Below are 46,150 nucleotides of genomic sequence, written 5' to 3'. Positions count from 1 at the left end.
GATAAGTTTGTGCAAAATTCGATATTTGCTCATTTATAGCTTTTTGGTCTTTTTATCATAATTAATTCCAACCAGTAGAATATCTCCAATATACGGTTCCAATGATGCAATGTACTTTTTCTCTTTGATCTGATCCGTCTCCACCCACAGATGGGCTATGAGCTCCTCAGCAAATGGGATTCCACAAGACCATACGCCGAGGCGGCGCTCTACCACCATCTCTGGTACGACGAAAAAGGCGGCTATCCGCGCGAGTATACCCATAAAGGCAACGACAACGCCATTCTCTACCAGATCCTCACCTGCGCCGATTGTCTCGGTGCGGCAACCGATTCCGTCGGGCGGCTGATCACCGTGGAACGCGAACAGTTATACCGCGAAGTCTTCGGTAAAAACGTGGAGCTGGTTCTATAACTTTGGTTTCTGTTTATGGCGTTAATTCGTATATCCGTATATTGTAGTTCTTTTCAAGCTTCTGTCCGTCTCGCGTGGACACATTGTAGAATGCACAAATTTCATTCAGCCCACATGTTCATTTCGTTAATTTATTAATGAACGTATTTTTTCAGCTTTATGTTTTATGTTAATTTGTGTTCCTTTATCGTTCATCGTTTTGTGAACATCAAGTTGACATCATTAAAAGAAAATAGTTTACATTTTGGGAAAAATATACTAAAATAACAGAAACGGTCAAATCTCCGCCGAAAAAAAACGGCGGAGATTTTTCTGGAAAGAAGGGCGAAAAACGTGTTTGAAAGACGATCGAAAAATTTCGAAGAAAATGCGTAGAAAATCCGCCCGAAAAGGTGAAAAACCAAGCATAAATCACAGGGAGGAACTCATACTATGAAAGAAATCATCCAGGGCTTCTACCAGAAGAAACATTTCTGGACCCGCCTGATTCTGGTCATCGCTGCCGTCATCCTGATGGGCTTTGCGCTCTCATGGCTGCTTCTCGTCGATCTCGGCACCGATCCGTGTACCTTGTTAAACCAGACCATCTCCACCCGCCTCGGCATCAGCATCGGAAACTGGCAGGCGCTCTTCAATACCGTCCTGCTCATCTTCGTTATCATTTTCGGCGGCAGAAACTTAGGCTTCGGAACCTTCGCAAACATGTTTCTCGTGGGATATTCCATCGACTTTTTCTCCTGGATCTGGGCGAAAGTCCTTCCGGCAGACCTCTTCACCTCGATGGGTGTGCGAATCGCCGTGCTGATCCCGGCGCTGATCCTGTTTATCCTTGCCGCATCCTTCTATATGGATGTTGATATGGGAACTGCACCATACGACGCAGTATCCTTCATTATCTCCACCCACCTGCCGAACGTTTCGTTCCGTGTGATCCGCATCGTCTACGACTTCGTTGTCACCGCGATCGCCGTTCTGCTCGGCGGAAAACTCGGCATTGTCACCGTGCTGATGGTTATTACCCTCGGTCCGGTCATTGAATGGCTGGGAAATATCATGAAACAGCATCTGAATATTTTTGATGACTGAAATCATTGCTTTTCCGCGCTTTCTATACTACAATAGAACCACCAGATGATCTTTTTTCTAAAAGAAAAGCCTGCCTCCGGGACTCACATCTCTGTGGCAGGCTTTTCTTCCCTGAAAATAGCCGAAAAAAGACTCAAAAAGCAGAAAATCATTTATATTAAGGAGGTTTTTCCTATGAGCAACACCCCAAACCCTGTTTACGAAAAACTGATGAAATGCTACGAGAGCTTCCGCTCCCAGATCGATTTCCAGCCGGAAGTCGCACTGATTCTCGGTTCCGGCCTCGGTGATTTTGCGAATGATATCCGCGTTACCGCAACCCTCGATTACCATGATATCGAAGGCTTCCCGGTTTCCACTGTTCCGGGCCACGCGGGCCGTTTTATCTTCGGCTACGTCGGCGATGTGCCGGTTGTCTGCATGCAGGGCCGCGTTCATTATTATGAAGGCTATCCGATGACCGACGTCGTTCTCCCGACCCGCCTCATGAAGCTGATGGGCGCAAAAGCACTGTTCTTAACCAACGCCGCCGGCGGCATCAAACAGGGCACAAAGCCAGGCTCTCTGATGCTGTTAAACGGCCAGATCGCCTGCTTCGTTCCATCTCCGCTTATCGGACCGAACATCGACGAGCTCGGCACCCGTTTCCCGGATATGAGCCAGATCTACGACCTTGAATTCCAGAAAATCGCACGGAAAGCCGCAGCCAGCCTTGATATCGACCTGATGGAAGGCGTTTATCTGCAGCTCACCGGCCCGCAGTACGAGTCCCCGCAGGAAATCACCATGTGCCGCACCCTCGGCGCAGACGCGGTCGGCATGAGCACCGCCTGCGAAGCCATCGTTGCACGCCATATGGGCATGCGCGTTATCGGTATTTCCTGCATTACCAATCTTGCCGCCGGCATCTCCCCGCAGCCTCTGTGCCATGCGGAAGTTCAGGAGGCAGCTGACATGGTTGCACCGCAGTTCAAAAAACTCGTTGCCGCAACGATTCAGGGCATCGCAAAGACACTGTAAACACACAGCGGCCGGGGTCTGTTAAAAAAAACAGGCCCCGGCCGCTGAAAACAGCACGTAAAATAAAGGAGAGATCTTTTTTGAATACACGTTTTTACAACGCCAAAATTCTCGTACTCGACGCTGAAAACCATTTTTCCATCGCCGAAGACGAACTTCATGTCACCGGCGACACCATCACCTATATCGGACCTGGTAGAAAAGCAGATCCAGATGCCGCAGAGACCACTGTCTTCGACCGCGAAATTGACGCCCGCGGCAATCTCCTGATCCCGGGCTTTAAAAACGCACACACGCACACCCCGATGACCTTCCTCCGCTCCTACGCGGACGATCTCCCGCTCCACGAATGGCTCGAACGCCAGGTCTTCCCGAACGAGGCAAAGCTCGCCGGGGACGACGTTTACTGGCTCAATATCCTCGGCATCATGGAATATCTGACGAGCGGCATCACCTCCAATTTCGACATGTACATCCAGCAGAAAAACAGCATCGCTGCCACGGTCGACACCGGATTCCGCACCGTTCTTACCAGCGGTCTCAACAACTTCGTCGACAGCCCGGAAATTCTCGAAGAGATGTATAACTATGTCAACGAACTCTCCGACCGCACCTCGTATCTGCTCGGTTTCCACGCCGAATATACGACCGGCGGCCCGCTTCTTGAAGACGTTGCCAAACTCGCCGAAAAATACCATTCCCCTGTCTGGACACACAACGCCGAAACAAAAAGCGAAGTCGAGGGCTGTAAAGAGCGCTGGGGACTCACCCCGACACAGCTGATGGAACGCTTAGGCATGTTCCAGTACGGAGGCGGCGGCTACCACTGCATCTGGATGGAGGACCGCGATTTTGAGATCTTCCGTGACCGGAAACTGACGGCCGTTACCAATCCCTCCTCAAACCTGAAGCTCGCCTCCGGCATCTGCCCGCTGAAGCGTTTTTACGATAACGGCATCAACCTCGCCATCGGCACTGACGGGCCGGCCAGTAACAACTGCCTCGATATGTTCCGCGAAATGTTCCTGACCACCGGCCTTTCCAAAGTCCGCGAGATGGATGCCGCAGGAATCCCGGCCGACGCCATTCTCTACATGGCAACCGCAGGCGGCGCGCACGCCATGCAGCTTACTGACTGCGACCGTCTCGCTGCCGGCAAAAAGGCCGATCTCGTCATGATTGACCTCCATCAGCCGAACATGCAGCCGGAGAATAATCTGATCAAAAACCTCGTTTACAGCGGCAGCAAACAGAACGTAAAGCTTACCATGGTAAACGGTCAAATCCTCTACGAAAACGGCGAATTCCATATCGGCTTTGACCCGGAAGAAATTTATGCAAGATCCAACGCCATTATCCGAAGAATTTCCGGCTCGCATGCAGATAATTAGTGGATTTCACGCAGTTTTTCCTTTGCTTGACATACTTTTTTCTTCTATATTATAATGTAGCCATACACGCAAAAACGCTGTACCTCTTGAAAGGAGAATACTATTATGAAAAAGAAAGTAGTTAGCTTACTGCTTGCAGCCGCCATGACAACTGCTGCACTCGCAGGATGCGGTTCCTCCAACGGCTCCTCTTCCTCCGACGCATCCACAGGCGCCGATTCCACCAGCGCAACTTCCGCTTCTGCTTCCACAGACGGAGAAAAAAAAGACGCCGCAGGTGAGAAAATTGCCATGATCACAGACTCCGGAGATATCACCGACGAATCCTTCAACCAGATCACCTGGGAAACTGTATGCGCCTACGGCGATGCAAACGGCGTAGAGTACGAGTACTACAAACCGGCAGAGGATACCGATGAAGAGCGTATCAACTCCATCGATCTTGCTGTTTCCGAGGGTGCTACCGTTGTTGTAATGCCAGGTTACCTGTTCGGACCTGCCATCGCTGAAGAGCAGGACACCTATCCGGATGTAACCTTCATCGCAGTCGATGTTACCGAAGGTGATATTGTAAAAAACGGCAAAGCTGTTGATCTCGGAAAGAACGTGTACATCTGCTCCTTCGAAGAAGAGCAGGCCGGCTACCTGGCTGGATACGCTGCAGTAAAAGACGGCTACACAAGTCTTGGTTTCCTCGGCGGTATCGCTGTTCCGGCCGTTATCCGTTTCGGTTACGGTTATGTACAGGGTATCAACGCTGCTGCTGAAGAAGACGGCGTAGATGTAAACGTAAAATATTACTATGGCGGCCAGTTCTACGGCGATGACTCCATCACCGCCCGTATGGAGGGCTGGTATGCAGACGGAACACAGGTTGTATTCGCCTGCGGCGGCGGTATCTGGACATCTGCTCTGGATGCAGCTGAGACACACGACGGAAAAGTTATTGGTGTAGACGTTGACCAGCGTTCCAAAATCGGCGAGCGCTGCCTGACTTCCGCTATGAAAGGTCTTCCAAGCGCCATCAACAACGCTCTGGATTCCTACTTCAACGGAAACTTCTCTGAACTTGGCGGAACTGCTCAGCAGCTTGGACTGAAAGACGGAGATTACATCGGCCTTCCTACCGATTCCGAATCCTGGGGATTCACAACCTTCACACAGGATCAGTATGAAACTGTACTGGCTGGTATCCGCGATGGTTCCATCGAAATCTCCAGCGATACAGAAAATCAGCCGGAAGTAGGTTCTCACGTAACCGTTGATTACATCAGCTAATGTGCATACTGTTTCTGTAACAATATGCCTTTTGGGGAAGAGAATATTATTTCTCTTCCCCTTTTTTTCTGTCACACAAAATGCTATACTAGACATAATGAAAGCCCGCAGTTCTGCCCTGTTTTCCATGCCTTCGGCAGTCCTGCAAAACCACGCTTGAAAGGGAATATGTATATGGAAAATGAGTACATTATTGAGATGTTGAACATCACCAAAGAATTCCCGGGTATCAAGGCGAACGACAACATTACGTTACAGCTCAAAAAAGGAGAAATCCATGCTCTGCTTGGAGAAAACGGTGCAGGAAAATCAACCCTGATGAGTATTCTTTTTGGTCTGTATCAGCCTACCTCCGGAATCATCAAGAAGAATGGGCAGGAAGTCCATATCAACACGCCGAACGACGCCAATGATCTCAACATCGGTATGGTGCACCAGCACTTTAAGCTGGTCGAATGTTTCTCGGTTCTCGACAACATCATCCTCGGCGTAGAGCCGACCAAAGGCCTTTTCCTCGAGAAAAAGAATGCCCGTGCAAAAGTCATGGAACTGAGCGAGAAATACGGTCTGATGGTCGATCCGGACGCTCTGATCTCGGATATCACCGTCGGCATGCAGCAGCGTACCGAAATTCTGAAAATGCTCTACCGTGACAACGAAGTCCTGATCTTCGACGAGCCGACCGCGGTTCTGACGCCGCAGGAAATCGACGAGCTGATGAAGATCATGAAGAACCTCGCAAAAGAAGGAAAATCCATCCTCTTCATCACCCATAAACTCAACGAGATCATGGAAGTTGCCGACCGCTGTACGATTCTCCGCAAAGGAAAATACATCGGAACCGTCAACATCAGCGAAACTTCCAAAGAAGAGCTCTCCCGCATGATGGTCGGAAGAAACGTCAGCTTCTCCGTCAACAAAAAGCCGTCAAAACCGGGCGACACCGTTCTGAAAGTAGAGCACATGACCGTACCGAGCAAGGTGCACGGAAACAACGCCGTCAAAGATGTTTCCTTTAATGTAAGAAAAGGCGAGATTGTCTGCATCGCAGGTATCGATGGAAACGGCCAGTCCGAGTTCGTTCAGGGCCTCACGGGACTGGAAAAAGTATCCGGCGGTAAAATTCTGTTCAACGGACAGGACATCACGAAAGCTTCCATCCGCGACCGCTCCAAGATGGGCATGAGCCACATCCCGGAGGACCGCCATAAACACGGCCTCGTGCTGGATTACTCCATCGAGCAGAACATGGTGCTGCAGCGTTACTGGCAGCCGGAATTTGAATCCTTCGGCTTTATCAAATCAAAAGCCGTGCGCGAATATGCCGAGCGCCTGATCGAGCAGTACGATGTCCGCAGCGGCCAGGGTCCTGTGACCATCACCCGCAGCATGTCCGGCGGAAACCAGCAGAAAGCGATCATCGCGCGTGAGATCGACAAAGATCCTGATCTTCTCGTTGCGGTACAGCCTACCCGTGGTCTTGATGTCGGAGCCATCGAATACATTCACAGCCAGCTCGTTGCACAGCGCGACAAGGGAAAAGCCGTTCTTCTGGTTTCTCTGGAACTGGATGAGGTTATGGATGTTTCCGACCGTATTCTTGTTATGTACGAAGGAGAGCTGGTCGGCCAGCTGGATCCGAAAACCGTTTCTGTCGAAGAACTCGGTCTCTACATGGCAGGTGCAAAACGGGATCCGGTTCCCGAAGAAGTATAAAAGAGAGGTAAGAAAAGCATGAACGAAAAAACGAAAAACGCTCTTCTGTCCATTGTCGCTTCTCTTGTATGTATTGTGATCGGTCTTCTTGTGGGATTTATCATTTTATACTGCATCAACGCGGAGAACGCAGTGGATGGATTTACACGAATCATCAAAGGCGGCTTTTACTTAAAGCCGAAAGGAATCGGAAGTGAAATCGCTCAGTCCGCTCCCCTGATTATGACCGGACTTTCGGTTGCATTTGCTTTTAAAACAGGTCTGTTCAACATCGGTGCTGCCGGACAGTACACCGTCGGTGTCTTCGGCGCCCTGTATTTTGCCATCATCCTCCACATGCCATGGTATGTATGCCTTCTGGCTGCTATGGTCTGCGGAGCCATCTGGGGAGCAGTTCCTGGTATCTTCAAAGCATACTTCAACGTAAATGAAGTTATTACTTCCATCATGTTCAACTGGATTGGTCTTTATCTTGTCAATGAGCTGATGTACAACACCATCCCGGACATGTATGATCAGAAGACCACACGTACTTACAAATTAAGCTCCGCTTCTCCGAAATCCCTGATTCCGGACTGCGGCATGAACTCCATTTTCCGTACCAGTTCCACAACGATTGCGATTTTCATTGCGATTGCCATTGCGGTCATCATCTACATCGTTCTGAACAAAACAACCTTCGGCTATGAGCTGAAAGCCTGCGGGTTCAATAAGGATGCTGCCAAATACGCCGGCATCAACGAGAAGAGAAACGTTGTTCTCTCCATGACCATCGCAGGTGCGCTTGCCGGAATCGGTGCAGGCCTCTACTTCCTCTCCGGTGCATCCGAGTGGAACCCGCAGGTATCGACAGCACTCCCGGCCATCGGATTTAATGGTATCCCGGTTGCGCTTCTTGCACTTAGCAACCCGATCGGCGTTATCTTCGCTGCTCTCTTCGTTGCTCATATTTCGGTCGGCGGTGCTTACCTGCCTACGAAATATTATCAGCCGGAGATCGCGGACCTGATCGTTGCCGTTATCATTTACCTTTGCGCATTCGTTACCCTGTTCAAGGGCATCGTTGCAAACCTGTTCAAGAGCAAAAAAGAGCAGAAAGCAAATGCCAATGCAGACAACGGAAAGGAGGAGAAGAAATAATGTTCCTTTTAATTAAATTTACCTTACTGTACGCCGTTGTTCTGATGCTCGTTGCGATGGGCGGTATGTTCTCCGAGCGAAGCGGTGTCATCAACATCGCGCTGGAAGGAATCATGGCGATCGGCGGCCTTGCCGGTGTCTTCGTCCTGGTTCTGTTCCCGGACCTCCCGGCTCCTGCACTTGTGGCACTTTCCATTCTGGCGAGCGCCGTATCCGGTATGATCTACTCTCTGCTGCTTGGCTTCTCCGCCATCACACTGAAAGCAGACCAGACGATCGGCGGAACCGCGCTGAACATGCTGGCTACTGCCATTGCCATCGTCCTGGTAAAAGCATTCAACAACGGCTCGGATGCCGGAAACGGTGCAGCTTCCGCAAAGCTGAACTACACCAACGCCGCTTTCATTTACAAGATCGGACCATTTACCGTGAACATCTTCCTGTTCATCGGCATCATCCTTCTGATCTGCAGCTACGTGTTCCTCTTCAAAACGAAATGGGGACTGCGCCTGCGTGCCTGCGGTGAGCATCCACAGGCAGCCGACTCTGTTGGTATCAACGTATACCAGTGGAGATACACCGGTGTTATCATCTCCGGTGCACTCGGCGGTATCGGCGGATTTGCCTACATCGTTCCGTCCGTTACCACCTGGAACTTCGAAGTCGGCGTAGCCGGTGCCGGATTCCTTGCCCTCGCTGTTATGATCTTCGGTCAGTGGAAACCGTTCCACATTGCCGGAGCAGCCGTATTCTTTGCGGTATTCCGTTCCCTGGCAAACATTGCGGACTCCACCGTCCTCTCCCATCTGGGACTGTCCAAGAACATTTACAACATGATGCCGTTTATCGCATCCATGATTATTCTCGCCTTCACATCCAAGAATTCCCAGGCTCCGAAAGCCGAAGGTATTCCGTACGATAAGGGCGCAAGATAATATGTAACTATTCAGAGCCATGTGAAATGGAAGAAAAAATTGCGAATCATGCTTGCATGAATGAGCGGTTTTTTCTGGAATTTCATATGGCGAGCAGCCACATCGAAATGCAGCGCAGCGGAATCGAGATGTGGCTCTGAATAGTTACAATTTTTAAAGGCAGAGCCGTTAAATCCGAACTGTGTTTTTTCGGCTCTGCCTTTTCTCTATCATTCTGATTTATTTTTCATCAAAGAAAGGAAAAAATTATGCTGAACACCAAATTATTTGACCACACTATTTTAAAAGCAGACGCAACCGAAGCACAGGTTGCAAAGATCTGCGACGAGGCACTTGCACATGATTTTGCTTCTGTCTGCGTCAACCAGTACTACACCAAATTCGTTGCTGAAAAGCTCAAAGGATCTGACGTCAAAGTCTGCACCGTTGTCGGCTTCCCTCTGGGCATGTCCGATACCCGTGTAAAAGCGTTTGAGACCCGTGCGGCCATCGAAGACGGTGCACAGGAGGTTGATATGGTCATCAACGTCGGAGCCCTCAAAGACGGCAAATACGACTTCGTACGCTCCGATATCCAGACCTTAAAAGAAGTATGCGGCAAGGACATCGTTCTGAAAGTCATCATCGAGACCTGCCTTTTAACCGATGAAGAGAAAGTAAAAGCGTGCGAGCTCGCAAAAGAAGCCGGCGCTGACTTCGTAAAAACCTCCACCGGATTTTCTACCGGCGGTGCAAAAGCGGCTGATGTTGCCCTGATGAGAAAGACCGTAGGCCCGGATATGGGCGTAAAAGCTTCCGGCGGAATCCACAACGCAGACGAGGCACAGGCTATGGTAGATGCCGGCGCAAGCCGTCTCGGAACAAGCGCAACACTGGCTATCATCGGATAAAAAGGAGTTTCTTATGGATACGATACTGATAGGAATTGCCGGAGGAACCGGCAGTGGAAAAACGACACTGGCAGATAAGCTGGTAGAAAGTTTTGGACGCGATGAAGTGAGCATTCTGCGCCATGACAACTATTACAAACGCCATGACGATATTCCTTTTGAGGAGCGTGCCAAATTAAATTACGATCATCCCGATGCCTTTGATACCGACCTGTTATGCCAGCACATTCTCGAGCTGAAAGCCGGAAAATCCATCGAGATGCCGGTTTACGATTATGCCATGCATAACCGCTCGGATAAAACGATTCTGGTCCATCCTGCCCCGGTTATCGTGCTCGAGGGCATTCTCCTCTTCGTTTAGAAGGATCTCTGCGATCTGATGGACATCAAAGTCTTTGTCGATACCGATGCGGACGTGCGGATTCTCCGCCGGATCCTGCGCGATGTAAAAGAGCGCGGCCGTTCCCTGGACAGCGTTGTAACGCAGTACCTGACGACCGTAAAACCGATGCACGAGCAGTTCGTAGAGCCGAGCAAGCGCCGTGCCGACGTGATCATCCCGGAGGGCGGACAGAACACCGTTGCGCTTGAAATGCTGATCGAGCGGGTGCGTAAGCATCTGAATCTGGTGCAGAACCAGTAAACATCCGTTTATCGTTATAAAAATCTGCAAAAAAGAGCGAGGACTGAATTTTCTCTTTTCAGCCCTCGCTCTTTTTATTTTTCCCTTACAGATGTTCCAGCATTCCCTGCAGCCAGATCTGGCCTTTGAAACGTCTTCCCACTTCCGGTACTCCAAATAAATCCTTTTCGTTGATACAGATGTCTATCGGCACATCGTTGCAGACGAGGCCGAGCTCATACACCTGCTCGCCCGTTACCGCGTTCTTCGTTGTATTCATCTCCGTAATTTCACCCATCACGCTGTACTGGTCACATTCAAGACCGCTCGGCATGAAAAAGCTATCTACAATAGAAAAGACATCTTCCTTCGTCAGACGCTGGGAAATCATGGCATATGTGTCAATATCATCCATGGTGAGACTTTCCATCGCATCCTCATCCCCGTTTCTGGCAGCCGAGATCAGTGAATTCTTCTGCTGCGTGCTGCGGCGCTCCTTCTCGACCTGTTCCGGGTCTTTCTGGATCGGAAGCAGAATTGTTCCTTCCGCTGCAAGACCGGAGACAGAAAGCGGGAGCGGAAGCGGCTGCAGCGCATTTTTCTGTTTCATCTCAAGATATTCCGCTGCATGCGTCAGATAAAAGATCATCGTGATGCCAAGCCGCATATCGTCGCAGGCGCCTGCAAACGATTCCTTATCGACGTGGCGCTCCACCGATACCTCCTCGTAGGAGCTGATCTGCCCGCCCTCGAAATAGGGATAATAATATTCCATCTGGAAACGGTTGTTCTCATCAATTTCCCCACAGACTGTGATACCACAGTCATATGCATATTCTTTCGAAAATTCAGCAAAAAGGTGGTGTTCTTCTGTTTCCACAATCTTTTTACGGTCGTAGTTTTCTACTACATCACAAAGAATCTCCTGGAGTTCCTTCGTCGTCTTGATCTTTGAAAATCCAATGGTTTTCAGGTAAGCGTGCATAAGAACACCTCCTCTCATTCCTTTGTATTTCTTATGCGATTAGTGTTTCGGAACCAGTTTCTCTTTTCCGCCCATGTACATACGAAGAACTTCCGGAATGCTTACGGTTCCGTCTGCATTCAGGTTGTTCTCCAGGAATGCGATCAGCATACGCGGCGGAGCAACTACGGTGTTGTTCAGGGTATGTGCCAGGTATTTCTTTCCGTCCTCGCCGTTGACACGGATTTTCAGACGTCTTGCCTGTGCATCACCAAGGTTGGAGCAGCTTCCTACCTCGAAGTATTTCTTCTGACGCGGAGACCATGCCTCAACATCGACAGATTTTACTTTCAGGTCAGCCAGGTCACCGGAGCAGCACTCCAGAGTACGAACCGGGATATCCATGGAACGGAACAGGTCTACGGTGTTCTTCCACAGTTTGTCATACCACATCATGCTGTCTTCCGGTTTGCAGACAACAACCATCTCCTGTTTCTCAAACTGATGGATACGATAAACACCACGCTCCTCGATGCCGTGTGCTCCTTTTTCTTTACGGAAGCACGGAGAGTAGCTGGTCAGGGTCAGAGGCAGTTTCTCCTCCGGGATGATGCTGTCGATGAATTTACCGATCATGGAGTGCTCGCTGGTTCCGATCAGGTACAGATCCTCGCCCTCGATTTTGTACATCATGGACTCCATCTCAGCGAAGCTCATAACACCGTTTACGACGTTGCCGTGGATCATGAAAGGCGGTACGCAGTAGGTAAATCCGCGGTCGATCATGAAATCTCTTGCATAAGAAAGGATGGCAGAGTGGAGGCGTGCAATGTCGCCCATCAGATAATAGAATCCGTTTCCTGCAACTTCTCTTGCTGCGTCCAGATCGATTCCGTCGAAGGACTCCATAATGTCGGTGTGATACGGGATTTCAAAATCCGGTACAACCGGCTCGCCGAAGCGCTCTGCTTCTACGTTCTCGCTGTCATCTTTTCCGATCGGTACGGAAGGATCGATGATGTTCGGGATCACCATCATGATCTTCTTGATTTCTTCTTCTACTTCTTTTTCTCTTGCAGAAAGAGCCTCGATGCGGGAACCGTCAACAGCTACCTGTTTCTTTACTTCCTCAGCCTCTTCTCTCTTGCCCTGGCCCATCAGTGCGCCGATCTGTTTGGAGATTTTGTTTCTTTTTGCACGAAGTGCTTCTACTTCCTGTTTGATGTCACGGTTTTCTTTATCCAGCTCGATGACTTTATCAACCAGCTCCAGTTTCTGATCCTGGAATTTATTTCGGATATTCTGTTTTACAACTTCCGGGTTTTCTCTTAAAAACTTAATGTCTAACATAATTTCCTCCTAGTAGATCTTATCCCCTCATTTTGGCGGGATTCTTTTTGTTCTTTCCAGCCCGGAACCACTGCCGTTTTTCCAGCATTTATGCGGGTTTGGCGCGTTCCAGTACCATCATATAACAGTATATGCATTTTTTCAAGCGTTCTTTCATGCTGTTTTTCTGCGGTCCGCTTTTACATCAGATCGATCGAATTCATCGTAATTGCCTGGCGCAGCGCGTCGATTTCCTCGGCGCTCAGCATGATATAGGACTCGCCTTTTACGATCTCTTTCAGATATAAAAAACAGTTGTCACGGCTGTGGATTGCATTCAGGATAAAACCTGTGTTTTCTTTGTCGAGCATTGCCAGCGCAAAACTCATCTTTCCGCCCACATCGTCAAACGCATCATATTTTACGATTCCGTATTTGTTCAGCGTCATGCCCTGGATCTTTTTCAGATCCGCAAGATTTTTTTTCGTCAGCTCATTCTGCTTGTTCAGTTTGTCAATTTCCTTGAACCGCTGATGAAACAGCTTTTCGAGTGACTGGGCGTCTTTTCCCTTCATAAAGCTTCTGTACTTCTGGTTCAGTCTGCTCAGACGCAGCGACATGCTGACCGTCATAATCATCATCACGATAATCAGTACAATCAGAAGAAGTACAACAACGCCAAGGTCAATTCCTACCTTACTAAATAAATCGCTCATTATTCTACCTCTTACTGTATTGATTCAAACAGATCCATGATTCTCTCGAGCTCTTCCTGGGAATAATACTCGATCTCAATCTTTCCTTTGTGCTTTGCCCCGCGGTGAATGGAAACCTTCGTACCAATGATGCTCTTAATTTTCTCTTCCAGACCTTCGTAGATGGCTTCCTCTTCCAGATTGACTTTCTTTTCTTTCTTCACCTTCGGATTCAGGATCTCTTTGACCAGGCGCTCGGTCTCACGGACACTGAGCTTTTCATCGAAGATTTTCATTGCCGTATTGTACTGGAGTTCTTTATTCTCCAGCGCCAGCAGCGTACGCACATGACCGGTTGTCAGCATTTCATCGACAACCATCTGCTGTACCCTGTCATCCAGTTTCAGGAGACGCATCGAGTTTGTAACCGCCGTTCTGCTCTTGGAAACGCGCTCTGCGATTTCATCCTGGCGGAGATGGAACTCTTCCATCAGGCGTTTGTATGCGTGTGCCTCCTCAATCGGGTTCAGAGATTCTCTCTGAATATTTTCAATCAGGGAAATCTCGACAACTTCCTGCTCGGTAAAATCTTTAATGATGACCGGTACTTCTTTGATTCCGGCAAGCTTTGCAGCCCTCCATCTCCGTTCCCCTGCGATGATCTCATAATAATCATCTTTTTTCTGCACCAAAATCGGCTGCAGAACTCCGAACTGTTTGATGGATTCCGAAAGTTCGATCAGGCCGTCCTCGTCAAAGGATTTTCGCGGCTGTTCGCGGTTCGGTTCAATTTCGGAGATTTTCAGTTTCATCTCGACTGGTTTTTCGACAACTTTTTCAACAACCTTCTCGACTACTTTGACCTCCGGTTTTGCCGGTTTCTCTTTTGCTTCTGCTTTGGCCGAATGTCCCGGTGAAATCAGGGAATCCAGGCCCTTGCCTAAGCCTCCTCTTCTCGCTGCCATTACTCTTCATCCCCCCTGTGAATCACTTCGTCTGCCAGGAGACGGTAGCTCTCTGCACCGGTGGACCGCTTGTCGTAATAGTTGATCGGCATACCGTAGCTCGGTGCCTCCGCAAGGCGGACATTTCTCGGAATAATGGTTTTGTAGATATTCTGATCCAGGCTGTCTTTTACGTTTTCTACTACCTGCAGAGAAAGATTCGTTCTCGCATCGTACATGGTAAAGACAACGCCTTCCATCTCCAGTTCTGGATTCAGACGCTCCTGCACCAGCTCAATCGTGTGCATAAGCTGGGATAAGCCCTCCAGTGCGTAATATTCACACTGAATCGGCACCAGAACGGTGTCCGCGGTGGTCATCGCGTTGATTGTCAGCATATTTAAGGATGGCGGACAGTCAATAATAATGAAGTCGTACTGATCGCGGACCTGATCAATTGCGTTTTTCAGGATGAATTCTTTGTCTTCCACCCCGATCAGCTCGATCTCCGCTCCGGCCAGATTGACATTGGAAGGGATAAGGGAAAGATTGTCAAAATTCAGAGGAATGATGCAGTCCTCCAGTTTTGACTCTCCAAGAAGCAGCTCATAGATGGTATTTTCCACTTCATTTTTCTCTACTCCCATTCCGCTGGTGGTATTTCCCTGCGGGTCCATATCAATGGTCAGAACTTTTTGTCCCATTTCTCCTAAACAGGAAGAAAGGTTAATTGCGGTGGTAGATTTACCTACGCCGCCTTTCTGGTTTGCAATTGCAATTGTTCTTCCCAAAATATGTATTGCCTCCTTTCATCTTTTTGTTTTCCATTTGCAGTTTTTCCTTTTTACAGGAAATGACCTGCCGGCACTTCTTTCAAAAAAATGATTCATGCGGCAGGTGTTTTGGCATATAGATAGGAAAAATCTCCTTTTCTATGCCAGTCTATCTGAGGAATTCTTCAGATTCTATCTCAAAATTGCCCCAATTTGGGACAAAGATATTTTATCATACTACGCCGGATTTTACTACTGGAAATGTTTCACGTGAAACATTTTCTGCATTTTTGCATGATTAGGCGGTTTGAAGCATAAGAAAATTGGAGATTTTTGGAAATGTTTCACGTGAAACATTTTGAAAAGCACTGTTTTACAATAATTTTTCTCGGTTTTTACGCTGTTTAAATGCTTTTTGGAATTTTTTCAGCGATGATTTTGCATTTTTTGATGGTTTCCAAGTAATTCTGCAATGTCAGAACATTTTTTTCTGTTTCACACAGTTTTTATAAAATGTTTCACGTGAAATATTTTAATTTTTGACGTTTTTGAGGTATAAATATACTGGAAACGTTATTTTAATCGTGTGATGCTCTTTTTCAAGGAAATCTCAGGTGATTAGGAAGAAAAAATCAACTTATCAGGATATTATTGATACATAGATCAGGAATCAAAACTGTTTATGGTTGTTCGGTGATCGTAAATGTCTCTTTTGTATATAAAATGTATTTTTATTCACTAGGGCTCTGTTTTTTCATCGTTCTTCCTCGCTTTTTTCAAATTTTCAGCATTTTTCTCTTTATTTTCATCAGTAAGAGGCATAATCCGTGAGACATCCTCTTTTTCATTTTTTCTCCAGTTTTTCTCTTTTCGGGCGGTTTTTCTTTGATTTTTTTATTTTACAGGCCAGGCTGCACATTTTCTGTTTTTTATCGATTTATTTGATTACACTATAATTTTTCTGTTTTTATGGTTTTAATATTTTTCTCTCGCTGCCACGTCTTTTATCCTCTTTTCCATCTTTCTGGCTTACCTTTCTCTTTTTTTTGTAAACAATCTCACTTTTTCTCTTTTATCAACATTTTTTATTCCTTCTCTCCGTTTTTTATCCCTCATCGCCATTTCACACCATTTTCTTGCCTTTCACTGCCTCTCCCTCCCGTTTTTATTCTTTTCGCCCATGTCTATACTACATTTTCCCCTTTTCAGTCGTTTTTTGCCTTTTCTCAACTCATTTTTATCTTTTTTGCTTTTTCCGCCTCTTCCATCGTTTTACACCCTCTTTTTGCCATTTTTTAGATCGTCCTTCATTTTTTCGTTTCTACTTATGTCACTTTCCCTGTCTCATTTTTCACGTTTCACGTCTCTCAAAATGTTTCACGTGAAACATCGTTTTTTACGATTTTCGGTCTTCGGCGATCAGTGAGAAGCGATTTGCTTTCCGGCTTTCCGAAAATCACTCTCATTTTTCGCCTCTCTTATTTTTAAAATAATCGTATTTTCTATTCTATTTTTGATTTTCTCCGTCTTTTCTACATTTTTCCTGTATTTTCGCGTGTTTCACGTAGTTTTTCGTCTCTGTTTTCTCTCTTTTATTAAATTATTTAATTATATTTTTATATTTTCGTATGAATTGAACTTTTACATTCGTTTTTTCGGATTTTCCAAACCATTTACTAAACGCATTTTGGGACCATTTTTTCATGGATTTTTACCAATCTGGAAGGATTTTATCCCATAGTGCCGTTTTCATGCTTTTATGTGTATTATTACATCATTTTTTCTCTGTTTTTTTGCAGTTATGTAAACCATTTAAATATGCCATTCGCCAGTAGTTGACATAACGTAGTTCTCCTGGAATTGTCTACGCTTTTCGTCAAATTGCGTCTTATTTTCGTCTCTTTTTCTCATTTTTCCCTTAATTTTTGCATTGTATCTTTCCCTTTTTTCGCTTATAATAAGCTCAACACAACGTTTCGAACCGATTCCTCCCCTCCGGGAGACCCCTGAAAGGAGTTTTATCATATGAAACACAGCAAAAAACTGGTCACCTTGAGTGTCCTCACCACGATGTCCGGCGCAGCGATTTACTTTCTGAATAAAACGCTCGATACCGCCGCCGTACGGAAAAACCTGCTCGCCTCGGCTGAAAAAGAGATCTTTTCCTGGCAGTTCGGCGATATTTTTTACACAAAAAAAGGCACCGGAACCCCGATGCTCTTACTTCATGACTTACATTGTGCCTCCAGCGGCCGCGAATGGCAGTATATTGAGGATACTCTCGCAAAGGATCACACCGTCTACACACTCGATCTTCTCGGCTGCGGCCGTTCCGACAAGCCGGCGATCACGTACACAAACTTTTTATACGTACAGCTCATCGTCACCTTCATCAAGCAGGTCATCGGATGTCCAACCGACGTAATTGCATCCGGTTTATCCGGTTCTTTCGTCGTAACCGCCTGCAATACAGCCCCGAAATGCTTTGGCCGAATCATGATGATCAACCCGACCGACCTTGCCAAGCTCAACAAAATCCCGGATAAACGCAGCCGCTTCCTGAAACGCATGATCGAGCTCCCGCTCGTCGGAACGCTGCTGTACCACACGCTCACCGGCCGATCCAACATCGAGCTTTTATTCACCGAGAGCTACTACCACAACCCGTTCCACCGCTCGCCGGAGGACGTAGACGCATTCTATGAGTCAGCCCACCTCCAGAGCAGTGCCGGAAAGTACCTTTTTGCAAGCCTTGCGGGCAATTACGTGAACCTCAACATCGGCCACGCCTTAAAGCACATTGACAACAGCATCTTCCTCATCGGCGGCGAGGAAGAGCCGGGCATCGCAGAAACCTTTGCGCTGTACACAGCGCTCAACACCTCCATCGAAACCCAGATCCTGCCGAAAACAAAGCACATGCCGCAGATGGAGGCCCCGCAGGCCCTCTTAGACCAGATCCAGATCTTCTTCGCACCGGTACAGTAATACCCCCTTCTGCTCCCGGCCTCGAGCGAAAAAAATGAGACAAAAAAACGGAGAATTTACTGATATTTCCATGTCAGTAAATCCTCCGTTTTTCCATTTTTAACCCGGCTCACAGTCCATTTCCAACGCATCTTCCTCTGCGCCCGGATAATCCGTTGGCGGCGCTGTATACGTTTCCATTCCCTCTTTTATTTCATCCATCGTATAAATATTAATTCTCTCCTCCGGCGCTGCATCCGGGTCAAATTCCACCGTTTCTCCCAGTGCAAGCATCATTGGCTCATCCGCATTTCTTTTCTCATCTGCAATCTCATACGCGTTTACATATTCACCCGACGCAGTCTCTACATACTGTCCAAACCCGTCGCAAAGCCGGTAATAAAGCTCCTTTTCCGCATCTTTCTCCAGAAAATACAAGGATTTCTGCCCGATCACCGGATCAAGGTCGCAGAAGCTGATCTGTATATAGTTCTCCCGCCGTTCCTCCTCCGAATACTCCGCTTTCAGCTCCTCTGCGTTCCAGTACGTAATTCCCGCATCCTCCATGGACTGCAGATACTCTTCCACCGTAACTGCTCCGCCCGGCTTTCGAACCGTAATATGTTCTCCGGCTTCCATATCACCTTTCAAAACGTCATCCACCCGCAGTGAAATATCGGTTGCAATCTCAATTCCCCCGGCAAAACAGCTATAATCCTCTACCGTTCCCAGAACAATGAGATCGCTTCCCTCTTTCTGCTCATAAAAGCTATTATAAAACCGATCCCACTCCTTCAACCCTCCGTACTGCATATTTACCTTTGCCGGATCCAGATTTTCAAACCGCATTTTCTCCTCTGTTTCCGCCGTTTCTGCATTACCGCAGCCCACCAGCAGAATACACAATACTGTCAAACAAACCTTTTTCATCCTTTCACCCCCCCCATCCACCGTCTTTGTTATACTCCCATTATACTTCTTCCGCTTTCATTTTCCCATAAAAAAGCGGAAGACTTACTGATTTTTTCACTCTCAGTAAATCCTCCGTTTTCAATTTTAACCAGATTTTAATGACTCTTTATTCCGCTGATTCTGACGTGCTGTCTGAAGAACTGTCATCTTCCGTCTTTGCCGCAAGCAGTTTCCCGTAATTTTCCAGCATGGTCTTCACGTTATTTTTATTCACAAGAGACGGCACTCCGTCCTCATCTACCGTGTAATAGAAGCTCGAATCATACGGGCTGTAAGCAAATGTCAGGTCGCCGTCTGTCATATGGAAGACTGCGGTAAACTCGGCATCCTTGGCCTGCACGAGGCTTTCATCCTTCGTCTGCGCCTTCAGGCCAATGAGCGAAGAATAGAACGTGGTAAACGTTGATTTATCAATCGTTTCATCGCCGCAGATGTAACTGATTTCCTGTGTTGTGGAATCGCTGTCGTCATCCTTTTTCTCTTCCACATGGCGTACATACGTCTTCGTCTCGCCGTTATACGTAATATCAAGGCTCGTCAGATCCGATACATTTTCCATGCCGATATACATGTTCCAGAAATCAGATGCCTTCTTTCCGGTGAAGGTTTCAACATTCGAAGCCGTCATCAGATGAACTTCATTCGAGCCGTCCAGCTTCACGTAATAAGAACCGCCGTCCTCATTTGCATTGCCGACATACAATACCAGATCTTTCTCCACCGTAACGGTTGTCGTTTCGGAAGAAGAGCTCGTTGCAGTGCTGTCGCTTGATGCAGAATCTGTTGTGGAATCCGAAGAAGTATCTGCCGTTGTTGTATCGTCAGCCTCAACCTCCTGCTCTTCCGTGTAATGCACGCGGATCGTTGTCTTTGGCTGATCCAGTCCGTACTGGGAAAGATCCGATGCGTTGTACGTAACAAGATCTCCAAAGCTAAGAGATGTCACTGCACTTGTCATGGTGCCGATCGAATCCGCATCACCGCCATGTGCCGCTCCATCTGCGTCCACAACCTGCCATTCATCCGTCTGAAGTGCCGAATCAGCAGCGCTTACTTCTTTTGTCAGCGTATATCCGTTCTCACCCTCCACCTGCAGCTTTGTAATGTTTTCCGCCGTCACAGATGGCATGGATTCCGTTGTCGCCCACTCCATCATATCGGACGGGAACATCGTTCCAAGCGATGTGCTTACCAGATAAACCTTACTCGTATCATCGTTCAGATAAATATAGTATCTGCTCGAGCTGTTCTTATCTCCGACATGAATCGTCGTTTTCTCGTCTCCCGCAGTCACTACAACCTCCTGAGACGGCGTCTCGAGCCCAAAATCGGCCATAGAATCGATTTCATCGTCTTCAATGACTCTTTCTGCTGTCATGCTGCTAAGAGAGCTTAAAACGCTCGTTATCTTGCTCTCATCCAGGGGGAATCCATCCTCCTGGTCGTATGTCCAGATATCGGTATCATCGTCTCCTGCTGTTTTCGTAAAGGACACCGTCTCTCCGTTGATCTGGAACGAAAGCGCTGTTACATCATCTTTTGAAAAATCAACCACTTTTTCGGCGTCTGCACCAGAATCCGAACTGCCGCTGTCCGCATCGGCGGTGCTGTTTTTCTTCGTCAGCACCACCAATACGGCAAGAAGCAGTACCAAAAGGATCAGGCAGGCCGCCATCTTTCCTTTTTTCTTCATCACTGTTTTCTCCTCTTCATCCAGATCATCACGCCAATCACAACAAGTACCAGCGGAATTCCCGCAATGGTAATAATAGACCAGGTGTTAACTGCTCCCTGTGTAAATACCAGGTTTGTATAGCTTGTGCTCTTGCTTGGAATAACAACGGTCTGCTCCACATCACACATGGAGGTCAGTGCAGTCGCTGCCAGCTTCGAGTTCGCACCGCTGATTGCCTGGTCAATCTGGCTGCTCAGCATCGATGCACTCGAGAAATAAATGATCTGTGTCTCTTTATCATCTACAGTCTCTGTGATGGAAACACCAAGGTCAAATGCGCCCGTCTCACTGTCCGCACTCTTCGACCAGGTGCTGTTCTCCGGGTCATTTTCAATATAAGCGTCCTCGGTGGTCGTCAGAAGGCTCTTGATCGTAATGGTATCACGATAAGAATCGAGCTTCTGAATTGCCTGTGCAACCGGCATCAGAATGTAATTACTCTTTACTTCGGTTGTAATGTCATCACTCTGAATGTTCGGCAGCAGATAATACGGCATCTGCGGATAATAATGCTGGGAATCGGTCTCCACAACAATTCCGCTGGAGCGTTTCACACCGTAATTTTCCAGTATGGAATCCAGATTCGGCATATCCGTTCCGGTATAGCTGGTGAACATCAGAAGCTTTCCGCCGTTTTCCAGGTAGGTAATGACTTTATTTGCCTCATCCTCGGAGAAATCGGTGGTCGGGGACATGATCACAAGCTCCTCGGCATCCTCCGGGATATCGTCTGTCATCAGGGCAAGATCACTGATTTCCACATTGTTTTTGTTAATGGCATCACTGAAGTTCGTAGAAAGATCACTCTCGGAAGCCTCGCCGTGGCCGGTTACCCAGTAAACCTTCGGGTTGTTTTCACTCGTCACATACGTGATGGCGCTGGTAATCTGACCCTCGCCGTCAAAACCGGTTGTCTGTGTCTGATAGGTCTGATAGTTTGTGGAAGTCTCCCACATATCACTGTTGCTGACCACCTTGCTCTTATCGCCGCATACGACAATTACACTGTTTGCAGCTACCGTCTGATCGGTATACTGACTCGTAAATTTCGGATACAGATCCGGGTCTTTTGTCTCTACTTTGATATGGTCAGAAAGCTCATCGTAGTGCTCCAGCAGCTTCTCGATGGTGTCATCCTCACTGCCCTTCTGCACAATATAATACAGGGTAACGTCTTGATCGAGATCCTTTAATGCCGTTTTCGTCTCATCTGTAATGGAGTACATTTTCTGCGTACTCAGGTCAATCTGTGTTTTGCTGGTCGGAATCTGCGCCACAATCAGGTTAATAACCACAATCACAGCCAGAACAATCACCGTCATAATCGAAGAATAAGAGCCCTGTTTCAGATGCTTTTTCTGCTCCTCGCCGGTAAACACTTCCTTCAGATGTTCTTTGGAGAACGTCTTTTTCAGCTTTTCTTTAATATTAAAATTCATTTTATGCTGTTTCTTTTCTTTCTTTTCGCTGCTCATCGTCTCCACCTCCTAATTCCAGCGTTTCTTCTGCAGGGACTGCATTGCAAGGAAAGTGCAGATTGCAATGACGGACAGGTAGTAAACAACACCGCCAATGTCCAGAATACCGTTCACAAAGTTATCCATATGGCCTGCCATGTTGAATACACCGAGCAGATCCTGGATTTTGCCCTCGAGAAGGGTGGATTTTGTGAAGTAAACTGCCGTCAGCGCGCCTTCGCCGATCACGGCAATCACACCTGTAATGATCGGGTTTTTAATCATACTGCCGATCCAGAGGCATACCAGTGCAATGATGATAAAGAAAGCAAAGAAAGAGCTTCCGGCTCCCTCCGGGAAGAAATTTGCAATACCGCTCTCCACGTAGCACAGGAACAGGATCACAAAGCCGACAACGGCTGCGATGACCTGACTCTCGGTGATGGAGGAAACAAACACGCCGACCGAAATATAGGCTGCCCCCAGCAGGAAATAACCAAGGATCGAAGTGTAGGATACGGCGTAGGAAACCGTTCCGTGGGTTCCAAGAAGCAGCGGGTACAGGCACATGATCAGCACCGGAATCACATAAATGGTGAGAAGCGCCAGATATTTTCCAAGGATAATATCGGAAATTTTTACCGGTGCGGTAAGGAGCAGCTGATCCGTCTTATTTTTCTGCTCCTCCGACAGGACACGCATTGTCAGAACCGGTACTGCGATCAGCAGAATAAATGCGGAATTCTGCAGCGCGTATCCGATCTCCGGGTAACCCTGCTGCAGATTGATGGCCGTAAAATACAGGCCGAACAGCGCCAGAGTAAACGCCATAAACAGATATCCGATCATGCTTGTCAGATAGCTTTTTAACTCTTTTTTATAAATCGCCGTCATTGTGCGTCTCCCTCCTCCTGTTTTGTTTCAGCGGCTGATTCCGCTGCATCTGTGCTTTTTTCTTCAGACGTTTCCCCGACAGCCGTTTTGTCTGCTTCTGGTTCACATTCTTTTTCACATTCTTTTTGTTTCAGCTGTTCTTTCTCTGCTTTTTTCAGCTTTCTTGCAGCCTTTCCGGAATCATCGGTCAGCTCCAGGAAGACGTCTTCCAGAGACATCGAGGAGGAAGTCAGCTCGAGGATCGGGCAGTTGGCCTTTGCCAGTGCATAGAACAGCTCCTCGCGGATATCCTTATCCTTTTCCGTGGTAATTTTTACCTTAATCTGCTCCTCATTCGGCGTATTTTCATATTGGATCTCTTTTGCATCGAGCGCATTAAGCGCCGGAACCAGCTGCTTTCTCGTTCCGTGAACGGTACATGTAACCGTGTTTGATCCAAGCATCAGTTTACTTAAGTTTTCCGGGGTGTCGCTCGCAACAAGCTGTCCCTTTGCGATAATCATGACGTAATCGCAGACGGCGCTGACCTCGGAAAGGATATGGGAACTTAAGATAACGGTATGTTTTTTGCCCAGTGATTTAATCAGATCGCGGATCTCAATGATCTGCTTCGGGTCCAGACCTACGGTCGGCTCGTCGAGAATGATGATCGGCGGATAACCGAGCACCGCCTGTGCCAGTCCGACTCTCTGACGGTATCCTTTCGACAGGTTCTTGATCAGACGGTTCTGCATATCGGTGATCTTCACCAGATTCATGACCTCAAGAATCTGTTTCTTTCTCTGATCCTTTGGAATTTTCTTTAATTCCGCCACGAATTTCAGATATTCCAGAACGGTCATGTCCGTGTAGACCGGCGGCAGCTCCGGCAGATAGCCGATGCATTTCTTTGCCTCCTCCGGCTCCTCCAGGATATTGTGGCCGTTGATCAGCACTTCGCCCTCCGTAGATGCCAGATAGCCGGTGATGATGTTCATGGTCGTTGATTTTCCGGCACCGTTTGGGCCAAGGAAACCATAGATCTGGCCTTCTTCTACGGTAAAACTCAGGTTGTTGACAGCTACGTGGTCGCCATAGCGTTTCACCAGATTTTTAACCTCTATCAATGTTCCTTCCTCCTTGTTTCTTAAAGCAGTCCCAGCCCGCCCTTGGGGGTGAAAGAGCCGGAGATGCTCTCATTTTCTAAAGACACTTTATCTTATTCTGAAAATGTGATAATTTGCTGGAAAATTTGTGAAAAAACGGTGAAGCCATGGAGCAGTTTGTTTGTTTTTCGACAAAAAATCAATTTCTTTTGCCATAAGAATCATGTATACTATAACGTATCCACGGACGGACGCTTTTCCATTTTTGTTCCGCCGCGAAACATTACGCCGGACTTTTTCCCGTCCGGGACTGGAGATTTTAGGAGACTCTATGAATAAAAAAGACTATTACTGGGCCAAGTATATGCTGATTTTCGGCTTTTTCTGCATCTGCTTCGGCACTTCCATTTTTCTGAAAACCGAACACGCCCCCGACGAAGCGATGCGGATGCTGATTCCGGAATACATCGTCTCACACCACGCATTGCCGAACGGCATGGAGGAAGCGGTGCGCCACCCGCTGTGGGGCTTTTCCTATGCGCTGTATCCGTATCTGACCGCACTCATCAGCGCGGTATTTATGGGCATTGCAGCGCTGTTCAACGGAAGTGCAGCGGTTCTCTTAACTGCCGCCCGCCTCACCAGCGTCCTTTCCGGCACCGGCACACTGATCGTTGTCTTTCTGATCGGAGAAGAGCTCTTTGAACGCCGCGAATCGGCACTGCTTGGCGGTATTTTCGTCGGATTTCTGCCGCAGTTCGTGTTCCTCTCCTGCTATGTAAACAACGATTCTTTTGCTGTTTTCACGGTCGCACTGATCATCTACTTCTGGATCCGCGGCATGAAAAGCGCATTCTGCAAGAAAGACTGCATCGGCCTTGGAGCAGGCTGCGGACTCTGCGCGCTGTCGTACTACAACGCCTACGCGTACCTGCTCTGCAGCATTCTTCTGTTCTTCGTGCTGATGATACATTTCAGGAAACCGGCAAAGGAGATCTTCGCCAAAGCTCTTCTGGTCTTTGCTATCGCCTTCCTGATCGGCGGCTGGTTCTTCATCCGCAATGCCGTCATCCACGACGGAGACCTGCTCGGCATGCGCACCACAAAGGAATCCGCATCGCTGTACGCCACTGAGGAGTACAAACCGAAAAACCGGCAGACACCGGCATCCGAAGGCTGGAGCTTTAAGCAGACGTATTTACAAACCCCGGAGGGCCGCACTTCCAACTGGCTGTTCTCCACCGTCAGCAGCTTCATCGGTTCCTTCTCCTACATGACCGTCCATCTTCCGATGGTGCTTTACCTGCTGTACGGTGCGCTGATGGCGTTCGGATTCCTGCTGTTTCTGTTTCTTGCCATGATCCCGCACTGGCTCCGCAAAAAGCCGCAGCTTCTCCTCTTTGTGATGCTGCTCCTCGCCTGCCTGATCACGCTGTTCATGGACATGTACAACACGTATTTCAGCGACTACCAGTCGCAGGGCCGCTACCTGATGCCGGCGCTTGTCCCGCTGATGGTCTGGATCGATGACGGCTATTCTTCACTCACTGCAAAACTTCCCGCTGAGTGGAAACGCGCCTCCTGCCATCTGACACTCCTGCCGGGAGCAGTCTGGCTTGTACTGTTTCTCATCAGCTACATCGGAGTTTTGATTCCGGGCTGTTGTGGATAACGAAGAAACAGGTGCTATCTCTTTTTCTCAGATAGCACCTGTTTCTTCGTTACAAGCTTTTAGTTTTTAGATATGTTTCATCCGGTCTTTCCTTTCACTTTCTTTGTTCCATAATTTCATTTTTATCTATTTTTTTGCTGTTAATGGCTGAAACGATTGAATTGTAATTCCTCTATATTCCAGGATACCTTCATCTCCTACTGCAATGAATATGGTGTCTGCATGAAAACTTCTAAGCTTTTTACGCTCTCCATTTTCAAATTCAACCACATACCATTCAATGTTTCCTTTTTGTACTGGTTTCTCAAGAATTTTTACTTTCGATTTTTCCAGTGGCTTGGAATTGTCCTTTGATTTCAAAATAAAGTATCCAATCCAGGAAGCGATTCCTATCACTAAAACAACTATAACAAACGCAAAAATATCTTCATCAGAAAAACTGCTGCCACCGATACGTATATATGTCATTTAATTTTTCTCCTTCTTTTCAAACATTAACCATAAATTATTCTTTAAATTCGCTATAGGGAATCGGATCATCATCAAGCCGGTTTGAGTAATATATCACACTTACATCTTGGGCTTTTCCTTGCAGATACAGAAAAACTGAATCTGATTTCCATACTACTGAGTTGCCGTTTGCCAAATTTCCCACATGAATTATTCCACTTGCTGCACCACTTAAGCTGATATTCTCTGTAGATGTAAAATCAAATAAACTCTCTACAGTACTGCCCTCTGGAACTTGAACCACAATGCTGCCATCTGTAACTTCTTTGGTTCCCGATGTTGACTTACCACATCCAATTAGCATCATCATGCTTAAGACCATTAAAAACAAATACATCTGTTTTTTTCGTGTCATAACACATTCCTCCTGCTTCTATATCTTTGGTTTTGGACTTCGATTTTTTCTTTTTCATCCCCCCTACCTAATACCCCCGTTTTCAGAAAGTGTACTTTTGCAGATCAGAAAATACATTCTATTTCTTTATATATTTTCACTAAAACACATTGTTTTTTTCTTTCTAATATTGTATAATACAACAAAGCAACTTGAATTTTCAGAATTTGCAAAAGTACACATTTACAAATTCTGCTCTCCTGTCATTTGCTTTTCATCTTCCATTTTTCTTATCTTCCCATAAAACGTCCCAACCGGCATGTCACATGCTTTCGCAGCTTCCTTTAACGTTATCTTTTTTTCTCTCCATTCCCTATGAACTTCATCAAAATTATCCGGTACCGACCGCGACGGTCTGCCAAATTTCACTCCTTTTGCTTTTGCAGCTGCAATTCCTTCTGCCTGCCGTTGACGAATATTTTTGCTTTCACTTTCTGCCACAAAAGACAACACCTGTAAAACAATATCGCTCAAAAAGGTTCCCATCAGATCTTTTCCCCTTCGAGTATCGAGCAATGGCATATCAAGGACAACAATATCAACACCTTTTTCTTTTGTCAGCACACGCCATTGTTCCAAAATTTCCTCATAATTTCTTCCCAGTCGATCAATACTTTTTATATACAACAAATCATCTTTCTTTAATTTTCGTATCATTTTACGATATTGCGGACGGTTAAAATCTCTGCCCGACTGCTTATCCAGATAAATATTCTTTTCCAAAACACCAATTCGTTTCAACGATAATAACTGCCGATCTTCATTTTGATCTCGGCTACTTACTCGTATGTAACCATAAATATTCATAGCGTGTTCCCTTCTTTATAAAATTTTGCATCACAGAAAATTTTACATGCTCGACGTGAATCTTGTGATCACAAAATTTCATCAACTTCTCTTTTCAAACACATTATAATAAAGCATCTCTGGGAACACATATTTTTTGTATGATGGTCTATTATGTTCACTTATCTGACCATTATTCTCCCAACGAAAAAGCAAGGCAGCATGCCACAAATTTCTCTGTGGTATGCTGCCTTGCTTTTTTATTCAAAATTTTGCGCGTCTAACTCATCATTGAAGTAACGAGAATGCGACTCTCAGTTTTCAAAATATACTATTCTTTACTGAATCGGCTCCTTCGCCGGTGTTCCCGCTTTTCTCGGGTACTTTTTCGGCGTTGCCTTCCCCTTCTCGATGCAGACAAACGATCTCTCGTCCTCAGTTCCCGTAAGCTGGAAATAAACCGGCTCTTTTGCCTCGCCGCCGAGCACATGAATTGCTTTTTGGGCCGCGGTAAGCTCCTCATTCAATTTGCCCGATTTATACGAGACAAACCGTCCTCCCACCTTCACATATGGCAGACAATATTCCGAAAGGGAGCTTAAATTCGCCACTGCCCGCGACACCACGAGATCAAACTGCTCCCGGTAATCCTTCTGGCGTGCGAAATCCTCGGCTCTTCCGTGAACCGCCGTGATTTTCGAAAGGCCAAGCTGTCCGATCACCTCATTCAGGAATTTCACCCTCTTATTCAGTGAATCCAGCAATACAACTTCCACCTCCGGAAACGCGATTTTCAGCGGGATTCCCGGAAAACCGGCTCCCGTTCCCACGTCGAGAATGCGTCCCGCCTGTTCCACATCACAGACCTTCACCAGCGACAGACTGTCGAGAAAATGCTTCGTAATCACCTGATCGAACTCCGTAATCGCCGTCAGATTCATAAACGAATTCCACTCTACAAGCAGCTCATAATACTGCAGAAACTGCGTCTTCTGCTCCTCGGAAAGTGTGATTCCAAGCTCAAAAAGGCCGCGCTCAAATCCTTCAAGATTGTATTCTTTCATGTTGTTCTCCGTTCTACTCTATTCTTCCAAGTGCCCGCTGCACTTTTTGTTCCTGTCCACGCAGTATCAAAACACTTGCTGTTTCGCTGCATAAGAATGTAATTCAGGCATGCATATCTGTCCTTTATTTATGTCCCAGATACACCAGCAGAACCGAAATATCCGCCGGGGAAACGCCCGAAATACGTGACGCCTGGCCGATGTTGATCGGACGGTACAGGTTCAGCTTCTGTTTCGCCTCGATGCGCAGGCTCTGGATCTCGTCGTAATTGATGTTCTCCGGGATCTTCTTCTCTTCCATCTTCTTAAACTGCTCCACCTGCTTCATCTGGCGCTTAATGTAGCCGTCGTACTTGATGTTGATGTTGACCTGCTCCTGCACATCCTCCGGCAGCTTGGGTCTTTTCGGATCTACTTCCGCCAGCATCTTATAATTCAGCTCCGGTCGGCGGATCAGCTCTGCGAGCGAACTTCCGCCGGAAAGCAGCGTTGATCCATACTCTTCCAGAAGCTCATTGATGTTCGAGCTCGTTCCCACATACGTATTCTCCACGCGCTCAATCTCTTCCTGAATCCGCTGTTCTTTTACTTTCAGTGCCTCATACTGCTCCTCGCTGATCAGACCCACGCGGTAGCCGTATTTGCGCAGACGCAGATCCGCGTTGTCCTGACGGAGCAGCAGACGGTATTCCGCGCGGCTCGTCATCATACGGTACGGCTCATGGTTCTCTTTCGTCACAAGGTCGTCGATCAGAACGCCGATATACGACTCCGAACGGTCGAGCACCAGTTCTTCTTTTCCCTGTACGCGGAGCGCTGCGTTGATACCCGCGATCAGACCCTGTGCCGCAGCCTCTTCATATCCCGAACTACCGTTAAACTGGCCGCCGGAAAACAGATTTTTGATCGCCTTGAACTCGAGGGACGGCAGAAGCTGTCTCGGGTTGATGCAGTCGTACTCGATCGCATACGCATTCCGCACGATTTTTGCATGCTCCAGACCCGGCACGGTGTGATACATCGCAATCTGCACATCCTCCGGCAGCGAGCTTGACATGCCGCCGACGTACATCTCGTTCGTGTATCGTCCCTCCGGCTCCAGGAACACCTGATGGCGGTTTTTATCGGCAAATTTTACAACTTTATCTTCAATGGATGGACAGTACCGCGGGCCTGTTCCCTCGATCATGCCGGAATACAGCGGCGACCGGTCGAGGTTTTCGCGGATAATTTTGTGCGTTTCTTCATTCGTATACGTCAGCCAGCAGGATTCCTGATCGATCTGTACGCTCTCCGGATCGGTCGAGAATGAGAACGGCACAACGCGCTCATCGCCAAACTGCTCTTCCATTTTCGAAAAGTCAATGCTCCGCTTGTCAATACGCGCCGGTGTTCCTGTTTTAAAACGCACCATCTCCACGCCGTTCGCTTTCAGGGAATCCGTCAGATGCGTCGCCGCCTGCAGGCCGTTCGGGCCGGTATACGTGCTCACATCGCCGTAAATGCACCGTGCATTCAGATAAACGCCGGTACAGAGGACGGCAGCCTTACAGTGGTAAACCGCGCCGGAAACGGCCTTTACACCCGTCAGAACACCGTCTTCCACGATCAGCTCCGCAATCTCCATCTGGCGGATCGTCAGATGATCGGTATTTTCAAGAACCTCGCGCATCGACTGGCTGTACGCCCGCTTATCCGCCTGCGCACGCAGCGAATGCACCGCCGGTCCCTTCGATTGATTCAGCATTTTCGACTGTATGAACGTTTTGTCAATATTTTTGCCCATCTCGCCGCCGAGCGCGTCGATTTCTTTTACGAGGTGTCCCTTCGACGTGCCTCCGATGTTCGGGTTGCACGGCATCATGGCGATGCTGTCGACACTTACCGTAAATACAACCGTTTCCAGCCCCATCCGCGCTGCCGCAAGTGCTGCCTCGCATCCCGCATGGCCTGCGCCGATGACGGCAATATCAATTGTTTCTTCTAAAACTGCCATTTTTCTTTTATCCTCTTTCTCTATCTACAGCTTTGGATTCTGTCTTAAGCTTTTTCTACTCTGTCAAAATCCGGCTGTCGTTCCTTGTAACTCTATTCCGGCAGATCTTCGTAATCTGCATTTGCTGCCTTTATTTACCTGTACAGAATTTGCTGAAAATCTCATTCACGAGGTCTTCTCCCACCGCTTCACCGATGATCGAACCCAGCTCCTCATACGCATTCATAAGATCAATGGAAAAGAAATCCTCCGGCATACCCATTTCGATGCTTTCTGCCGTCAGTTCCAGACTCTTTTTTGCTGCAAGAAGCGCCTGCTTGTGGCGCGCATTCGTGATGTAAACCTCATCGTTGAACGAAATTTCGCCCTGGAAAAACATCTTTTTCATCTGTTCCTCCAGCTCTTCCATACCCGTCTCTTCCCGCGCGGAAATGCTGATGACCGGAGCGCCTGTCTTTTGCTCCATCTCCTCTTTTTCGATCACCGCAGTCAGATCTGATTTATTCAGCAGCACAATCGCCTTGCGCCCTTTCAGGATTTCCATGATTTTTGCATCATTTTCATCGAGCGGCACTGACGCATCCACCACATAGAGAATCAGATCCGCGTCCTTTGCATGCTCCAAAGCACGGTCCACACCGATTTTCTCGACCGTATCCGCCGTTTTTCGGATCCCCGCTGTATCCAGAATCCGAAGGGAAATGCCCTTTAAGACCAGATTTTCCTCGAGCACATCGCGCGTCGTTCCGGCGATATCCGTTACAATCGCCTTTTCCTCTCCGGCCAGCAGATTCAAAAGCGACGATTTTCCGGCATTCGGCTTTCCAAGAATAACTGTCTTGATGCCCTCCTGGATCATCTTACCCTCATCCGCAGATGCCAGGAGCTTTTCAACCTGCTTTTTCTGCTCCGCAACAACCACGGCCAGCCGCTCCGGGTATCCGTCCAGACTGATGTGCTCCGGGTCATCAAGCGCCGACTCAATAAATGCGATCTCGTAAATCAGCTTCTTGCGGATTGCCCGGATCGCCTTTTTCACCGTTCCGCGCAGCTGGCTCTCGGAGCTTTTTAAGGCATACGCACTCTTTGCCGAGATGACATCCATAACCGCCTCGGCCTGCGTCAGATCCATTCTTCCGTTCAGAAACGCCCGTTTCGTAAACTCACCCGGATCTGCCGCCCGCGCACCGGCATTTAAGACTGCCTCGAGCACTTTTTTCACCGCCAGCACCCCGCCGTGACAGTCGATCTCGACGGTATTCTCACCCGTATATGTTTTCGGCCCTTTCATCACCATGACAAGGACCTCATCAATCACTTCCTCCCCTTCGGTAATCCATCCATAATGAATCGTATGGGATTTGACCGCGGAAAGCTTTTTTCCTTCTTTTTTTGCACGGAATACGCGGTCCGCCACTTCGAATGCATCGTTTCCGCTGATTCTTACAATACCAATTCCCGCCGGCGCCATCGCTGTGGACACTGCGGCAATTGTATCATCCAAATGAAATCCTGCCATTGTTTCCAGTCCTTTCTAAAACCTCTCTTTTTGGGGATCCCAGTATTCAGATCCACATTTTTTCTTTCCTCTCGCATGGCTCTGAATAGTTCCATTTTAGCAGAAAACCAGAAAAGACGGTACCCCGTATTTTACACAGGTACCGTCTTTTTGCATATTTTTTACGCTTTCTTATCGTTTCGGCGCTACAACAACGTGGCGATATGGCTCGCTGCCCTCGCTGTAGGTCTCCACAAATTTATTTCCCTGCAGTGCAGAGTGGATGATTCTTCTCTCGTAAGGATTCATTGGCTCCAGAGAAACCGGTCTTCTGGTCTTTTTCACTTTGTAAGCGATGTTTCTTGCCAGGTTTTCCAGTGTTTCTTTTCTGCGCTTGCGGTAATTTTCCGTATCAAGTTTGACACGAACGTAATCCTTCTGCTCTTTATTGACTACAAGGCTGGTCAGATACTGAAGGGAATCCAGCGTCTGTCCTCTTTTTCCGATCAGGATGCCCATATCCTCACCGGCAAAATCAACTTCAAGAGAACCATTCTCGGCATTGTACTCCATCTGGATCTCAACCGGGAGCTCCATGGCTTTGAACACGCCGCTTAAGAACTCAAGTGCCGTTGCCTTGATCTGGGCGATTTCCTCGTCTGTTCTCTGAACTACTTCACGCTCTTCTCTTGGCTCGGAGCGTCTTGCAGTTTCTGCCTGACGCGGAGCAGATTTTCTTTCCGTTTCTTTCTTTACAGCTTCTTTTTTCGGCGCTTCTTTTACCGGTGCAGGAGCTGCCTCTTTTTTCTCTGGTTTCTGGGGTGTTTCCGGTTCTTTTTCCGGTGCGGCTTTTACAGCGGCACGGATCACAGCCGGTTTACTTCCGATTCCAAAGAATCCGGAACTGCCTTCGCTGATGACCTGGATCTCCAGTTTATCGCTGGCAGCCTGAAGCTCGATGCAGGCTTTTGTAATGGCGTCGTCCACGGTTTTTGCGGATACTTCGATAAACTCCATAAAGATTTACCCCCTATTTTTTCTTTTTGCTGTTCTTTTCATCAAACTGTTTTACCATGTTTGCTTTCGCAGCGATGCTTCCGGCGCGGTATTCCTGATTGCTGTTGTAATACTCAGTCGAAGCCTTTCTTGCTGCCTCTTTTTCCTCAGCAGACGGCTCTTCGTTCTCCTGTACCTGAATATTACGCACACTCTGCGTTGCAGCCTGTGTGATTTTCTGCGGCGGAAGGCCGGCTTTTTCTCTCTTCTTTGCAGCTTTTTCCTGGTTTTTGCGGATCACCTCATCCATGTCGATCGAGGACATATGGCGGTTGATGATAACCTGCTGTACACTTCGAACGAGCGCACCGGCGATCCAGTAAATACCAATACCGATGGAGAATGATAAACACATAAATGCGGAGAAAACAGGCATTACCGTGTTCATGGTCTTCATGGAATTTTCCATGGAGTTTGCTGTCTTATTTCCGTTGTTGGAAGATGGTGCCTGCGGCATCAGCTTGTAGTTCAGCCACTGGGTAAACCATGCCAGAATCGGCACCAGAATTGCTCCTGCAATCAGAAGCGCAGATCCGTTTGCCATACCCTCGCGGATGACATCCATCGGAGACTGTGTGATATTAAATCCAAGGAACATGTTGATATGCTTGGACTCCGCGGCGGTTTTTGTAATGGTATCCGCAATACCGGAGAACTCGCTGATGTCAGCCAGCTTCGTCCACTGGGACGGTTTCAGCACATAAAACATGTCCAGAAGGTTATTTTCGGTTAATGTTTCACTTACTTTACTGTACATGGTAACACGGTTATCTGTGATAAACTGTGTCAGGATGTCAGAATATCCTGATACACCCATCATCTGTGTTGTCAGTCCCTGGAATACATTGCGGACACTTCCGATATATCCCGGAATATGATAGATAACCTGGTACAGTGCAAGCAGAATCGGCATCTGAATCAGCAGTGTACTGCAGCTTCCTGTCGGGGAGACACCGTATTTCTGATAAACTGCCATGGTTTCTTCAGATTTTTTCATCTGAGAAGCCTGGTCTTTTTTGTTCTGATATTTCTTTTCAATTCTCTGCAGATCCGGCTGCATTACGCTCATCATCTTCGACATCTTCTGCTGCTTGATCTGAAGCGGCGTCAGAACGAGATAAATGATAATCGTATACAGAATAATCGCAATACCGATATTCGGAATTCCAATTTTTTCCAGACAAAAATAAATTCCATTGATCAGCCAGCCGAGGATCTGGCATACCCACCCGATAATCGGCCACGTTGATTTACTCAGTACGATATCCAAAACGTCTTTTCCTCCTTATTTATCTACGGCACAGGGTCGTAACCTCCGTGTGAAAACGGGTTACATCTCAGTATTCTCCATAATGCCAGCAGACTTCCTTTGAAAGCACCATATTTCTGAATCGCTTCCAGCCCGTACTGCGAGCAGGTCGGCGTATAAGGGCAGTGCACCCTCTTCAGAGGAGACAGGTACTTCTGATAAAACCGGATACCTTTTATCAATACCGTCTTCATTTTTCTGTTTCCTTTAATATATGATGCAGTTTTCCCAGATGCAAAAGTGCTCCCTCTATCTCGAAATACGTACAGTTTTTTGCATTAACTCTTGCGATCACAACTACATCCATTCCACACTGAAATTCCTCTTCATGCAGACGATAACTCTCCCGGATCAGTCTCGCCAGATGGTGGCGCACAACGCTGTTTCCAACCTTTTTACTTACTGAAATTCCAATCCGGTTCCGTCCCAGCTGATTTTTCTTCACATACATGACCAGAAATCGGTTTGCAAACGATGTTCCCTGCTTATAAACCAGCTGAAAATCTCTGTTTTTTTTCAGGCTTTCCGAATATTTCATGAATCCATTCTTTCCTTCATGATTTGTCTAAATTTTCTTTTCATTGAATAGCTTTAGATAGAAGAAAAGACCACATAAATTTTATGCGGCCTTTGGTTTTATGCTGATAATTTTTTTCTTCCTTTTAATCTTCTTGCAGCTAAAACTTTTCTTCCACCTTTTGTGCTCATTCTTGCTCTGAATCCGTGAACTTTAGCTCTGGATCTTTTTTTCGGCTGAAATGTCATTTTCATAAGATAAGGCACCTCCTTTAAATTCTAATCAATAACTGCCTGCAAGGCAGTATTTCACTACATGTATGACAGAAAACATCATTTCAATTATATTCATAAACCCCCATTTCGTCAACCCTAAAATCAATAATTTTCGCAGTTTTTTTCGGGAAAAATGCCGCTCTAACGCGGTTTTCCGGTCTGCCGCTGCCCGTGCCTTCCGTGTGCTGATTTTCGGTTTATCCACAACTTATCCACACTGTCCGCCGCACGCGTACAAATACCAGTTCGATTTTTGCGCTTTCCACACGATATCTTGTAACCGTAATCAACATTATCCACAATCTGTGGATAACCTTGTGGATAACTTTCGGTTTTGCTGTGTACAACCTGTGGGCATTTCTAATTTTTCCAGTATTTACGCCATGTATAATGTGTATATAAGTTTTCCAGACTTTACACATTTCGGTTTTTCCAGCCCTCTATCCACAATTTTATCAACATAAGATTCCCTGTTATCCACAAACTATCCTCCATTTCATCAACAGGAAAATTTTTTACACATTCTGTGGATAAAAAAATAATTATCCACATTTTTGGGTTGAATAAAACGGCATTTTATTATATCATATAGAAGTAAAAATGCGACTATTCGGGGAAAATTTCGTTTTCCAGACAGAAGTTATCCCCAAAAAGCAATGATTATAGAAGCGGAGCGACAGAAAAAGCATGGAAATCGTACAAGATAAATGGAAAGAAATACTGCAGAGAGTGCGGGACGAGCACGAATTATCTGAGATCTCCTTTACTACATGGATTGAACCACTTACGATCCATTCGGTTGAGGACAATCTGATCACAATCCTGGTTCCATCCGAAAAAATGGGTCTCGATTACGTGAGCAAAAAATATACTCTTCCTATTAAAGTGGCCATCGCGGAAATCACAGGTGTCAACTATGAGATCCGCTTTATTCTTCCGGAAGAAGTGAAACAGGAAAAAGCGCCTGCTCCCGTCCAGAAAAATCTCTATGTGCCGAACCTGAATCCAAAGTATACCTTTGATACCTTCGTGGTCGGCAGCAATAACAAATTTGCCCATGCAGCTTCTCTCGCCGTGGCCGAATCCCCGGGAGAAATCTACAATCCGCTGTTTTTATACGGTGGTGTTGGACTGGGCAAAACCCATCTGATGCACTCGATCGCACATTTTATTCTTCAGAAGAACCCGTCTTCGCGGATTCTCTACGTAACGAGTGAAGAATTTACCAATGAAGTCATCGAGGCCATCCGAAACAGCAACAACACCGCAATGACCAAATTCCGTGAGAAATACCGCAATATCGACGTACTTCTCATCGATGATGTGCAGTTTATTATAGGAAAGGAATCCACGCAGGAAGAGTTTTTCCATACCTTCAATACGCTGCACGGCGCCAACAAACAGATCATCCTTTCTTCGGATCGTCCCCCGAAAGACATGGATATCCTGGAAGACCGCATCCGTTCCCGTTTCGAATGGGGACTCCTTGCCGATATCCAGAGCCCGGATTATGAGACGCGAATCGCCATTCTCCGAAAGAAACAGGAATTAGACGGCTATTCCGTCAGCGACGATGTGATCGAATACATCGCTTCCAATATTAAATCGAACATCCGTGAGTTGGAAGGCGCTCTCAACAAAATCATTGCATACGCAAACCTTGAAAAACGTGAAATCAACATTGATCTTGCAGAGCAGGTGCTGCGCGACATCATCTCCCCGAACGAGAAGAAGGTCATCACGCCGGAATTTATCATCGACACCGTTGCAGATCACTTCGATATTACGCCGTCCGACATTGTCGGCAGCAAGCGGAGCAGCAAAATCGTATTCCCGCGCCAGATCGCAATGTATCTGTGCCGCGAAATGCTCGATGCCCCGCTGACCGGAATCGGAAAAATGATGGGCGACCGCGATCATACCACTGTCATGCACGGCATTGAGAAGATCGAAAAGGAAATGAGTGCTAAAGACAGTGTCCGCAACACGGTAGACATCTTAAAGAAGAAGATCAACCCGTCGAAATAGGCGGAGCCTTTGTAACTCTGTCAAAACGGTTAAAAACGATTTACATTTATATAAGAAGAAACTCATCGGTTGACAGGCCCTTATTTATACACAAACCGATGTGGAAAGCCTGTGGATGAATTGTGGACAAATTTGGGGCCTGAAGTTATCAACATTTCATACACAGGTTCACGTTCGATTATTCACAGAGTTATACAGATCGATTTTTCCAGTATTTCCGCATTCTTGACGGGGTTTTCCACATATCCACAGCCCCTACGACTAAGACTACGGATTTTTACTATATTTTTTCTTTATAAGCAGACTCACCAAGCAGTGAGGAAAGGAGAGTTATCCACAATTATGAAATTAGTGTTTGACAAAGCAGACCTTGTAAAAAGCGTTGGTATCGCTATGAAAGCTGTCTCCGGTAAAACAACCATGCCGATTCTGGAATGCATTCTGATTGATGCATCTTCCAACGTGATCAAATTTACCTCCAACGATATGGAACTCGGAATCGAAACCATCGTCACAGGTATGATTCTGGAACGCGGTATTGTTGCTCTGGATGCAAAGATTTTTTCTGAGATCGTAAGAAAACTTCCGGATAATCAGGTTACAATAGAAACAGATGAAAATCTGGTAACTACGATTACGTGTGAAAAAGCAAAATTCAGCATTCCGGGACAGTCAGGAGAAGATTTTTCCTATCTGCCGATTCTCGAAACTTCCGATTGTGTTTCCATTTCCCAGTTCACCTTAAAAGAACTGATCCGTCAGACCATTTTCTCCATTGCAGCCAATGAGAACAACAAACTGATGACCGGTGAGCTTTTTGAAATCAAAGATAACACACTTCGCGTCGTATCTCTGGACGGACACCGTATTGCGATCCGCAGAATTGAGCTGAAAGATTCGTATCCGGACCGAAAAGTCGTTGTTCCGGGAAAAACCCTGAACGAAATCAGCAAAATTCTGTCCGGCGAGATGGATGATCAGATTGATATTTACTTCTCGGAAAACCACATTATGTTCAAGTTCGATGATACAACGGTCGTTTCCAGACTGATCGACGGTGAATATTTCCGCATCGACCAGATGCTTTCGAGTGATTACGAGACAAAAGTGACGATCAACAAAAAAGAATTCTTAAGCTGTATCGACCGTGCGACGCTTCTTGTCAAAGAAGGCGACAAAAAACCGATCATCATCGACATCCAGGATGGAGCGATGGAACTGCAGATCAACTCCGCGATGGGTTCCATGAAAGAAGAGATCGATATCAACAAAGAAGGCAAGGATATTATGATCGGTTTTAACCCGAAATTCCTGATCGATGCACTTCGTGTTATTGACGACGAGGAGATTTCGATTTATCTGGTCAACCCGAAGGCTCCATGTTTTATCCGGAACGAAGAAGAGAGCTATATCTATCTGATTCTGCCGGTAAACTTCAATTCCGTGAGATAAGTCACATAAGTTTGAAATCTGCCGGAACCTTTTCTGAAAGAACTTTCAGCGGTTTTACAGCCACACAGGTTGAAAACTGCGAACTTACGTGAGGAAAAGGCACGGCAGTGCAGGAGGAAAAAATGGAAATTATTACGCTGCGTGAAGATTACATCAAACTGGGCCAGGCATTAAAAGCTGCGGCTCTGGTAGAAGACGGCGTGGAAGCAAAGCTCGTCATCAAGGACGGCTGCGTGACCGTAAACGGTGAAGTAGACACCCGCCGCGGCCGCAAGCTCTATGACGGAGATGTTGTCTGCTACAATGGAAATGAGATACAAATTAAAAAATAAGGCTTAAAAACTTAAGCTGATTTTTCACGGACGAGTGCTCATGTATATCAAATCTTTAGAACTGAAGAACTATCGGAATTATGAGAGTTTATGCATAAATATCAGCCCCGGAACGAATATTCTCTACGGCGACAATGCCCAGGGAAAGACGAATATTCTCGAGGCTTTATATCTCGCGGGTACGACAAAATCGCACCGTGGCAGCAAGGACCGCGAAATCATCCAGTTTGACCGGGAGGAAGCCCATATCCGGATGATGGTGGAGCGGAACGGCAGCACGCATAAAATCGATATGCATCTAAAAAAAAATAAATCCAAGGGAATCGCCATTGATGGAGTTCCGATCCGCAAAGCGTCGGAACTTTTTGGCATTGTAAATATTGTGTTTTTTTCTCCGGAGGACCTGAATATCATCAAAAACGGTCCTGCGGAGCGCCGGCGTTTCCTGGATAGCGAAATTTGTCAATTGTCAAGACTATACATGATCGAGCTTGCCAATTATAATAAAGTGGTGGCGCAGAGAAACAAGCTGCTTAAAGAGATTTCGTTTTCCGGCAGAATGGCGGATACGCTCGAGATCTGGGATGAGCAGATGGTCCGCTATGGAACAAGCATTATTTCCGAGCGGAAAAAGTTTATCAGCCGCCTGAATGATATTTTATCCGAGATCCATCAGAATCTGACCGGAGGAAAGGAGCAGATTCTGATTACCTATGAACCGAATGTGTCCGAGGAAGCGTTTTCCGAAGAGTTAAAAGCCGGAAGAGAGCGTGATCTGCGTTTCGGACAGTCCTACACCGGGCCGCACCGGGACGATTTCTGTGTGCGGGTCAACGACATTGATATCCGTAAATACGGTTCCCAGGGGCAGCAGAGGACGGCGGCGCTTTCGCTGAAACTGGCGGAGATCCGTCTGGTCGAGGAGGAAATTCACGATACACCGGTTTTACTGCTGGATGATGTTTTGTCGGAGCTGGACGGCAGCCGGCAGAATTATCTTCTGCAGAGCATTCACAGCATACAGACACTGATTACCTGTACCGGACTGGACGAGTTTGTCGAAAATCATTTTGAGGCAAACAGCGTATTCCAGGTGGTCGAGGGATCTGTGTTTCACAAAGAAACAGGAGGAATCTAAATGAGTACAGAGAACATGGAAAAGACAGAGTATGGTGCAGACCAGATTCAGATTCTGGAGGGTCTGGAAGCCGTACGGAAGCGCCCAGGTATGTATATCGGCAGTACCTCCGCACGGGGACTTCACCATCTGGTTTATGAGATTGTCGACAACTCGGTAGACGAGGCACTGGCAGGATACTGCAAAAATATTGACGTTACGATTAACCCGGACAACTCCATCACTGTTATCGACGACGGCCGTGGTATTCCGGTCGGCATCAATCATAAGTCGGGCCTTCCGGCCGTTGAGGTTGTCTTTACGGTGCTGCACGCAGGCGGAAAGTTCGGCGGCGGAGGGTACAAGGTATCCGGCGGTCTGCACGGCGTTGGTGCATCCGTTGTAAATGCGCTGTCCAACTGGCTTGAGGTGCGCGTTTATCACGATGGAAAGGTTTACTTCCAGCGGTATGAGCGCGGAAAAACCATGAATAAGCTGGAGGTCATCGATACCTGTCCGATCGAAAAAACAGGTACCGAGGTCCGTTTCCTGCCGGATGACACGATGTTCGAGGAGACGGTTTATGATTACGACGTTTTAAAAACAAGACTCCGCGAGACCGCATTTCTGACCAAGGGACTGCGCATTGTTCTGCGCGATCTGCGCACGGATCCGGTAGTGGAAAAAGCATTCCACTACGAGGGCGGTATCAAAGAGTTTGTCAGCTACCTGAACAAGAGCAAAACGGCGCTCTACCCGGACATCATCTACTGCGAGGGAGAAAGAGACGGCGTTCTTGTTGAGGTTGCAATGCAGCACAACGATTCCTATCAGGAAAATACGTACGGTTTTGTCAACAACATTACGACGCCGGAGGGCGGTACCCATATCGTGGGCTTCCGGAATGCGCTGACGAAAACCTTTAATGAATATGCAAGAGCAAATAAACTGTTAAAAGACAGCGAACCGAACCTGACCGGAGAGGATATCCGCGAGGGTATGACGGCGATTGTCAGCATCAAAATCGAGGAGCCGCAGTTCGAGGGTCAGACAAAGCAGAAACTTGGAAACAGCGAGGCGAGAGGAGCAGTCGACAATATCGTGAGCACCCAGCTCGAGCTGTTCCTGGAGCAGAACCCGGCTGTCGCAAAAACGATCGTTGAAAAGTCCCTGCTTTCCCAGCGTGCGAGAGAGGCTGCAAGAAAAGCGCGTGACCTGACGAGAAGAAAATCCGCACTGGACGGTATGTCCCTGCCTGGAAAACTGGCAGACTGTACCGACAAGGATCCGAAAAACTGTGAGATCTTCCTGGTCGAGGGAGATTCCGCGGGCGGTTCCGCAAAATCCGCGAGAAGCCGTGCAACGCAGGCGATCCTGCCTCTGCGTGGAAAAATCCTGAATGTAGAGAAAGCACGTCTCGATAAAATTTATGCCAATGCCGAGATCAAAGCGATGATTACGGCATTCGGAACCGGAATCCACGACGATTTCGATATCACAAAACTGCGCTACGACAAGATCATCATCATGACCGATGCCGATGTCGACGGCGCGCACATCGACACGCTGATGCTGACGTTCCTGTACCGCTTCATGCCGGAGCTGATCAAACAGGGCCACGTTTACCTGGCACAGCCGCCGCTGTTCAAGATTGAGAAAAACAAAAAAGTATGGTACGCATACGACGACGATCAGATGAATCAGATCCTCAATGAGATTGGACGCGGAGATAATAAGATCCAGCGTTACAAAGGACTGGGAGAGATGGATGCGGAGCAGCTCTGGGAGACCACCATGGACCCGGAACGCCGTGTCCTGCGCCGCGTTGTGTTCGATGAAGAGTATTCTTCTGAAATTGATCTTACCTTCAATACGCTCATGGGCGACAAGGTAGAACCGCGCCGTGACTTTATCGAAGAGAGAGCAAAATACGCAAACAACCTGGATATCTAAAAAGTCCTGTGAACTGAAGTGGAGGAAAAGATGGAAGATAATGTTTTTGATAAAATTCACGAGGTCGATCTGAAAGACACGATGGAGGAATCCTACATCAACTACGCGATGAGCGTAATTGCATCCCGTGCACTTCCAGACGTCCGCGATGGCTTAAAGCCGGTACAGAGACGTATTCTGTACTCCATGAGTGAACTGAACAATACGCCGGATAAGCCGCACCGTAAGTGCGCGCGTATCGTCGGTGATACGATGGGTAAATATCACCCGCACGGCGACAGCTCTATCTACGGAGCACTCGTCAACATGGCACAGGACTGGGCAACCCGTTATCCGATGGTGGACGGCCATGGAAACTTCGGTTCCGTCGACGGCGACGGCGCTGCGGCTATGCGATACACCGAGGCACGTTTAAGCAAAATCTCGATGGAGATGCTGGCGGATATCAACAAAGACACCGTAGACTTCGCCCCGAACTTTGATGAAACCGAAAAAGAGCCTGTTGTTATGCCGGCCCGCTACCCGAACCTTCTGGTAAACGGTACTTCCGGTATCGCAGTCGGTATGGCAACGAACATCCCGCCGCACAATCTGCGCGAGGTGGTAAGTGCCATTGTAAAAATTATTGACAATATCATCGAGGAGGACCGTACGACAGATCTCGAGGAGATTCTCGGCATTGTAAAAGGCCCTGACTTCCCGACCGGAGCAGAAATCCTCGGTACCCGCGGTATCGACGAGGCTTACCGTACCGGCCGCGGTAAAATCCGTGTTCGCGCGGTATCGAACATTGAAACGCTGCCGAACGGAAAGAGCGAGATCATCGTAACCGAGATCCCGTATATGGTAAACAAGGCGCGCCTGATCGAGAACATCGCCGCGCTGGTAAGAGATAAAAAGATCGACGGCATCACCGGCATTGCGGACCACTCCAACCGTGAGGGTATGCGCATCTGTATCGAACTGCGCCGCGACGCCAATGCAAACGTCATCTTAAACCAGCTGTACAAACATACCCAGATGCAGGATACCTTTGGTGTGATCATGCTTGCACTGGTAAACAATCAGCCGAAAGTCATGAACCTTCTGGAGATGCTGACGTATTATCTGCAGCACCAGGAAGAGGTTGTGACGAGAAGAACGAAATACGACCTGAACAAAGCGCAGGAGAGAAGCCATATTCTGGAAGGACTCTTAAAAGCGCTTGACCATATTGACGAAGTGATCCATATCATCCGTGCATCCGCGAATGCGGCAGAGGCGAAGAAGAACCTGATGGAACGCTTCGATCTGAGTGATGCCCAGGCCCAGGCAATCGTAGATATGCGTCTGCGCGCTCTGACCGGTCTGGAACGGGAGAAGCTCGAGAATGAGTACAAAGAGCTGATGGCGCGCATCGAGCAGTTAAAAGCCATCCTCGCAGACCGCAAGGTGCTTCTTGGCGTTATCCGCAGGGAGATTCTGACCGTATCCGAAAAATACGGCGATGACAGAAGAACTTCCATCGGTTTTGATGAGTACGATCTCTCCATGGAGGATCTGATTCCGCGCGAGAATACCGTCATCACCATGACAAAACTGGGGTATATCAAACGTATGACAGTTGACAACTTCCGCAGCCAGAACCGCGGCGGCAAGGGAATCAAGGGCATGCAGACCATTGAGGATGATTATATCGAGGAGCTTCTGATGACAACGACCCATCATTACCTGATGTTCTTTACGAATACGGGAAGAGTCTACCGTCTGAAAGCATACGAGATTCCGGAGGCGTCCAGAACCGCAAGAGGAACGGCGATTGTCAACCTTCTCCAGCTGCAGCCGGGAGAGAAGATTACCGCTGTTATTCCAATGCGCAAATATGAGAAGGGCCATTATCTGTTTATGGCAACGAAAAAGGGACTGGTGAAGAAGACGCCGCTCGAAGAATACGAGAACGTCAGAAAAACGGGTCTTGCTGCCATTGCGCTCCGCGATGATGATGAACTGATTGAAGTTAAGACAACTGATAACGAGAAAGAGATTATTCTGGTAACGAAATTCGGCCAGTGTATCCGCTTCAAGGAAAACGATGTGCGTACGACAGGCCGTGTTTCCATGGGTGTACGCGGCATCAACCTTCTGGACGGCGATGAAGTAGTCGGCATGCAGATCTGCACGCAGGGAGACTATCTCCTTGTCGTATCCGAAAACGGCATGGGCAAACGGACGCCGATGGCAGAGTTTACCGTACAGCTCCGCGGCGGCAAGGGTGTCAAATGCTATAAGATTACCGAAAAGACCGGAAACCTGATTGGTTCCAAGGCGGTCAACGAGGATAATGAGATCATGATGATCACCACAGAGGGAATCATCATCCGTACGCCATGCTCCGGCATTTCTGTGATGGGACGGATCACATCCGGCGTTAAGCTGATGGATGTGGACGGCGAAATCAAGGTTGCCAGCATTGCAAAGGTAAGAGACAAAGAGGCATCCGAGGAGACTCCGGTTTCGGTGGAAGAGACCGAAAGTGCTTCTGAGGAAACGAAGGAATAATACAGCGTCGCAAAACGTGTCTGAGAGAAAAAAGCTCAGGCACGTTTTGCTCGTTTGGGGAAGGGGAGAAAAACATGAAACGAATTTTACTGATGGTGCTGCGGAATCTGCTTCTGGTTCCGTGGATGTGGTGCCGGCTCTGTTACCATGCAGCGCATCCGGACAAGTACAGTCTGGAAGAGCACTTTAAAATGCTGCGCTTTATTGTACAGCGGGCGAACAAAGGCGGAAACGTCATTGTGGAATCCTATGGAGCAGAAAATCTTCCGGAGCAGGACGGTTTTGTGATGTATCCGAATCACCAGGGACTGTACGATGTGCTGGCGATCGCAGGAGCGTGCTCGCGTACCTTTACAGTTGTTGCCAAAAAAGAGGTAGAGCATATTCCGTTTTTAAAACAGGTCTTTGCGTGCATCCACGCGCTGTTTATGGACCGGGAGAATCTGCGGCAGTCAATGCAGGTTATCAATGAGGCGGCCGATGTCGTAAAAGAAGGCAAAAACGTCATTCTGTTTCCGGAAGGAACGAGGAGCAGAAAGGGAAACCAGCTGCAGGAGTTTAAAAGCGGCAGCTTCAAGATCGCAGTAAAAGCAAAATGCCCGATCGTGCCGGTTGCGTTAAAAAACTGTTTTGTTCCGTTTGACTCCAATACCGTCCGTCATGTAACGGTAGAAGTCCATTTTCTCGACCCGATCCCATACGAGGAATACCAGGGAATGAAGACAACAGAGATTGCCGAGATGGTAAAGAAGAGAATTGAAGCCGTCGTAACCGCGTAGCGGTTTCAGAAAAGAGCGTGATATGCGCTCTTTTCTGCTATTCTGGGGGCTGATTTGGGTTCTGTAAGGCATATTTTCTATAATAGTAAGAAAAAAACAAAAAATTCGAAAAAACGGGTTGACAAGAACGTAAGGTTTTTGTATAATAAACCATGCGTCACGAATGAGTGACTGCACATATCATTTTATATTTAGGCATTTGGAGAAGTACTCAAGTGGCTGAAGAGGCGCCCCTGCTAAGGGTGTAGGTCGGGTAACCGGCGCGAGGGTTCAAATCCCTCCTTCTCCGTTTAAAAGCCAAAAACAAAATGATATTTTTTGTGGAAAAAGTTCTTGACAAACAGTTTCACATCTGATAAGATAGCAGAGTTGGTGATAGGTTTGAAAAAACTAATCCAAAAAATAAATTAAAAAAGTTCTTGACAAAAGCGAATGAGTTTGATAAAATAAATGAGTTGCTGATCGAAAGAACGGCGAAGAAGTTAAAAAAACTTCAAAAAATAAATCAAAAAAGTTCTTGACAAACGAAAAGCTCTGTGATAAAATAAACGAGCTGATCCGAGTCGG

Annotated in this window: 39 protein-coding genes, 1 tRNA gene and 1 pseudogene; 20 read left to right on the top strand and 21 right to left on the bottom strand. The window is 47.4% G+C overall.

Annotation, left to right across the window (positions count from 1 at the left end; all coding sequences use genetic code 11):
- Positions 1–150: 150 nt before the first annotated feature.
- The 10 genes and pseudogenes from DWW13_RS18890 to udk all read left to right on the top strand — a co-directional run bounded on the left by DWW13_RS18890 (position 151) and on the right by udk (position 10,513).
- Entirely contained in the window at positions 151–414 is a 264-nt protein-coding gene (locus tag DWW13_RS18890) for a hypothetical protein (RefSeq protein ID WP_118595968.1), read from the top strand.
- A gap of 432 nt (positions 415–846) precedes the next feature.
- Complete coding sequence (locus tag DWW13_RS14325) at positions 847–1,500, top strand: YczE/YyaS/YitT family protein (RefSeq protein ID WP_118697723.1); 654 nt, start codon at positions 847–849, stop codon at positions 1,498–1,500.
- 174 nt (positions 1,501–1,674) lie between these two features.
- The gene (locus DWW13_RS14320; protein ID WP_118697724.1) at positions 1,675–2,520 is read left to right on the top strand and encodes a purine-nucleoside phosphorylase; all 846 of its coding nucleotides are present in this window, start codon (positions 1,675–1,677) and stop codon (positions 2,518–2,520) included.
- A gap of 80 nt (positions 2,521–2,600) precedes the next feature.
- The gene (locus DWW13_RS14315; protein WP_118697725.1) at positions 2,601–3,911 is read left to right on the top strand and encodes an amidohydrolase family protein; all 1,311 of its coding nucleotides are present in this window, start codon (positions 2,601–2,603) and stop codon (positions 3,909–3,911) included.
- Positions 3,912–4,016: 105 nt separating this feature from the next.
- Positions 4,017–5,189 (top strand): BMP family lipoprotein, encoded by a 1,173-nt coding sequence (locus tag DWW13_RS14310; protein ID WP_117814428.1) that lies wholly within the window; start codon positions 4,017–4,019, stop codon positions 5,187–5,189.
- Positions 5,190–5,357: 168 nt separating this feature from the next.
- Positions 5,358–6,905 carry an ABC transporter ATP-binding protein gene (locus DWW13_RS14305; RefSeq protein WP_373141908.1) on the top strand — a complete coding sequence of 516 codons (1,548 nt, stop codon included), beginning with the start codon at positions 5,358–5,360 and terminating at the stop codon, positions 6,903–6,905.
- An 18-nt stretch (positions 6,906–6,923) separates the two neighbouring features.
- Positions 6,924–8,045, top strand: coding sequence for an ABC transporter permease (locus tag DWW13_RS14300; protein WP_117762018.1), 1,122 nt, complete (start codon positions 6,924–6,926; stop codon positions 8,043–8,045).
- Positions 8,045–8,980: an ABC transporter permease gene (locus tag DWW13_RS14295; protein ID WP_055225933.1), complete on the top strand. Its 936-nt coding sequence runs from the start codon at positions 8,045–8,047 to the stop codon at positions 8,978–8,980. Before DWW13_RS14300 ends, DWW13_RS14295 begins: the two co-directional genes overlap by 1 nt.
- A gap of 248 nt (positions 8,981–9,228) precedes the next feature.
- Positions 9,229–9,870 carry a deoxyribose-phosphate aldolase gene (gene deoC / locus DWW13_RS14290; protein WP_022461750.1) on the top strand — a complete coding sequence of 214 codons (642 nt, stop codon included), beginning with the start codon at positions 9,229–9,231 and terminating at the stop codon, positions 9,868–9,870.
- 13 nt (positions 9,871–9,883) lie between these two features.
- Positions 9,884–10,513, top strand: a pseudogene (gene udk, locus DWW13_RS14285) (uridine kinase).
- A gap of 85 nt (positions 10,514–10,598) precedes the next feature.
- Here the strand turns inward: udk and DWW13_RS14280 are convergent.
- From DWW13_RS14280 to DWW13_RS14260, 5 genes are all read right to left on the bottom strand, one after another.
- Positions 10,599–11,477, bottom strand: a complete 879-nt coding sequence (locus DWW13_RS14280; RefSeq protein ID WP_118720408.1) for a DUF3881 family protein — start codon at positions 11,475–11,477, stop codon at positions 10,599–10,601.
- Between the two features lie 39 nt (positions 11,478–11,516).
- On the bottom strand, positions 11,517–12,806 hold the full coding sequence (gene serS / locus DWW13_RS14275; protein WP_022461753.1) for a serine--tRNA ligase: 1,290 nt from the start codon (positions 12,804–12,806) through the stop codon (positions 11,517–11,519).
- 179 nt (positions 12,807–12,985) lie between these two features.
- A complete protein-coding gene (locus DWW13_RS14270) occupies positions 12,986–13,501 on the bottom strand; it encodes a DUF4446 family protein (RefSeq protein ID WP_022461754.1) in 516 nt (171 codons plus the stop codon).
- Positions 13,502–13,512: 11 nt separating this feature from the next.
- Positions 13,513–14,445: a ParB/RepB/Spo0J family partition protein gene (locus tag DWW13_RS14265; protein WP_022461755.1), complete on the bottom strand. Its 933-nt coding sequence runs from the start codon at positions 14,443–14,445 to the stop codon at positions 13,513–13,515.
- Positions 14,445–15,215 carry a ParA family protein gene (locus DWW13_RS14260; protein ID WP_022461756.1) on the bottom strand — a complete coding sequence of 257 codons (771 nt, stop codon included), beginning with the start codon at positions 15,213–15,215 and terminating at the stop codon, positions 14,445–14,447. The genes DWW13_RS14265 and DWW13_RS14260 overlap by 1 nt, the downstream gene beginning before the upstream one ends.
- 2,007 nt (positions 15,216–17,222) lie before the next feature.
- Here DWW13_RS14260 and DWW13_RS14250 point away from each other — a divergent pair.
- Positions 17,223–18,185: an alpha/beta fold hydrolase gene (locus tag DWW13_RS14250; protein WP_117814430.1), complete on the top strand. Its 963-nt coding sequence runs from the start codon at positions 17,223–17,225 to the stop codon at positions 18,183–18,185.
- 99 nt (positions 18,186–18,284) lie between these two features.
- Here DWW13_RS14250 and DWW13_RS14245 read toward each other — a convergent pair whose 3' ends face one another.
- The 5 genes from DWW13_RS14245 to DWW13_RS14225 all read right to left on the bottom strand — a co-directional run bounded on the left by DWW13_RS14245 (position 18,285) and on the right by DWW13_RS14225 (position 24,328).
- Positions 18,285–19,094 carry a hypothetical protein gene (locus tag DWW13_RS14245; protein ID WP_055266712.1) on the bottom strand — a complete coding sequence of 270 codons (810 nt, stop codon included), beginning with the start codon at positions 19,092–19,094 and terminating at the stop codon, positions 18,285–18,287.
- Positions 19,095–19,242: 148 nt separating this feature from the next.
- Positions 19,243–20,829, bottom strand: coding sequence for a DUF4340 domain-containing protein (locus tag DWW13_RS14240; protein ID WP_118720406.1), 1,587 nt, complete (start codon positions 20,827–20,829; stop codon positions 19,243–19,245).
- A complete protein-coding gene (locus DWW13_RS14235) occupies positions 20,829–22,346 on the bottom strand; it encodes a GldG family protein (protein ID WP_022462024.1) in 1,518 nt (505 codons plus the stop codon). The genes DWW13_RS14240 and DWW13_RS14235 overlap by 1 nt, the downstream gene beginning before the upstream one ends.
- A 12-nt stretch (positions 22,347–22,358) precedes the next feature.
- Positions 22,359–23,222, bottom strand: a complete 864-nt coding sequence (locus DWW13_RS14230) for an ABC transporter permease subunit (protein WP_022462025.1) — start codon at positions 23,220–23,222, stop codon at positions 22,359–22,361.
- Positions 23,219–24,328, bottom strand: coding sequence for an ABC transporter ATP-binding protein (locus DWW13_RS14225; protein ID WP_022462026.1), 1,110 nt, complete (start codon positions 24,326–24,328; stop codon positions 23,219–23,221). The genes DWW13_RS14230 and DWW13_RS14225 overlap by 4 nt, the downstream gene beginning before the upstream one ends.
- Before the next feature lie 310 nt (positions 24,329–24,638).
- Here DWW13_RS14225 and DWW13_RS14220 point away from each other — a divergent pair, with 310 nt between their 5' ends.
- Entirely contained in the window at positions 24,639–25,979 is a 1,341-nt protein-coding gene (locus DWW13_RS14220) for an ArnT family glycosyltransferase (RefSeq protein WP_158579773.1), read from the top strand.
- A gap of 126 nt (positions 25,980–26,105) precedes the next feature.
- On the opposite strand, the gene DWW13_RS14215 is transcribed toward DWW13_RS14220, so the two are convergent.
- The 11 genes from DWW13_RS14215 to rpmH all read right to left on the bottom strand — a co-directional run bounded on the left by DWW13_RS14215 (position 26,106) and on the right by rpmH (position 35,363).
- Complete coding sequence (locus DWW13_RS14215) at positions 26,106–26,447, bottom strand: hypothetical protein (protein ID WP_118720402.1); 342 nt, start codon at positions 26,445–26,447, stop codon at positions 26,106–26,108.
- 37 nt (positions 26,448–26,484) lie between these two features.
- Positions 26,485–26,844 (bottom strand): hypothetical protein, encoded by a 360-nt coding sequence (locus DWW13_RS14210; protein WP_117805248.1) that lies wholly within the window; start codon positions 26,842–26,844, stop codon positions 26,485–26,487.
- Positions 26,845–27,066: 222 nt separating this feature from the next.
- Complete coding sequence (locus DWW13_RS14205; RefSeq protein ID WP_117805249.1) at positions 27,067–27,690, bottom strand: recombinase family protein; 624 nt, start codon at positions 27,688–27,690, stop codon at positions 27,067–27,069.
- A 317-nt stretch (positions 27,691–28,007) separates the two neighbouring features.
- The gene (rsmG, locus tag DWW13_RS14200) at positions 28,008–28,733 is read right to left on the bottom strand and encodes a 16S rRNA (guanine(527)-N(7))-methyltransferase RsmG (protein WP_118720400.1); all 726 of its coding nucleotides are present in this window, start codon (positions 28,731–28,733) and stop codon (positions 28,008–28,010) included.
- 124 nt (positions 28,734–28,857) lie between these two features.
- Positions 28,858–30,729, bottom strand: a complete 1,872-nt coding sequence (gene mnmG / locus DWW13_RS14195; protein WP_055225961.1) for a tRNA uridine-5-carboxymethylaminomethyl(34) synthesis enzyme MnmG — start codon at positions 30,727–30,729, stop codon at positions 28,858–28,860.
- Positions 30,730–30,859: 130 nt separating this feature from the next.
- A complete protein-coding gene (gene mnmE / locus DWW13_RS14190; RefSeq protein WP_199674858.1) occupies positions 30,860–32,248 on the bottom strand; it encodes a tRNA uridine-5-carboxymethylaminomethyl(34) synthesis GTPase MnmE in 1,389 nt (462 codons plus the stop codon).
- A 171-nt stretch (positions 32,249–32,419) separates the two neighbouring features.
- Entirely contained in the window at positions 32,420–33,244 is an 825-nt protein-coding gene (jag, locus tag DWW13_RS14185) for an RNA-binding cell elongation regulator Jag/EloR (protein ID WP_118697736.1), read from the bottom strand.
- A 13-nt stretch (positions 33,245–33,257) separates the two neighbouring features.
- Positions 33,258–34,553 (bottom strand): YidC/Oxa1 family membrane protein insertase, encoded by a 1,296-nt coding sequence (yidC, locus tag DWW13_RS14180; RefSeq protein WP_117802685.1) that lies wholly within the window; start codon positions 34,551–34,553, stop codon positions 33,258–33,260.
- Positions 34,554–34,576: 23 nt separating this feature from the next.
- Entirely contained in the window at positions 34,577–34,786 is a 210-nt protein-coding gene (yidD, locus tag DWW13_RS14175; protein ID WP_022462271.1) for a membrane protein insertion efficiency factor YidD, read from the bottom strand.
- Positions 34,783–35,130, bottom strand: a complete 348-nt coding sequence (gene rnpA / locus DWW13_RS14170) for a ribonuclease P protein component (RefSeq protein WP_022462272.1) — start codon at positions 35,128–35,130, stop codon at positions 34,783–34,785. Before rnpA ends, yidD begins: the two co-directional genes overlap by 4 nt.
- Before the next feature lie 98 nt (positions 35,131–35,228).
- On the bottom strand, positions 35,229–35,363 hold the full coding sequence (gene rpmH / locus DWW13_RS14165) for a 50S ribosomal protein L34 (RefSeq protein ID WP_005952426.1): 135 nt from the start codon (positions 35,361–35,363) through the stop codon (positions 35,229–35,231).
- A 708-nt stretch (positions 35,364–36,071) separates the two neighbouring features.
- Here rpmH and dnaA point away from each other — a divergent pair.
- From dnaA to DWW13_RS14125, 8 genes are all read left to right on the top strand, one after another.
- Positions 36,072–37,412 carry a chromosomal replication initiator protein DnaA gene (gene dnaA / locus DWW13_RS14160; protein WP_022462273.1) on the top strand — a complete coding sequence of 447 codons (1,341 nt, stop codon included), beginning with the start codon at positions 36,072–36,074 and terminating at the stop codon, positions 37,410–37,412.
- A 342-nt stretch (positions 37,413–37,754) separates the two neighbouring features.
- Positions 37,755–38,864, top strand: a complete 1,110-nt coding sequence (gene dnaN, locus DWW13_RS14155; RefSeq protein WP_055225966.1) for a DNA polymerase III subunit beta — start codon at positions 37,755–37,757, stop codon at positions 38,862–38,864.
- 122 nt (positions 38,865–38,986) lie between these two features.
- Complete coding sequence (locus DWW13_RS14150; protein ID WP_055225968.1) at positions 38,987–39,196, top strand: RNA-binding S4 domain-containing protein; 210 nt, start codon at positions 38,987–38,989, stop codon at positions 39,194–39,196.
- A gap of 40 nt (positions 39,197–39,236) precedes the next feature.
- Positions 39,237–40,334, top strand: coding sequence for a DNA replication/repair protein RecF (gene recF / locus DWW13_RS14145; protein ID WP_022462276.1), 1,098 nt, complete (start codon positions 39,237–39,239; stop codon positions 40,332–40,334).
- Positions 40,335–42,266, top strand: a complete 1,932-nt coding sequence (gyrB, locus tag DWW13_RS14140) for a DNA topoisomerase (ATP-hydrolyzing) subunit B (RefSeq protein WP_022462277.1) — start codon at positions 40,335–40,337, stop codon at positions 42,264–42,266. It abuts the gene before it with no gap.
- Between the two features lie 30 nt (positions 42,267–42,296).
- Positions 42,297–44,804: a DNA gyrase subunit A gene (gene gyrA, locus DWW13_RS14135; protein ID WP_118595954.1), complete on the top strand. Its 2,508-nt coding sequence runs from the start codon at positions 42,297–42,299 to the stop codon at positions 44,802–44,804.
- A gap of 74 nt (positions 44,805–44,878) precedes the next feature.
- Positions 44,879–45,583: a lysophospholipid acyltransferase family protein gene (locus tag DWW13_RS14130; RefSeq protein ID WP_118720398.1), complete on the top strand. Its 705-nt coding sequence runs from the start codon at positions 44,879–44,881 to the stop codon at positions 45,581–45,583.
- A 201-nt stretch (positions 45,584–45,784) separates the two neighbouring features.
- Positions 45,785–45,872, top strand: a tRNA-Ser gene (locus DWW13_RS14125).
- Positions 45,873–46,150: the final 278 nt, after the last annotated feature.

The sequence above is a fragment of the Blautia sp. AF14-40 genome, assembly GCF_003479665.1.
In the GTDB taxonomy this organism is placed as follows: Bacteria; Bacillota; Clostridia; order Lachnospirales; family Lachnospiraceae; genus Fusicatenibacter; species Fusicatenibacter saccharivorans.
This window is presented reverse-complemented; position numbering and strand designations above follow the sequence as displayed.

Coding starts and splice junctions, on each gene's coding strand:
- DWW13_RS18890 (WP_118595968.1), top strand. CDS start 151: ATGGGCTATGAGCTCCTCAGCAAATGGGATTCCACAAGACCATACGCC.
- DWW13_RS14325 (WP_118697723.1), top strand. CDS start 847: ATGAAAGAAATCATCCAGGGCTTCTACCAGAAGAAACATTTCTGGACC.
- DWW13_RS14320 (WP_118697724.1), top strand. CDS start 1,675: ATGAGCAACACCCCAAACCCTGTTTACGAAAAACTGATGAAATGCTAC.
- DWW13_RS14310 (WP_117814428.1), top strand. CDS start 4,017: ATGAAAAAGAAAGTAGTTAGCTTACTGCTTGCAGCCGCCATGACAACT.
- DWW13_RS14305 (WP_373141908.1), top strand. CDS start 5,358: ATGTATATGGAAAATGAGTACATTATTGAGATGTTGAACATCACCAAA.
- DWW13_RS14300 (WP_117762018.1), top strand. CDS start 6,924: ATGAACGAAAAAACGAAAAACGCTCTTCTGTCCATTGTCGCTTCTCTT.
- DWW13_RS14295 (WP_055225933.1), top strand. CDS start 8,045: ATGTTCCTTTTAATTAAATTTACCTTACTGTACGCCGTTGTTCTGATG.
- deoC (WP_022461750.1), top strand. CDS start 9,229: ATGCTGAACACCAAATTATTTGACCACACTATTTTAAAAGCAGACGCA.
- DWW13_RS14280 (WP_118720408.1), bottom strand. CDS start 11,477: ATGCACGCTTACCTGAAAACCATTGGATTTTCAAAGATCAAGACGACG.
- serS (WP_022461753.1), bottom strand. CDS start 12,806: ATGTTAGACATTAAGTTTTTAAGAGAAAACCCGGAAGTTGTAAAACAG.
- DWW13_RS14270 (WP_022461754.1), bottom strand. CDS start 13,501: ATGAGCGATTTATTTAGTAAGGTAGGAATTGACCTTGGCGTTGTTGTA.
- DWW13_RS14265 (WP_022461755.1), bottom strand. CDS start 14,445: ATGGCAGCGAGAAGAGGAGGCTTAGGCAAGGGCCTGGATTCCCTGATT.
- DWW13_RS14250 (WP_117814430.1), top strand. CDS start 17,223: ATGAAACACAGCAAAAAACTGGTCACCTTGAGTGTCCTCACCACGATG.
- DWW13_RS14245 (WP_055266712.1), bottom strand. CDS start 19,094: ATGAAAAAGGTTTGTTTGACAGTATTGTGTATTCTGCTGGTGGGCTGC.
- DWW13_RS14240 (WP_118720406.1), bottom strand. CDS start 20,829: ATGAAGAAAAAAGGAAAGATGGCGGCCTGCCTGATCCTTTTGGTACTG.
- DWW13_RS14235 (WP_022462024.1), bottom strand. CDS start 22,346: ATGAGCAGCGAAAAGAAAGAAAAGAAACAGCATAAAATGAATTTTAAT.
- DWW13_RS14230 (WP_022462025.1), bottom strand. CDS start 23,222: ATGACGGCGATTTATAAAAAAGAGTTAAAAAGCTATCTGACAAGCATG.
- DWW13_RS14220 (WP_158579773.1), top strand. CDS start 24,639: ATGAATAAAAAAGACTATTACTGGGCCAAGTATATGCTGATTTTCGGC.
- DWW13_RS14215 (WP_118720402.1), bottom strand. CDS start 26,447: ATGACATATATACGTATCGGTGGCAGCAGTTTTTCTGATGAAGATATT.
- DWW13_RS14210 (WP_117805248.1), bottom strand. CDS start 26,844: ATGACACGAAAAAAACAGATGTATTTGTTTTTAATGGTCTTAAGCATG.
- DWW13_RS14205 (WP_117805249.1), bottom strand. CDS start 27,690: ATGAATATTTATGGTTACATACGAGTAAGTAGCCGAGATCAAAATGAA.
- rsmG (WP_118720400.1), bottom strand. CDS start 28,733: ATGAAAGAATACAATCTTGAAGGATTTGAGCGCGGCCTTTTTGAGCTT.
- mnmG (WP_055225961.1), bottom strand. CDS start 30,729: ATGGCAGTTTTAGAAGAAACAATTGATATTGCCGTCATCGGCGCAGGC.
- mnmE (WP_199674858.1), bottom strand. CDS start 32,248: ATGGCAGGATTTCATTTGGATGATACAATTGCCGCAGTGTCCACAGCG.
- jag (WP_118697736.1), bottom strand. CDS start 33,244: ATGGAGTTTATCGAAGTATCCGCAAAAACCGTGGACGACGCCATTACA.
- yidD (WP_022462271.1), bottom strand. CDS start 34,786: ATGAAGACGGTATTGATAAAAGGTATCCGGTTTTATCAGAAGTACCTG.
- rnpA (WP_022462272.1), bottom strand. CDS start 35,130: ATGAAATATTCGGAAAGCCTGAAAAAAAACAGAGATTTTCAGCTGGTT.
- rpmH (WP_005952426.1), bottom strand. CDS start 35,363: ATGAAAATGACATTTCAGCCGAAAAAAAGATCCAGAGCTAAAGTTCAC.
- dnaA (WP_022462273.1), top strand. CDS start 36,072: ATGGAAATCGTACAAGATAAATGGAAAGAAATACTGCAGAGAGTGCGG.
- dnaN (WP_055225966.1), top strand. CDS start 37,755: ATGAAATTAGTGTTTGACAAAGCAGACCTTGTAAAAAGCGTTGGTATC.
- DWW13_RS14150 (WP_055225968.1), top strand. CDS start 38,987: ATGGAAATTATTACGCTGCGTGAAGATTACATCAAACTGGGCCAGGCA.
- recF (WP_022462276.1), top strand. CDS start 39,237: ATGTATATCAAATCTTTAGAACTGAAGAACTATCGGAATTATGAGAGT.
- gyrB (WP_022462277.1), top strand. CDS start 40,335: ATGAGTACAGAGAACATGGAAAAGACAGAGTATGGTGCAGACCAGATT.
- gyrA (WP_118595954.1), top strand. CDS start 42,297: ATGGAAGATAATGTTTTTGATAAAATTCACGAGGTCGATCTGAAAGAC.
- DWW13_RS14130 (WP_118720398.1), top strand. CDS start 44,879: ATGAAACGAATTTTACTGATGGTGCTGCGGAATCTGCTTCTGGTTCCG.